60 protein-coding genes (1 of these 60 running past the window's edge) are annotated in these 53,021 nt (G+C 67.0%); 31 read left to right on the forward strand and 29 right to left on the reverse strand.

Annotated features, from left to right (window positions below):
• Positions 1–362 precede the first annotated feature (362 nt).
• The 3 genes from RXV88_RS15965 to RXV88_RS15975 form a co-directional block, all read right to left on the reverse strand.
• Positions 363–1,685, reverse strand: coding sequence for an MATE family efflux transporter (locus tag RXV88_RS15965; protein WP_316294490.1), 1,323 nt, complete (start codon positions 1,683–1,685; stop codon positions 363–365).
• 96 nt (positions 1,686–1,781) lie between these two features.
• The gene (locus tag RXV88_RS15970) at positions 1,782–2,291 is read right to left on the reverse strand and encodes a PaaI family thioesterase (RefSeq protein ID WP_316294491.1); all 510 of its coding nucleotides are present in this window, start codon (positions 2,289–2,291) and stop codon (positions 1,782–1,784) included.
• Between the two features lie 3 nt (positions 2,292–2,294).
• Complete coding sequence (locus tag RXV88_RS15975) at positions 2,295–2,717, reverse strand: PaaI family thioesterase (protein ID WP_316294492.1); 423 nt, start codon at positions 2,715–2,717, stop codon at positions 2,295–2,297.
• Between the two features lie 110 nt (positions 2,718–2,827).
• Here RXV88_RS15975 and RXV88_RS15980 point away from each other — a divergent pair, with 110 nt between their 5' ends.
• Positions 2,828–3,196 carry a MerR family DNA-binding transcriptional regulator gene (locus RXV88_RS15980; protein WP_316294493.1) on the forward strand — a complete coding sequence of 123 codons (369 nt, stop codon included), beginning with the start codon at positions 2,828–2,830 and terminating at the stop codon, positions 3,194–3,196.
• 378 nt (positions 3,197–3,574) lie between these two features.
• On the opposite strand, the gene RXV88_RS15985 is transcribed toward RXV88_RS15980, so the two are convergent.
• Positions 3,575–5,101: a cryptochrome/photolyase family protein gene (locus RXV88_RS15985; protein WP_316294494.1), complete on the reverse strand. Its 1,527-nt coding sequence runs from the start codon at positions 5,099–5,101 to the stop codon at positions 3,575–3,577.
• Positions 5,098–5,763: an SDR family NAD(P)-dependent oxidoreductase gene (locus RXV88_RS15990; protein WP_316294495.1), complete on the reverse strand. Its 666-nt coding sequence runs from the start codon at positions 5,761–5,763 to the stop codon at positions 5,098–5,100. Before RXV88_RS15990 ends, RXV88_RS15985 begins: the two co-directional genes overlap by 4 nt.
• A gap of 346 nt (positions 5,764–6,109) precedes the next feature.
• On the opposite strand from RXV88_RS15990, the gene RXV88_RS15995 reads away from it, so the two are divergent.
• The 3 genes from RXV88_RS15995 to RXV88_RS16005 all read left to right on the forward strand — a co-directional run bounded on the left by RXV88_RS15995 (position 6,110) and on the right by RXV88_RS16005 (position 8,904).
• Positions 6,110–7,702 carry a 2-isopropylmalate synthase gene (locus tag RXV88_RS15995; RefSeq protein WP_316294496.1) on the forward strand — a complete coding sequence of 531 codons (1,593 nt, stop codon included), beginning with the start codon at positions 6,110–6,112 and terminating at the stop codon, positions 7,700–7,702.
• Positions 7,703–7,834: 132 nt separating this feature from the next.
• Positions 7,835–8,191, forward strand: coding sequence for a CidA/LrgA family protein (locus RXV88_RS16000; RefSeq protein ID WP_316294497.1), 357 nt, complete (start codon positions 7,835–7,837; stop codon positions 8,189–8,191).
• Positions 8,188–8,904, forward strand: coding sequence for an LrgB family protein (locus RXV88_RS16005; RefSeq protein WP_316294498.1), 717 nt, complete (start codon positions 8,188–8,190; stop codon positions 8,902–8,904). Before RXV88_RS16000 ends, RXV88_RS16005 begins: the two co-directional genes overlap by 4 nt.
• Before the next feature lie 35 nt (positions 8,905–8,939).
• Here the strand turns inward: RXV88_RS16005 and RXV88_RS16010 are convergent, their stop codons facing one another.
• From RXV88_RS16010 to lepA, 9 genes are all read right to left on the reverse strand, one after another.
• Positions 8,940–9,314 (reverse strand): DUF2237 domain-containing protein, encoded by a 375-nt coding sequence (locus RXV88_RS16010; RefSeq protein WP_316294499.1) that lies wholly within the window; start codon positions 9,312–9,314, stop codon positions 8,940–8,942.
• A gap of 2 nt (positions 9,315–9,316) precedes the next feature.
• Positions 9,317–10,492 (reverse strand): serine hydrolase, encoded by a 1,176-nt coding sequence (locus RXV88_RS16015; RefSeq protein WP_316294500.1) that lies wholly within the window; start codon positions 10,490–10,492, stop codon positions 9,317–9,319.
• A gap of 78 nt (positions 10,493–10,570) precedes the next feature.
• Positions 10,571–11,257 carry an aminoacyl-tRNA hydrolase gene (pth, locus tag RXV88_RS16020; protein ID WP_316294501.1) on the reverse strand — a complete coding sequence of 229 codons (687 nt, stop codon included), beginning with the start codon at positions 11,255–11,257 and terminating at the stop codon, positions 10,571–10,573.
• A 123-nt stretch (positions 11,258–11,380) separates the two neighbouring features.
• Positions 11,381–12,022 carry a 50S ribosomal protein L25/general stress protein Ctc gene (locus tag RXV88_RS16025; protein ID WP_316294502.1) on the reverse strand — a complete coding sequence of 214 codons (642 nt, stop codon included), beginning with the start codon at positions 12,020–12,022 and terminating at the stop codon, positions 11,381–11,383.
• Positions 12,023–12,160: 138 nt separating this feature from the next.
• Positions 12,161–12,589: a DsrE family protein gene (locus tag RXV88_RS16030; RefSeq protein WP_316294503.1), complete on the reverse strand. Its 429-nt coding sequence runs from the start codon at positions 12,587–12,589 to the stop codon at positions 12,161–12,163.
• A 152-nt stretch (positions 12,590–12,741) separates the two neighbouring features.
• Positions 12,742–13,233, reverse strand: a complete 492-nt coding sequence (locus RXV88_RS16035) for a hypothetical protein (RefSeq protein ID WP_316294504.1) — start codon at positions 13,231–13,233, stop codon at positions 12,742–12,744.
• Entirely contained in the window at positions 13,233–13,649 is a 417-nt protein-coding gene (locus tag RXV88_RS16040) for a helix-turn-helix transcriptional regulator (protein ID WP_316294505.1), read from the reverse strand. The genes RXV88_RS16035 and RXV88_RS16040 overlap by 1 nt, the downstream gene beginning before the upstream one ends.
• Complete coding sequence (locus tag RXV88_RS16045) at positions 13,646–14,041, reverse strand: hypothetical protein (RefSeq protein WP_316294506.1); 396 nt, start codon at positions 14,039–14,041, stop codon at positions 13,646–13,648. The genes RXV88_RS16040 and RXV88_RS16045 overlap by 4 nt, the downstream gene beginning before the upstream one ends.
• Before the next feature lie 321 nt (positions 14,042–14,362).
• Entirely contained in the window at positions 14,363–16,165 is a 1,803-nt protein-coding gene (lepA, locus tag RXV88_RS16050) for a translation elongation factor 4 (protein WP_316294507.1), read from the reverse strand.
• Between the two features lie 172 nt (positions 16,166–16,337).
• Between lepA and RXV88_RS16055 the strand changes: the two genes are divergently transcribed.
• Both RXV88_RS16055 and RXV88_RS16060 read left to right on the forward strand, forming a co-directional pair.
• Entirely contained in the window at positions 16,338–16,613 is a 276-nt protein-coding gene (locus RXV88_RS16055) for an acylphosphatase (protein WP_316294508.1), read from the forward strand.
• A 173-nt stretch (positions 16,614–16,786) separates the two neighbouring features.
• Positions 16,787–17,146 (forward strand): hypothetical protein, encoded by a 360-nt coding sequence (locus RXV88_RS16060; RefSeq protein ID WP_316294509.1) that lies wholly within the window; start codon positions 16,787–16,789, stop codon positions 17,144–17,146.
• A gap of 49 nt (positions 17,147–17,195) precedes the next feature.
• Here the strand turns inward: RXV88_RS16060 and RXV88_RS16065 are convergent, their stop codons facing one another.
• From RXV88_RS16065 to RXV88_RS16075, 3 genes are all read right to left on the reverse strand, one after another.
• Positions 17,196–17,645 (reverse strand): hypothetical protein, encoded by a 450-nt coding sequence (locus RXV88_RS16065; RefSeq protein ID WP_316294510.1) that lies wholly within the window; start codon positions 17,643–17,645, stop codon positions 17,196–17,198.
• A gap of 11 nt (positions 17,646–17,656) precedes the next feature.
• Complete coding sequence (locus RXV88_RS16070; RefSeq protein ID WP_316294511.1) at positions 17,657–18,058, reverse strand: hypothetical protein; 402 nt, start codon at positions 18,056–18,058, stop codon at positions 17,657–17,659.
• A gap of 105 nt (positions 18,059–18,163) precedes the next feature.
• A complete protein-coding gene (locus tag RXV88_RS16075) occupies positions 18,164–20,443 on the reverse strand; it encodes an NADP-dependent malic enzyme (protein ID WP_316294512.1) in 2,280 nt (759 codons plus the stop codon).
• 172 nt (positions 20,444–20,615) lie between these two features.
• On the opposite strand from RXV88_RS16075, the gene RXV88_RS16080 reads away from it, so the two are divergent.
• From RXV88_RS16080 to RXV88_RS16110, 7 genes are all read left to right on the forward strand, one after another.
• Positions 20,616–21,080, forward strand: a complete 465-nt coding sequence (locus RXV88_RS16080) for a DM13 domain-containing protein (protein WP_316294513.1) — start codon at positions 20,616–20,618, stop codon at positions 21,078–21,080.
• 73 nt (positions 21,081–21,153) lie between these two features.
• A complete protein-coding gene (locus RXV88_RS16085) occupies positions 21,154–21,540 on the forward strand; it encodes a cytidine deaminase (RefSeq protein ID WP_316294514.1) in 387 nt (128 codons plus the stop codon).
• Positions 21,537–22,814: a thymidine phosphorylase gene (locus RXV88_RS16090; protein ID WP_316294515.1), complete on the forward strand. Its 1,278-nt coding sequence runs from the start codon at positions 21,537–21,539 to the stop codon at positions 22,812–22,814. Before RXV88_RS16085 ends, RXV88_RS16090 begins: the two co-directional genes overlap by 4 nt.
• 28 nt (positions 22,815–22,842) lie before the next feature.
• Positions 22,843–24,006 (forward strand): phosphopentomutase, encoded by a 1,164-nt coding sequence (locus RXV88_RS16095; RefSeq protein ID WP_316294516.1) that lies wholly within the window; start codon positions 22,843–22,845, stop codon positions 24,004–24,006.
• Between the two features lie 12 nt (positions 24,007–24,018).
• Positions 24,019–25,020 carry an adenosine deaminase gene (locus RXV88_RS16100; RefSeq protein ID WP_316294517.1) on the forward strand — a complete coding sequence of 334 codons (1,002 nt, stop codon included), beginning with the start codon at positions 24,019–24,021 and terminating at the stop codon, positions 25,018–25,020.
• On the forward strand, positions 25,017–25,649 hold the full coding sequence (gene upp / locus RXV88_RS16105; protein WP_316294518.1) for a uracil phosphoribosyltransferase: 633 nt from the start codon (positions 25,017–25,019) through the stop codon (positions 25,647–25,649). Before RXV88_RS16100 ends, upp begins: the two co-directional genes overlap by 4 nt.
• A gap of 72 nt (positions 25,650–25,721) precedes the next feature.
• Complete coding sequence (locus tag RXV88_RS16110; RefSeq protein ID WP_316294519.1) at positions 25,722–27,053, forward strand: SPOR domain-containing protein; 1,332 nt, start codon at positions 25,722–25,724, stop codon at positions 27,051–27,053.
• Positions 27,054–27,166: 113 nt separating this feature from the next.
• Here RXV88_RS16110 and RXV88_RS16115 read toward each other — a convergent pair whose 3' ends face one another.
• The gene (locus RXV88_RS16115) at positions 27,167–28,192 is read right to left on the reverse strand and encodes a hypothetical protein (protein WP_316294520.1); all 1,026 of its coding nucleotides are present in this window, start codon (positions 28,190–28,192) and stop codon (positions 27,167–27,169) included.
• A 300-nt stretch (positions 28,193–28,492) separates the two neighbouring features.
• Here RXV88_RS16115 and RXV88_RS16120 point away from each other — a divergent pair, with 300 nt between their 5' ends.
• Positions 28,493–29,002 (forward strand): protein phosphatase, encoded by a 510-nt coding sequence (locus RXV88_RS16120; protein WP_316294521.1) that lies wholly within the window; start codon positions 28,493–28,495, stop codon positions 29,000–29,002.
• A 14-nt stretch (positions 29,003–29,016) separates the two neighbouring features.
• On the opposite strand, the gene RXV88_RS16125 is transcribed toward RXV88_RS16120, so the two are convergent.
• Positions 29,017–29,589: an N-acetyltransferase gene (locus tag RXV88_RS16125; RefSeq protein ID WP_316294522.1), complete on the reverse strand. Its 573-nt coding sequence runs from the start codon at positions 29,587–29,589 to the stop codon at positions 29,017–29,019.
• Between the two features lie 74 nt (positions 29,590–29,663).
• A complete protein-coding gene (locus tag RXV88_RS16130; RefSeq protein ID WP_316294523.1) occupies positions 29,664–30,506 on the reverse strand; it encodes an EamA family transporter in 843 nt (280 codons plus the stop codon).
• 217 nt (positions 30,507–30,723) lie between these two features.
• Here RXV88_RS16130 and RXV88_RS16135 point away from each other — a divergent pair, with 217 nt between their 5' ends.
• The 3 genes from RXV88_RS16135 (at position 30,724) to RXV88_RS16145 (ending at position 34,109) form a co-directional block, all read left to right on the forward strand.
• On the forward strand, positions 30,724–31,377 hold the full coding sequence (locus RXV88_RS16135) for a protein-L-isoaspartate O-methyltransferase (protein ID WP_316294524.1): 654 nt from the start codon (positions 30,724–30,726) through the stop codon (positions 31,375–31,377).
• A gap of 64 nt (positions 31,378–31,441) precedes the next feature.
• Positions 31,442–32,848: a TolC family outer membrane protein gene (locus RXV88_RS16140; RefSeq protein WP_316294525.1), complete on the forward strand. Its 1,407-nt coding sequence runs from the start codon at positions 31,442–31,444 to the stop codon at positions 32,846–32,848.
• Between the two features lie 73 nt (positions 32,849–32,921).
• Positions 32,922–34,109 (forward strand): hypothetical protein, encoded by a 1,188-nt coding sequence (locus RXV88_RS16145; protein WP_316294526.1) that lies wholly within the window; start codon positions 32,922–32,924, stop codon positions 34,107–34,109.
• 83 nt (positions 34,110–34,192) lie between these two features.
• Here the strand turns inward: RXV88_RS16145 and RXV88_RS16150 are convergent, their stop codons facing one another.
• A complete protein-coding gene (locus RXV88_RS16150; protein ID WP_316294527.1) occupies positions 34,193–34,519 on the reverse strand; it encodes a DUF6280 family protein in 327 nt (108 codons plus the stop codon).
• 217 nt (positions 34,520–34,736) lie between these two features.
• On the opposite strand from RXV88_RS16150, the gene efp reads away from it, so the two are divergent.
• Both efp and RXV88_RS16160 read left to right on the forward strand, forming a co-directional pair.
• Positions 34,737–35,300 carry an elongation factor P gene (efp, locus tag RXV88_RS16155; RefSeq protein ID WP_316294528.1) on the forward strand — a complete coding sequence of 188 codons (564 nt, stop codon included), beginning with the start codon at positions 34,737–34,739 and terminating at the stop codon, positions 35,298–35,300.
• Positions 35,301–35,468: 168 nt separating this feature from the next.
• On the forward strand, positions 35,469–35,672 hold the full coding sequence (locus RXV88_RS16160; RefSeq protein ID WP_316294529.1) for a hypothetical protein: 204 nt from the start codon (positions 35,469–35,471) through the stop codon (positions 35,670–35,672).
• 246 nt (positions 35,673–35,918) lie between these two features.
• On the opposite strand, the gene RXV88_RS16165 is transcribed toward RXV88_RS16160, so the two are convergent.
• Positions 35,919–36,653 carry a folate-binding protein gene (locus tag RXV88_RS16165; RefSeq protein ID WP_316294530.1) on the reverse strand — a complete coding sequence of 245 codons (735 nt, stop codon included), beginning with the start codon at positions 36,651–36,653 and terminating at the stop codon, positions 35,919–35,921.
• Positions 36,654–36,722: 69 nt separating this feature from the next.
• On the opposite strand from RXV88_RS16165, the gene RXV88_RS16170 reads away from it, so the two are divergent.
• Complete coding sequence (locus RXV88_RS16170) at positions 36,723–37,400, forward strand: TIGR04283 family arsenosugar biosynthesis glycosyltransferase (protein WP_316294531.1); 678 nt, start codon at positions 36,723–36,725, stop codon at positions 37,398–37,400.
• Between the two features lie 32 nt (positions 37,401–37,432).
• Here RXV88_RS16170 and RXV88_RS16175 read toward each other — a convergent pair whose 3' ends face one another.
• Together RXV88_RS16175 and RXV88_RS16180 are read right to left on the reverse strand one after the other, a co-directional pair.
• Positions 37,433–39,193 carry an ABC transporter ATP-binding protein gene (locus RXV88_RS16175; RefSeq protein WP_410468832.1) on the reverse strand — a complete coding sequence of 587 codons (1,761 nt, stop codon included), beginning with the start codon at positions 39,191–39,193 and terminating at the stop codon, positions 37,433–37,435.
• The gene (locus RXV88_RS16180) at positions 39,190–39,894 is read right to left on the reverse strand and encodes a fused DSP-PTPase phosphatase/NAD kinase-like protein (protein ID WP_316294532.1); all 705 of its coding nucleotides are present in this window, start codon (positions 39,892–39,894) and stop codon (positions 39,190–39,192) included. Before RXV88_RS16180 ends, RXV88_RS16175 begins: the two co-directional genes overlap by 4 nt.
• Positions 39,895–40,049: 155 nt before the next feature.
• On the opposite strand from RXV88_RS16180, the gene RXV88_RS16185 reads away from it, so the two are divergent.
• Positions 40,050–41,252 carry a pyridoxal-phosphate-dependent aminotransferase family protein gene (locus tag RXV88_RS16185; protein ID WP_316294533.1) on the forward strand — a complete coding sequence of 401 codons (1,203 nt, stop codon included), beginning with the start codon at positions 40,050–40,052 and terminating at the stop codon, positions 41,250–41,252.
• On the opposite strand, the gene RXV88_RS16190 is transcribed toward RXV88_RS16185, so the two are convergent.
• Together RXV88_RS16190 and RXV88_RS16195 are read right to left on the reverse strand one after the other, a co-directional pair.
• Entirely contained in the window at positions 41,237–41,464 is a 228-nt protein-coding gene (locus RXV88_RS16190) for a histidinol phosphate aminotransferase (RefSeq protein ID WP_316294534.1), read from the reverse strand. The two genes, RXV88_RS16185 and RXV88_RS16190, sit on opposite strands and share 16 nt — an antisense overlap.
• 112 nt (positions 41,465–41,576) lie before the next feature.
• The gene (locus RXV88_RS16195) at positions 41,577–42,686 is read right to left on the reverse strand and encodes a pyridoxal phosphate-dependent aminotransferase (RefSeq protein WP_316294535.1); all 1,110 of its coding nucleotides are present in this window, start codon (positions 42,684–42,686) and stop codon (positions 41,577–41,579) included.
• A 159-nt stretch (positions 42,687–42,845) separates the two neighbouring features.
• On the opposite strand from RXV88_RS16195, the gene RXV88_RS16200 reads away from it, so the two are divergent.
• Positions 42,846–43,892, forward strand: coding sequence for an ATP-grasp fold amidoligase family protein (locus tag RXV88_RS16200; RefSeq protein ID WP_316294536.1), 1,047 nt, complete (start codon positions 42,846–42,848; stop codon positions 43,890–43,892).
• Positions 43,893–43,911: 19 nt separating this feature from the next.
• On the opposite strand, the gene RXV88_RS16205 is transcribed toward RXV88_RS16200, so the two are convergent.
• Positions 43,912–44,550 carry an NAD(P)-dependent oxidoreductase gene (locus RXV88_RS16205; protein ID WP_316294537.1) on the reverse strand — a complete coding sequence of 213 codons (639 nt, stop codon included), beginning with the start codon at positions 44,548–44,550 and terminating at the stop codon, positions 43,912–43,914.
• A 104-nt stretch (positions 44,551–44,654) separates the two neighbouring features.
• Here RXV88_RS16205 and RXV88_RS16210 point away from each other — a divergent pair, with 104 nt between their 5' ends.
• The 4 genes from RXV88_RS16210 (at position 44,655) to RXV88_RS16225 (ending at position 48,383) form a co-directional block, all read left to right on the forward strand.
• Positions 44,655–45,941: a lipoprotein-releasing ABC transporter permease subunit gene (locus RXV88_RS16210; protein ID WP_316294538.1), complete on the forward strand. Its 1,287-nt coding sequence runs from the start codon at positions 44,655–44,657 to the stop codon at positions 45,939–45,941.
• Complete coding sequence (locus RXV88_RS16215) at positions 45,934–46,617, forward strand: ABC transporter ATP-binding protein (RefSeq protein WP_316294539.1); 684 nt, start codon at positions 45,934–45,936, stop codon at positions 46,615–46,617. Before RXV88_RS16210 ends, RXV88_RS16215 begins: the two co-directional genes overlap by 8 nt.
• A gap of 60 nt (positions 46,618–46,677) precedes the next feature.
• Positions 46,678–47,658, forward strand: a complete 981-nt coding sequence (locus RXV88_RS16220) for an Ldh family oxidoreductase (RefSeq protein WP_316294540.1) — start codon at positions 46,678–46,680, stop codon at positions 47,656–47,658.
• An 80-nt stretch (positions 47,659–47,738) separates the two neighbouring features.
• The gene (locus RXV88_RS16225) at positions 47,739–48,383 is read left to right on the forward strand and encodes a DUF3047 domain-containing protein (protein ID WP_316294541.1); all 645 of its coding nucleotides are present in this window, start codon (positions 47,739–47,741) and stop codon (positions 48,381–48,383) included.
• 9 nt (positions 48,384–48,392) lie between these two features.
• On the opposite strand, the gene RXV88_RS16230 is transcribed toward RXV88_RS16225, so the two are convergent.
• Positions 48,393–48,827 (reverse strand): DMT family transporter, encoded by a 435-nt coding sequence (locus tag RXV88_RS16230; protein ID WP_316294542.1) that lies wholly within the window; start codon positions 48,825–48,827, stop codon positions 48,393–48,395.
• A 46-nt stretch (positions 48,828–48,873) separates the two neighbouring features.
• Between RXV88_RS16230 and RXV88_RS16235 the strand changes: the two genes are divergently transcribed.
• Together RXV88_RS16235 and RXV88_RS16240 are read left to right on the forward strand one after the other, a co-directional pair.
• Complete coding sequence (locus RXV88_RS16235) at positions 48,874–49,368, forward strand: cytochrome c (protein ID WP_316294543.1); 495 nt, start codon at positions 48,874–48,876, stop codon at positions 49,366–49,368.
• A gap of 65 nt (positions 49,369–49,433) precedes the next feature.
• A complete protein-coding gene (locus tag RXV88_RS16240) occupies positions 49,434–49,850 on the forward strand; it encodes a cytochrome c (protein WP_316294544.1) in 417 nt (138 codons plus the stop codon).
• Positions 49,851–49,855: 5 nt separating this feature from the next.
• On the opposite strand, the gene RXV88_RS16245 is transcribed toward RXV88_RS16240, so the two are convergent.
• Positions 49,856–50,446: a TetR/AcrR family transcriptional regulator gene (locus RXV88_RS16245; RefSeq protein WP_316294545.1), complete on the reverse strand. Its 591-nt coding sequence runs from the start codon at positions 50,444–50,446 to the stop codon at positions 49,856–49,858.
• Between the two features lie 93 nt (positions 50,447–50,539).
• On the opposite strand from RXV88_RS16245, the gene RXV88_RS16250 reads away from it, so the two are divergent.
• The 3 genes from RXV88_RS16250 to RXV88_RS16260 all read left to right on the forward strand — a co-directional run.
• Positions 50,540–50,818, forward strand: coding sequence for a hypothetical protein (locus RXV88_RS16250; RefSeq protein ID WP_316294546.1), 279 nt, complete (start codon positions 50,540–50,542; stop codon positions 50,816–50,818).
• A gap of 89 nt (positions 50,819–50,907) precedes the next feature.
• Positions 50,908–52,194, forward strand: coding sequence for a homoserine dehydrogenase (locus RXV88_RS16255; protein WP_316294547.1), 1,287 nt, complete (start codon positions 50,908–50,910; stop codon positions 52,192–52,194).
• 201 nt (positions 52,195–52,395) lie between these two features.
• A protein-coding gene (locus tag RXV88_RS16260) for a calcium-binding protein (RefSeq protein WP_316294548.1) crosses the window boundary here: on the forward strand, positions 52,396–53,021 show its 5' portion. The gene runs 1,132 nt beyond the window's last position; the window shows 626 of its 1,758 coding nt (coding positions 1–626); its start codon is at positions 52,396–52,398; its stop codon lies off the right edge, out of view.

Consider the following 53,021-nt stretch of genomic DNA (forward strand, 5'->3'; position numbering starts at 1 on the left):
AAGGCCTTCCTCTCAGCCATCGCGTTAGCCGCAACCGTCATGTTCTGGCTATGAAATGTGAATGAGTCCTGACCCTAATCAGCAGGTTCGGGGTTCGAGTCCTCGCGGGATCGCCAGATATCTTTCGATCTCCGACGATCTTCGTTCTGGATTGATCGGGTTAACCATTTGTGAACCCGGCGCGGTCTCAATGGCCCGAGGCGCGTCTAGCGCGCAAGGCAGGGGAATGGCACGCGCCGCGTCAGGGGATCGGCGGCGCTGCCGGCGGCCGGATCGCCCGCGCGCCCCGCGCGCCGGTGCGGAACACTCACGGGCCTTTAAGGCTTCCGTGCCGCCGCCCTCGCCGTCCTCCACGCAGCCGCTCAGCCCGCCGCTGCCGCGCGCTCGAGCGCCGGGTAGCGCAGGCCCAGCGTCACCCCGCGCGCGATGAACGAAATGTGCAGCGCCAGCCAGAGCCCGTGGTTGCCCAGCGGCTCCAGCAGCGTCAGCACCGCCGCGCCATAGACCAGCGCCGAGACCAGCATCATGTTGCGCATGTCCGCCGACCGCGTGGCGCCGATGAAGATCCCGTCGAGCATCCAGCTCGCCAGCCCCACCAGCGGGGCGGCGACCATCCACGGAAGGTAGCTCAGCGCCGCCGCGCGCACCGCCGGATCCTGCGCCATGACGCCGATCAGCCAGGGCCCCAGCAGCCAGAAGGCCAGCGCCAGCCCGGTGACCAGCCCCAGGCCCCAGAGGCTGGTCAGGACGGTGCTCCGGCGCAGTTGGGTGATGGCGCGGGCGCCGATGGCGCGGCCCACCAGTGCCTCGGCCGCGAAGGCGAACCCGTCGAGCGCATAGCCGGTGACGTGCAGGAATTGCAGCAGCACCTGGTTGGCCGCCAGCGTCACGTCGCCAAAGCGTCCGCCCAGCAGCAGGAACGACACAAAGATCGTCTGCAAGAGCAGCGAGCGGATCAGGATGTCGGTGTTCACCACCGCCATGCGTTTGAGCCGTATCGCGTCGAACACACGCGGCCAGTCGCGCCAGTCGGGCACGCGGAAGGCCGCGCGGCAGAGCCAGAGCCCCAGCGCCAGCCCGCTCCATTCGGCGATGAAGGTGGCCAGCGCGACGCCGGGCACGCCCCAGCCCATCGCCAGCACGAAGACCAGGTCGAGCGTGACGTTGACGCCGTTCATCCACAGCTGCAGCGCCAGTACGGCGCGGGTGCGCTCTTGGGCGATCAGCCAGCCGGTGATGCCGTAAAGCGCGATGGCGGCGGGGGCGGACCAGATGCGGATCCGCATGTAGTCGCGGGCCAGCGCCTCGACCTCGGCGCTGGCGGGGGTGATGGCGAAGGCGCCGGCGAAGATCAGCGGTTGCAGCAGGATGAGCGCGAGCCCGCCCATGAGGCCGATCATCAGCACACGGGTCAGAAGTGCTGCGATTTCGCTGCGGTCATTCGCGCCGGCGGCCTGTGCGGTCAGCCCCACGGTGCCCATGCGCAGAAAGCCGAAGATCCAGTAGACCGCCGACAGGACGATCGCGCCGACGCCCACCGCGGCGATGGGCTCGGGCGCGGGGATCTGGCCCACGACCCCGGTGTCGACCGCGCCGAGGATCGGCACGGTGACATTGGCCAGAAGGATCGGCACGGCGATCTTGAGCACCCTTTTGTGGGTGACGGGGCGGGGCGCTTCGGTCATGGCTCAGCGTGGGGTGGTGGCGGAGGAGGGGGCGCTGCCCCCGCTGCTGCGCAGCCCCCGGAGTATTTCCGCCAAGAAGAAGCAGGGGCGGGGCGCCTAGCCATCCTTGCGCGGCATCAGGAAATGCGCGGCGGCCTGGGCGAAGGGGCGGTCGCGGTTGTCCTGCCAGGCCTCGGCCTGGACCGAGGCGTAGCGGCGGCCCGAGCGGGTGACGCGGGCGCGGGCATAGGCGTCGCGGGGCAGGCCCGAGCGCAGGTAGTCGACGGTGAAGTCGATGGTCTTGGGCAGGCGCGGCAGGTCGCCGGCCTCGAGCGCGTCGAGGCCGATGACGCCGGATTCGATGTCCTCCCAGAGCACCGACCAGCTGAGGGTGATGATCGCGGTGACCTCGAGGAAGGCGGCGGTGACGCCGCCGTGGATGGCGGGCAGGAAGGGGTTGCCGATCAGCTTGTCGTCGAAGGGCAGGATCGCCGTCAGCTCGTCGCCACGGCGGTCGAATGTGATGCCGAGGAACTGGATGTAGGGCACACCGTGGGCAAGCGCGCGCAGGGCGGCGTCGCGGCGCTGCTTGACCTGCTGGACGGGTTCGGGGGCCTTGCGCGGCATGGCTCAGGCTCCTTCCACGGTGAAGGCGCCGGTGGCGGTGGCCACGGGCCGGCCGGTGTCGTCGTCGCAGGCGGTGGCGCGCACGAAGGCCACAGAGCGGGTGATGTGATAGCATTCGGCCCGCGCCACGATGGCCTGGCCGGGGGTGGCCGCGCGCATGTAGTCGATGCGCAGGTCGATGGTGGCGGTTCCGGCGGGGCTTTGGGGATGGCTCATCACCGCCGCGCCGCCGCAGGTGTCCATCAGCGCCGACACCGCGCCGCCGTGGATCACGCCGGTTTCGGGATCGCCCACCAGCTCGGGCGCGTAGCCCATGCGGATCACCGCCACGCCGTCGCCGATCTCGGTGATCTCCATCCCCAGCGCGCGGGCGTGGGGGATGGTTTCGATGAACTGGCGGGCGATGCGGGCTTTGTCGGCGGTCATGGCGGATCCTCTGCTGGAAACCTTGGACCACGGCGCGGGGGCGGGCGCAAGCCTTGGGGATTGCCCTCACGGCAGGCTGGCCGTACCTTTGCGCCACGAGGGGGACGAGAATGGCCGAAACACGCCTCAGCTTTAAAGAGATGTGCGCGAAGTTCGACGTGACGCCGCGGACGCTGCGCTATTACGAGTATATCGAGCTTTTGCAGCCCGAGCGCGACGGGCGCGCGCGTTGGTACGGACCGCGCGAGGTGGCGCGGATGACGCTGATCCTGCGCGGCCGCAAGTTCGGCTTTCAGCTGGAGGACATCCGGCAGTGGCTGCTGATCTACGAGGAAGAGGGCACCGAGGCGCAGATGCGCGCCTGGATCGGGATGGCCGACCGGCAGATGCAGGAGCTGGCCGAGCAGCGCGCGCAGCTTGACGAGGCGATGGCCGAGCTGAAGACGCTGCGCGATGAGACGGCGGCGCGGCTGGGATAGATCAGTGTCTGTGACCTTATGTTTCGCGCGCGAAACATTGGGGCAGGGAGGCTGACATTTAACTTATTGAAATATTAAGATAAGTTGACGTTCCGTGGCCGCGGCGCGCGGTGGGTCCGCGTGGGCTGACAAGTGTTTGTGTGCCGATCCATCGCCATCGGCTTTGGGTGACCGACATCTTTCAAAGCGCATGGGCCGCGGAAGCAAGGCCGAAGGCCGCCGCTTTGGTGACGTTGGCGCGCCGTTCGGTCGGGGGAATGACTGGGCTGGGATAAAGCGCACAGAATGTCGGTAGCTGCGCCATCCCACGGGCAGGCGCTGGCCGCAGCCTAGGGCGCAACCGAGTCCCGGGCTTTACCCGGGACCTCCACGTCCGCCCTAGACCCGCTCGCCTTTTCCCATCCGGTCCAGAAAGGCCTCGGCCTCGCGCAAAACCGTCTCTTTGCGGTCGTCCTTCATCCGGTCCCAGGTGGCGTACATCTGGCCCATTCGGGGGTTCTTGGAAAACCGCTCGCGGTGGCGGATCAGGAAATTCCAGTAGAGCAGGTTGAACGGGCAGGCGTTCTTGCCGGTCTTGGCCTTTACCGAATAGGCGCAATGGCCGCAGTGATCCGACATCCGGTCGATATAGCTGCCTGAGGACACATAGGGTTTGGACGCGATGACGCCGCCGTCGGCGAACTGGCTCATGCCGATGACGTTCGGGGCCTCGACCCATTCGAAGGCGTCGAGATAGACGGCGAGATACCATTCGTGCACCTCGGAAGGGTCGATGCCCGCGAGCAGGGCGAAATTGCCGGTCACCATCAGGCGCTGGATGTGGTGGGCATAGGCCTCGTCGCGGGTCTGTTCGACGGTCTTGGCCACGCAGCGCATGTCGGTGTCGGCGGTCCAGTAGAAATCGGGCAGTTTGCGCTGGTGGTTGAGTGCGTTGCGGCGGGTGTAACCGGGGCCCTCGCGGTAGTAGATGCCGCGGACGTATTCGCGCCAGCCGATGATCTGGCGGATGAAGCCCTCGACCGCGTTGAGCGGCGCGGCACCCTCGCGCCAGGCCTCTTCGGCGGCCTGGCAGACCTCGAGCGGGTCGAGCAGGCCGAGGTGGATATAGGGCGAGATCACCGAGTGATAGAGAAAGCGGTTGCCATCCAGCATGGCGTCCTGGAAATCGCCGAATTTGGGCAGCGCGTGTTTGATCCAGTGGGTGAGCTGACGGCGCGCCTCTTCGGCATCGGTGGCGTAGTGGAACGGGCGCAGATTGCCGAAGCTGTTGCCGAAGCGCGCCTCGACCAGGTCGAGCACGGCCTCGGTGGTGGCGTCCGGGGTGAACTGCATCGGGCCGCCGTAATCGACGCTGTCGGGGGCGGGTTTGCGGTTGTCGTGGTCGTAGTTCCACTTGCCGCCGGCGGGGTCGGTGCCCGCCATCAGAAGGCCGGTCTTGCGGCGCATCTCGCGGTAGAAATACTCCATCCTGAGGGCCTTGCGGCCCCGGGCCCAGTCGTCGAACTCCTTGTGGGAGGCGACGAAGCGGGTGTCTTCCAGCTGGATGACCTTGAGCGGCGCGTCGTGAAGAGCCTGGATCAGCCGCCATTCGCCGGGTTCGGTGGCGAGGACCTCTGTCGCGCCTGTTTCCTCGGCGCGGCGGAGCAATTCGCCGGGGATCGAGCCGGAGTTGGCGGTGTCATCCAGTTCGGTATAGCGGACATCCCAGCCGTCGCCGCGCAGCCGGGCCGCGAATTTGCGCATGGCGGCGAAAATGAGCGCGATCTTCTTGGGGTGGTGGCGGACATATGTGGCCTCGTCCGCGACCTCGGCCATGACGATGGTGTCGGTGGCCTTGTCGGCCTCTTTCAGCGCGGCGATATCGGGGGTCAGCTGGTCGCCGAGGATCAGGATCAGGCGGCTCACCACGGCACCTCGTGGCCCTGCCAGTCGAAGAACTTGCCGGTATCGGCGGGGGTGAGGCCATGGAGGACACGCAGCAGGTTCTGCGCGGCCTCGGGCGCGGGGACGGTGGGGTGGCGGCTGGCGAATTTCGCGGTGAAGGGGGTTTCGACGGTGCCCGGGTGCAGGCAGACGCAGGCCAGATGGCGGTGGCTGCGCGCCAGTTCGATGGCGGCCGAATGGATCAGCTGGTTGAGTGCGGCCTTGGCGGTGCGGTAGCTGTACCAGCCGCCCAGCCGGTTGTCGCCGATCGAGCCCACCCGCGCCGAGAGCGCCGCGAAGATCGCCGGACGGTCGCGCGGGATCAGAGGGAGGCTGTGTTTCAGCACCAGCGCAGGGCCCATGGCGTTGAGCGCGAACTGGTTCTGTAGGGCCTTGGGGTCAAGCTGTTTCAGCGTCTTTTCAGGCTCTGCCCCGTCGATTTCCAGAGCGCCGGTGGTGGTGAGGATCAGGTCGAACGGGCCATCGAGGCGGGAGAGGTGATGGGCGACCGAGGCCTCGTCGGTGACGTCCAGCCCGTCGTCGCGGCGCGACAGGGTCGTGACGCGGGTGCCCTTTGCCGTCAGGGCCTGCGTGAGGGCCGAGCCGATACCGCCCGAGGCGCCGATGATGAGTGCATTTTCCATGATCGCGCAGCTAGCGGGCGGGGCGGGGGGATCAAGGGGTGGCGCCCTTGGCCGGGTTCGGGAGCGAGGGGCGCTGCCCCTCGCGCTCCCCGGGATATTTTTGACCAGATGAAGGGGGGCGGGGGTGCGGTGCATTCGGGGGTTTTCATTTTCCGTGTTCGGCGTATTATGGCGCGCATGAACGCTGTTGGTCATATCGGATGTGCCGTGCGCGCCCTTGCCGGGCTTGCGCTTGACCTGCGTCTTCTTCTAATCCGCCTCTGAGCGTGCCGTCCCGGCGCGTCCGCTCAGAGGGGCTTTGCCATCGCGCCGAAGACACGGATGAAGACAAGCGAGATTTTTCGAGATGACTGAGACAGTTAAAGACAAGGCCGCGCCCAAGGCGGAAAAGGACCGCGTGGTGATCTTCGACACCACGCTGCGCGACGGCGAGCAATCGCCGGGTGCGACGATGACCCATGCCGAGAAGCTGGAGATCGCCGAGCTTTTGGACGATATGGGCGTGGACATCATCGAGGCGGGCTTTCCCATCGCCTCGGAGGGGGATTTCCGCGCGGTGAGCGAGATCGCGGAGAGATCGAAGAACGCGGTGATCTGCGGGCTGGCGCGGGCGCAGCTGCCCGATATCGACCGCTGCTGGGAGGCGGTGAAACATGCCGAAAAGCCGCGGATCCATACCTTCATCGGCACCTCGCCGCTGCACCGGGCCATCCCGAACCTGACCCAGGACGAGATGGCCGAGCGCATCCACGAGACCGTGACCCATGCGCGCAACCTTTGCGACAACGTGCAATGGTCGCCGATGGACGCCACGCGGACCGAGTGGGATTACCTCGCCCGGGTGGTCGAGATCGCCATCAAGGCGGGCGCCACGACGATCAATATCCCCGACACCGTGGGCTATACCGCGCCGCGCGAATCCGCCGATCTGATCCGGCGGCTGATCGCCGAAGTGCCGGGTGCCGACGAGGTGGTCTTTGCCACCCATTGCCACAACGATCTGGGCATGGCCACGGCCAACGCCCTGGCCGCCGTCGAGGGCGGCGCGCGGCAGATCGAGTGCACGATCAACGGGCTGGGCGAGCGCGCGGGCAACACCGCGCTGGAAGAGGTCGTCATGGCGCTGAAGGTGCGCGGCGACATCATGCCGTTCCAAACCGGGATCGACACGCGCAAGATCATGCATATCTCGCGCCGGGTCGCGACGGTGTCGGGCTTTCCGGTGCAGTTCAACAAGGCCATCGTCGGCAAGAACGCCTTTGCGCATGAATCCGGCATCCACCAGGACGGCATGCTCAAGAACGCCGAGACCTTCGAGATCATGCGCCCCGAGGATGTGGGTCTGACCGCCACCAACCTGGTGATGGGCAAGCATTCGGGCCGCGCCGCGCTGCGCGACAAGCTGCGGCAGATGGGCGTCGAAGTGGGCGACAACCAGCTCAAGGACATCTTCGTGCGGTTCAAGGAGCTCGCCGACCGCAAGAAGGAGGTCTATGACGAGGACATCCTGGCGCTGGTGACGGCCACCACCGATGGCGACATGAACCGGCTGCAGCTGGTCAACCTCGCCGTGACCTGCGGCACCGGCGGCCCGGCGCAGGCGGTGCTGGAGATGGAGATCGACGGCAAGGACGTGAGCGCCACCTGCGAGGGCGACGGCCCGGTGGATGCGACCTTCAAGGCGGTGCGAGAGGCCTATCCCAACAGCGCCCGGCTGCAGCTTTACCAGGTGAACGCGGTGACCGAGGGCACCGATGCGCAGGCCACCGTGAGCGTGCGGCTGGAAGAGGACGGCATGATCGCGACCGGCCAGTCGGCGGATACCGATACGGTGGTCGCCTCGGCCAAGGCCTATATCAACGCGCTCAACCGGCTTTTGGTGCGGCGCGCGAAGGCGGGCCGGGACGTCAAGGAAATCAGCTACAAGGATGTGAGCTGAGCAGGGCGGCGGCGGAGGGATGCTCCGCCGCCGCGCTTTTTTGGGCGGGCGCGTGCGGCGGGAAGGGCTATGGTCCGGGCCGCCGGATCACGGCAGAATGGCGGTGACACCAATCGAAAGGGCGTGACCGCGATGCTTGCCACATTCGGGCTTTTGCTAAGCTGCCAGCTGATCGGAGAGGTCGCGGCGCGCGGGCTTGCGCTGCCGGTTCCGGGGCCGGTGCTGGGGCTTGCGCTGCTGTTGCTGCTCTTGCGGCTGAGCCCGCCTCTGGCCGAGAGGCTGCGGCCCACGACCGGCGTGATCCTGGCCAATCTGTCGCTGATGTTCGTGCCGGCGGGGGTCGGCGTCATCGGCAATCTGGAGGTCTTGTCGAAGGACTGGCTGGCGCTGTTGATCATCCTGACGGTTTCGACGCTGCTGGCGATGCTGGCGGCGGTGGGGACGTTCATCCTGGTGCGGCGTCTGACCGAAAGGGGGGCGGGCGCATGACGGATGTGGCGCGGCTCTGGAGCTATCTGTCCACCTCGCCGCTGACCTGGCTGACGGCGACGGTGCTGGCCTATCTGGCGGCGGATGCGCTGGCGCGGCGGCTGGGAAACCCGCCCTGGGCCAACCCGGTGCTGATGTCGGTGCTGCTGATCGCGCCGGTGCTGTGGGGGACGGGGACGGCCTATGCCGCCTATTTCGAGGGCGCGCAGTTCATCCATTTCCTGTTGGGCCCGGCGACGGTGGCGCTGGCGCTGCCGCTTTGGGACAACCGCGAGACGATCCGGCATTCGGTGCTGCCGATCCTGCTGGCGCTGGTGGCGGGATCTGTTGTAGCGGCGGGCTCGGCCATTCTGCTGGCGCGGGCGTTTGGGCTGCCGCCGGAGTTGATCCTGTCGGTGGCGCCCAAGTCGACGACGGCGCCGGTGGCGCTGGGGATATCCGAGGCGGTGGGCGGGCTGCCGTCGCTGACGGCGGTGCTGGTGATCCTGACGGGCATCATCGGGGCGGTGACGGTGACGCCGCTGATGAACCTTCTGCGGATCGGGGACTGGCGGGCCAGAGGCTTTGCGGTGGGCGTGGCCGCACACGGGATCGGCACGGCGCGGGCGTTTCAGGTGAACCCGGTGGCCGGGGCCTATGCCGGGATCGCCATGGCGCTGAACGCCCTGCTGACGAGCCTGATCGTGCCGGTGCTGGTGCGCTGGCTGGTCTGAGGACGCTGTCCGGGGCGGCGGTGCGCCGGGCGGTGTCAGCCGTCGCGGCGGTGGGTCTGAAGCACCGCCAGCGGGACGATGTCGAGGGCGCGCTGGTGGGTGGCCTCGAGCCGGACATCGGGGGCGCAGCCTTCGTCGTGGGCCTGCAGAAAGCGCGCGGCGCAGAGGCACCATCGGTCCCCGGCCTTGAGCCCGGCAAAGCCGAACTCGGGGCGCGGGGTGCTGAGGTCGTTGCCGACGTATTTCGAGAAGGCGAGAAATTCGTCGGTCATCACGGCGCAGACCGTATGGCTGCCCTGATCGGCGTCGCAGGTGTTGCAATGGCCGTCGCGGAAAAACCCGGTGACCGGATCGTTTGAGCACAGCTCGAGCGGGCCGCCCAGCACGTTGATGGCGGGATCCTTGCGCATGGTCAGTCTCTCCCCTCTGCCGCGTCGGCGATGCGGCGGAACATCGCCAGGCTTTCGTCGAAGGCGCCCTCGTCGCGGAAGGCGCGGTCGGCCCCGGTGGTGGCCACGACCACCCCGGCGGGGCGGTTGACGTAGACATATTGCCCGTAGACCCCGCGCGCCAGGAATTCGCCCGGGCGCGGGTCCGAGGCGATCCACCACTGATACCCATAGCGCAGTTTGCCCGGGTCGGTATTGGCCGTGGGCGCGGTGCTTTCGGCGACCCAGTCCGCCGGCACGATCTGGCGACCGTTATAGGCGCCGTTCTGCAGGAACATCTGGCCCATGCGGGCGTAATCGCGGGTGGTGACGTTGAGCCCGCCCAGAACGAAGGCCACGCCGTAGCCGTCGGTGACATAGTAGGGCGTGCGTTCCAGCCCCATCGGCGCGATGATCTTTTCGCTCAGCAGTTCGGGGATCGACCGCCCGGTCGCGCCGCGCAGCACCATCGACAGCACATGGGTGTCGATCGAGACGTATTTCCAGCCCCTGCCGGGGGGCTGGAAGGTCTCGCTCAGCCCCGCCGCAAAGCCGTCCATCGAGGCGCCCAAAGCCAGGACCCGGCCCATCTTGTTGATGTCGCTCCAGAAATCGAGGTAATCCTCGTCGAATGTCACTCCCGAGGACATCTGCAGCACGTTGCGGATCGTGGCGCTGTCATAGGCCCCGCCCGCAAGCTCTGGCGCATAGTCGGTCACCGGATCGTCAAGGCTGCCGATCGCGCCTTCGGCCAGCAATACGCCGAAAAGCGCTGAGAGATAGGATTTGGCCACCGACCACGAAATGCGCAGATCGTCCGGCCCGGTGCCCATGTAATAACTCTCGTGCACCAGCGCGCCATCGTGCAGCACCACCAGCGAGGTCACGGCGCGGCCGGTCAGGAAGGTGTCGAAGCCATCGGGCATGGTCAGGGGCGGGCCTTGGGGCAGCTCGGCCACCGGGCCGTCGCCGCGCGGCACCGGCGCGGATTCGAAGAGGTCGTCCATGTGCGAGAAATTGGTGACGATCCGGTCCTCGGCAAAGAGCGTGTTGACCGCCATCAGGCGCGCCAACGCTTCGCGCTTCCAGAGCGCGGCGGCCCCGGCCAGAACCGCGAGGATCAGCAGGACCGCCCCGCCGCGTTTCAGAAATCTGCGCATCTGCGTCTCCCTCGGTTCAGGGGACCATGTGGCGCGCCGGTGTGCAAGGGCAACCGTGGGGCGGCGCGATGCGCGCGGTCACCGGAACCGGTCGGCCAGTTTCTGCAACGGGCTGCGGATGTCCTCGGGCGGTGTCTCTGCGGCCTTGTCGGGGGCGGGCTTGTCCTTGGCTGGCTTTGCCGCGCCGCCCGAGCGCGGGGGTGCGACGCGCAAAGCCACGGCGTTCATGAATTTGCCGGTGTCGCCCGCCGCCAGATCCGGCGCGCCATCGGCGATGCCGCGCAGAAGATCGTCAAGCCAGCCTTCCTCGGCCTTGGCGAAATCGTGCAGCACGTAGGCCGCGACCTTGTCCTTGTGCCCCGGGTGGCCGATGCCAAGCCGCACGCGGGCATAGTTTTCGCCGATATGGGCGTGGATCGAGCGCAGCCCGTTGTGCCCCGCGTGCCCGCCGCCCTGCTTGACGCGGGCCTTGCCGGGGGCGAGGTCGAGCTCGTCGTGAAAAACGGTGATGTCCTCGGGCGCGAGCTTGTAAAAGCGCATCGCCTCGCCCACGGACTGACCCGAACGGTTCATGAAGGTTTCCGGCTTGAGCAGCAGCACCTTCTCGGACCCCAGCCGCCCCTCGGCCACCTGGCCCTGAAAACGCGCCTTCCACGGGCCAAAGCCATGCGCCTCGGCGATCCGGTCGAGCGCCATGAAGCCGATGTTGTGCCGGTTGCGGGCGTATTTTGCGCCCGGATTTCCCAGGCCCACGAAGATCTGCACGCTTGCCTCCGTCTTGCAGCTTCCGTCTGTCTAACGCGCCGCCGGGGCTTTGGCAAAGCGGCGGATGCAAAACGGCCCCGCCGGTGACAGCGGGGCCGCTTATCGGTGCAACGGTGGCGGGATTTAGTCCTCGCTCGCCTCGTTGATGACCTCGGTCTCGGGGGCCTCTTCCTCTTCGTCCTCGGCGGCGCGCAGGCCGGACGGGGCCGAGATGTTGGCGATCACGAAGTCGCGGTCGATGGTCGGCTTGGTGCCCGCGGGCAGGGTCACGTCGGAAATCGTGACAGTGTCGCCGATGTTCAGGCCGGCCAGATCGATGGTGATCTTCTCGGGGATGTCACCGGCGGTCACGACCAGCTCGACCTCGGGGCGCACCATGGTCAGCACGCCACCCTTCTTGATGCCGGGCGCGGTGGCCTCGTTCAGCACCTCGACGGGGATGAACAGGTTGATCTTGGTCGTGCGGCGCAGGCGCATGAAATCCACATGCGTGGGCAGGTCCTTGACCACGTCGCGCTGCACGTCGCGGCAGATCACGCGGACGTCGTCATGCCCGTCGACCTTCATGTTGAACAGCGTCGACTTGAACCGCCCGGCCCTCAGCTTTTTCAGCAGTTCGTTGAAGGGCAGGTTGATGGGCAGCGGGTCTGTGTCACCGCCGAAAACGATGCCCGGAACCATGCCGTCGCGGCGTGCCTGACGAGCGGCGCCCTTGCCTGTCCCCGTGCGTTCCTGAGCGTGAAGATCTGGGATCTCTCCAGCCATGTTGTCTCTCCATATGTAAAGGCCGGGTGCCTCCAAGGCTGTCACCCGGCATGAAACCGTGCGCGTAGCGCGGTTTGGAGAGGATGGCAAGGGGTTTGGCGCGCGGTTCGGCCCGCGCGCCGCTGTCGCGGGTCCGGATCAGGGGCGGACGTAGGCGTAGCCCTGCTGCTGCAGTTCGATCAGCCGCACCACGCCCGAGGGGGTGATCTCGGCCTCGGACATCAGCGCGACCTCGTGGCCGACCTTTTTCTCCATCTTCTTCAGCGTGTTGCCGCAGGCGGAGAATTTCAGGTTGTCCATCTCGAGGCTCATGGTGCTGATGCGCTGCTCGACCGGGCTCTTGCCGGGGACGAACATCTGCAGGCCGGGGCCATAGGCGACCATCTCGATGATCACGGCGTCGCCCTGCTCGGCGTAATGGCTATAGACGTTCTGCGCGTTGTTGAGCGCCGTGTTCATGACAGCCGGATCGGCCTGGTTGACATGGATCGCGACGCGATGGGTCAGCCCCTCGGCCGAAGCCTGCGTGGCCAACGCCAGCACTGCGGCGGACAGAAGATGTTTCATGAAGCGGTTCCTCCCGGTTGGTGGGGGAAGGGTAACACAGATTTTCATATGCGCATGTGTTTTGTTGTGGGGGAGTAAGCCGTGGAAGGAACGGCAGCAAGTTGCGCGCAATGAGTTACTTGAAAATAGCGACTAACCCATTCAGTTCCGCTCTAGTCCACGCGATCAATTAGGGAGGGCAACGGCGGGAAGGTTAGGCCAGAAGCACCGACTTGCACAGAGAACTGAGTTCTAAAGTATGGGTAAGTTGTAAACCTTCCCACTTTTTTAAAATAGAGATATGTATACGCTTCATCGCAGTCTTGGAAGTTGTCATAAACCAGAACATAGGTACATTTCAACTTTAAGAGCTTCCGTCTTCCTTGCTTGACGTCAGCACGCCAAGTGTATTCTCCGACGCTGAAGCCATGCTCTCTGTCAAAACTGTATGCTTCCGGCTCGCCTTCGTATGAAGGCCTCAAGGTGCCATGCTCCAAGTCCTGCTGGACCAATATCTCAGGAATTTTTGCTTCGTATTCGCAAGACATCAGGTGCACTTGCTGAAGTCGCGCCAATTGCGCAACTTGAGCATATTCATTTTCATCAAATCTGTCACTGACGAACGAGAGTTCGTCAGTGTCGACTCTTGTGAGCGAGTTCGTCATCAGGCTGCGATCTCGGACGGAAATTTGTTTCTATTCGCAGTTGCATCGCGCCAGAAGTCTTTCCGGATAAACCCTTCGGGTGCTTTGTGATTCGAAGGCGACTTCTCTACTTGGCAATTGGCCTTTTGCCACATTTCCAAGAACTTCTTGCGCTCAGAAACCTCAAAATCGGCGTCCAATGCTTCCGAGATTTTCGCGATCGTTTTCAGAGTCAAATTGGCTCCGTCTCCGGACAGTAATTGAGAAACACGCGCTTGAGAAACGCCCATCAATCTAGACAGTTGTTTTTTAGAGATCGCTCTAGCATCCATCTCGGTTTGAATGGCAAACTGAAAAGACAGAGCAAGCCTCTGCAGGCGATCATCGATCCGCTCTTCAGCACTATTGGCTTCGAGGGAGGTCAGAAGAGTGCTCATTGGTATTCTCCCAAGCGAGATCCTACCCGATCAAGAACGGAAGGATTCGCTTTATTCTTTTGTTTGATTACGGCTTCTTCACAGATGAAAAACTTGACGCCTTTGATTGTTGCAAATCCGCCGTACACGCGCAGTTGCCAAGCCTTGCAAACGAAAACAGGAAGACCGTGCTTACCCGTCGGAAATTTGCCTTCGCGTCGAAACTGCTCTTTGTTGTTCACCTGCTGTAGGCCAAAGTCGGCAAGTCTCTGAAGTATATCAACAATTTTCTTCGCCTCCTTCTTGGATTTGGCGTTCTTTTCTGCGTGCACTTTCAATAGTCCGATCACATCAGGTGAAGCTAAAACCTGGCAGAATTCTCCCTGAGCGATCTTCTCATAGTTGTTTAGCACGTTTACTGACACCCAATACTTAAGTTAGGCCTTAACTCTTGACAACTCCCTAAAGCAAAATCCTGGAGATGTCATCTCGTCGCAACCATCATCTAGCGTTGACTCATGAATAGGACCTATATGTATGCGTCACGCTACTATTAGAAGAATGCGGTGCCCTCCACAACAACGTGCACTAGTCGAATCACGATTTTCGTCCGACTTACCTTTCGGTTAGCACTGAAAACTCAGTAGCTGGTGGCCGTAGCTTAGTTGCTGTGACCACCCAAGACCCTTTGATCAAAGGCCCGCTTTCGCCCACCGTCCCTCAAAAAGGACGGCTTAGCCGTCCATTTTGAGGGCTGAGATAAACGCCTCCTGGGGGATATCTACCTTCCCGAACTGGCGCATCTTCTTCTTACCCGCCTTCTGCTTTTCCAGCAGTTTCTTCTTGCGGGTCGCGTCGCCGCCGTAGCATTTCGCCGTCACGTCCTTGCGCAGGGCCGAGAGGGTTTCGCGGGCGATGACCTTGCCTCCGATCGCGGCCTGGATCGGGATTTTGAACATGTGGCGGGGGATGAGGTCCTTGAGTTTCTCGCACATCGCGCGGCCGCGCATTTCGGCGCGGTCGCGGTGGACCATGGTGGAAAGCGCGTCGACGGGCTCGTCGTTCACCAGGATCTGCATCTTGACCAGCGCATCCTCGCGGTAGCCGATCATCTGGTAATCGAAGCTGGCATAGCCCTTGGTCACCGATTTCAGCCGGTCGTAGAAGTCGAAGACCACCTCGTTGAGCGGCAGGTCGTAAACCACCATGGCGCGGGAGCCCGCGTAGGTCAGGTCGAGCTGGATGCCGCGGCGGTCCTGGCAGAGTTTCAGCACGTCGCCCAGATAATCGTCGGGTACCAGGATCGTGGCCTTGATGCGCGGCTCTTCGATGTGGTCGATCTTGGAGGGGTCGGGCATGTCGGCGGGATTGTGAAGCTCGATCTTCTCGCCGTCCTTCATGTAGATGTTGTAGATCACCGAAGGCGCGGTGGTGATGAGCTCGATGTTGTACTCGCGCTCGAGCCGGTCGCGGATCACCTCGAGGTGCAAGAGCCCCAGAAAGCCGCAACGGAAGCCGAAGCCGAGGGCGGCGGAGGTTTCCATCTCGAAGCTGAAGGAGGCGTCGTTGAGGGCCAGTTTCTCCATCGCGTCGCGCAGGTCTTCGAAATCGTTGGCGTCGACCGGGAAGAGGCCGCAGAAGACCACGGGGACCGAGGGTTTGAAGCCGGGAAGGGGCGTGTCGCAGCCCTTTTTCTCGGTGGTGATGGTGTCGCCGACGCGGGTGTCGCGGACCTGCTTGATCTGGGCGGTGATATAGCCGATCTCGCCGGGGCCCAGTTCGGCCACGTCCTGCATGGCGGGGCGGTAGATGCCGATGCGGTCGATGTCGTAGGTGCCGCCGGTCTTCATCATCTTGATGCGCTGGCCCTTTTTCAGCACCCCGTCGATGACGCGGACGATGACGACGACGCCGAGATAGGGGTCGTATTTGCTGTCGACCAGCATCGCCTTGAGCGGCGCGTCGCGGTCGCCGCCGTGGGGCGGGGGCAGGCGGTGGATGATCGCCTCGAGCACGTCGGGGATGCCGAGCCCGGTCTTGGCGGAGATTTCGACGGCGTCGTGGGCCTCGATCCCGATGACGTCCTCGATCTGTTCGCGCACGCGGTCGGGTTCGGCGGCGGGCAGGTCGATCTTGTTGAGCACCGGGACGATCTCGTGATCGGCCTCGATGGCGGTATAGACATTGGCCAGGGTCTGCGCCTCGACGCCCTGGGTGGCGTCGACCACCAGCAGGGAGCCCTCGACCGCGCGCATGGAGCGGGAGACCTCGTAGGCGAAGTCGACATGGCCGGGGGTGTCGATGAGGTTGAGGATATAGACCTCGCCATCCTTGGCCTTGTACTCGATGCGGACGGTGTTGGCCTTGATGGTGATCCCGCGCTCGCGCTCGATGTCCATGGCGTCGAGCAGCTGTTCCTTCATCTCGCGGGCCGAGACGGTGTTGGTGGATTGAATCAGCCGGTCGGCCAGGGTGGATTTCCCGTGGTCGATGTGAGCAACGATGGAGAAGTTGCGGATATGCGAGAGTGGGGTCATGTTCGGGGATATGCGGCGGAATTGGGGGGCGGTCAAGGTGGCGCGTGCGCAGGAACGGTGCGCGGCGCATCGGGCCCGGGGCGCAGGCCGGACCGGGGCGGCGGATCGCGGTGAAACGGGGCCGGGGCGGTGCGCAGTGAATGCGCACCCTACGGGACGGGAGATCGGAGAGATGAGCTCTGTCAGGGTGGTGGTGCGCGGTCGGGTTCAGCGGGTGGCGTTCCGGGCGTGGACGCGGCGGGAGGCCGAGGCGCTGGGGCTGAGGGGCTGGGTGCGCAACCGCGCCGACGGGTCGGTGGAGGCGGTGCTGCAGGGCGATGCCGGGAGCGTCGAGGCGATGATCGCGCGGATGCGCGAGGGGCCGCGGGCGGCGCACGTCACGGAGGTGGAGGCGGTTCCGCTGGAACGCGCAGAGGAGCGTTTCGACGGGTTCGACATCAGGCGGTAGGGCGTCTGCGGGGCCGGGGAGACGGTGCGCAGTGAATGCGCACCCTACGGGCGGGGCGCATCGGGCACGGAAATGTTGATCATTTGCCCCGCTTGGCGCATATTCGGCACAAGGCAGAGTGGCCTGCGGCACGGGGAAAACCCCGGCTTCGGGCGGTAAGGGGACCGGATGAGATGAAGGCAGTTCTTCTGGCAATGTCGGCGCTGTTGTTACTGGGCGCCTGTGGGGGCGGCGGCAAGAACCGGGTGGAACGGTTCTATGGCGGCGCATCGGTGCAATTCGCGTCCGGGCCGATCCAGAAGGCCTGCGTGCGGTCGGATCGGCGGGCGGCCAACGGACGGCTCTGCGGCTGCATCCAGAGCGTGGCGAACCGGCAGCTCAGCAGCGCCGACCAGCGCCTGGCGGTGAAGTTCTTCCAAGATCCGCATCAGGCACAAGAGATCCGGCAATCCGACCGCGCCAGTCACGAGGCGTTCTGGCAGCGCTACAAATCCTTCGTGGCGCGCGCCGAGGGCATCTGCAGCGGCGTCTGACATCACCAGGCGCAGCGCCGTAGGGTGCGCATTCACTGCGCACCGCGCCTCAGGCGCTATTGGAACAATCGCCGTTCTGCAACGCCAGCAGCAGCGCGTCGCGCCGCTGGTTCACCCGCGACAGCTGTGCGGTCAGGCTCGTGCGGGACAGCTCGAGGCTGGCGAGCTCGACCCGGGCGAAATCGCTGGTGTCGTCGCGCAGAAGGCCCGATTTCTGCAGGTTCTTCTCCAGCAGCGCGCGCAATCCGACCTCTTCGATCTGGGCGCGCAGGTAGTCGCGGTTGAGCGCGTTGAGGCATTTGAGCTCGGTCAGCGATGCCTCGGCCTGTGCATGCTGCAAGGCCAGCTGCTTTTGCAGCGCCTCCTGCGTTTCGGCCAGCTGCTGCGCGGTGGCGAAATAGCTGATCGCCCCGTAGCCCGCGCCGGCAAGGAAGACCACGATCGTGATCAGGTCCTTGAAGGGTTTCAGGATTTCGACGGTTTTCGTGACAATGGACATGGCGCGCTCTCCTATTGCACGAGGCCAAGTTCGACCGACTTGCCAGTGGAGCAGAAACAGGTGGAGCCGGTTGTGGTATAGGCCACTTCGCAGGCACCGACCGCGGTGATGCAAATGTTCGACACCGGAATCTCGAGCGCGCGTTGCGCATCCTCTTCGAACTGCATCTGCTCGGTGGTTTTGCGCGCGGTCAGGGTTTCGAACGTCGCCAGCGGTTGCGCCGGTCTGGTCGGCGCGGCGGTGGTCAGCGCCTCTTCGAGCGTTTGCGACGGTTCGGCGCGCTGCAACTCGGGGATCAGCACGCCGCGGGTCGTGCCCAGGTCGCCGATCGTGTTGCCCAGAAGGCCGTCCGCCAGGGCGGGCGTCCCGCACAGGCAGAAAAGCGCGATCCAGGCGCGTGAAATACAGGTCATGAAATACCTCCGGCCGGGTGGCAGGTCTGAAATCTTACTCAATCATAGCGCGAGTTTCAGCGCCTGTCATCCGCCGGAGGGTCAGCGGCCGCGCCGCCCCTCTTGTCAGCCGTATTGCGCCACCGGCGTGCCGGCGATGGCGGCCATGTTCAGCAGCCCGCGTGCGGTGATCGAGGGCGTCACGATATGGGCGCGGTTGCCCAGCCCCATCAGGATCGGCCCGACCTCGAGCCCGCCGCCTTTCATCTTGAGGATATTGCGCACCCCCGAGGCCGCGTCGGCATGGCCGAAGATCAGCACGTTTGCGGCCCCCTTCATGCGGTTTCCGGGCAGCAGGCGTTCGCGCAATTCGCCGTCGAGTGCTGCGTCCACGTTCATTTCGCCCTCGTAGCAGAAATCGCGCGGGGCGGCGTCGAGGATCGCGATGGCCTCACGCAGGCGGTTGCCGCTGCCTTCGCCCTGATTGCCGAATTGCGATTGCGAGCAAAGCGCGATGTTGGGGGTCACGCCGAACCGCTTGACGTGCCGCGCCGCCGCGATGGCGGTCTCGGCCAGCTGTTCCGGCGAGGGATAGACGTTGACATGGGTGTCGGCGATGAAGAGCGGCCCGTCTTCCAGGATCATCAGCGACAAAGCGCCATGCGGATGCAGGGTTTCGTTGCCCAGAACCTGTTCGATGTAATTGAGGTGCCAGCGGTATTCGCCGAAGGTGCCGCAGATCAGGCTGTCAGCCTCGTTGCGGTGGACCATCACCGCGCCGATGGCGGTGGTGTTGGTGCGCATGATGGCGCGTGCCAGGTCGGGGGTGACGCCGCGCCGGGCGCGCAGGTGGTGATAGGTTTCCCAATAATCCCGGTAGCGGGGGTCGTTTTCGGGGTTCACCAGATTGAAATCGCGGTCGGGCCGGATTTCCAGGCCCATGCGTTCGCAGCGGCTGGCGATCACCTCGGGACGGCCGATCAGGATCGGGGTTTCGGTGGTTTCCTCGAGGATCGCCTGCGCCGCGCGCAGCACGCGTTCGTCTTCGCCCTCGGCAAAGACGATGCGGCGGCTGGCGGTGCTGGCGGCGTCGAATACCGGGCGCATGAGCAGCGCGGATTTGTAGACCGATGCATCCAGCTTGCGTTTGTAGGCGGCCAGATCGTCGAGCGGGCGCACGGCCACGCCCGACTCCATCGCCGCCTTGGCCACCGCCGAGGACACCACGCCCGAAAGGCGCGGATCGAAGGGTTTGGGGATCAGGTATTCCGCGCCGAAGGTCAGCTGCTCGCCCTTGTAGGCCGCCGCGGCCTCGGCGCTGGTGGTGGCCCGCGCCATGGCGGCGATGCCTTCGACGCAGGCGATCTCCATGTCGTCGTTGATCTCGGTCGCGCCGACGTCGAGCGCGCCGCGGAAGATGAAGGGAAAGCAGAGGACGTTGTTGACCTGGTTGGGGAAATCCGACCGCCCGGTCGCGATGATCGCATCGGGCGACACCGCGCGCGCGGCGTCGGGCATGATTTCGGGGTTGGGGTTGGCCAGCGCGAAGATGACCGGCCGTTCGGCCATCTTCGCGACCATGTCGGGCGTCAGCACATTCGGCCCCGAGAGCCCCAGGAACAGATCCGCGCCGTCGACCACATCGTCCAGCGTCCGCAGGTCGGAGGGCTGGGCAAAGGCGGCCTTTTGCGGGTTCATGTCCTCGGTCCGGCCCTCATAGACCAGCCCGTGGATGTCGCAAAGCCAGATGTTCTCGCGCTTCACCCCCAGCTTGAGCAGCATGTTCAGGCAGGCGATGCCCGCCGCCCCGCCGCCCGTCGAGACGATCTTGATATCCTCGAACGTCTTGTCCGCGATGCGCAGCGCGTTGGTGGCCGCCGCGCCGACGACGATGGCGGTGCCGTGCTGGTCGTCGTGAAAGACGGGGATGTTCATCCGCTCGCGGCAGATTTTCTCGACGATGAAGCAATCGGGGGCCTTGATGTCCTCGAGGTTGATCGCGCCGAAGGTGGGTTCCAGCGCGCAGACGATCTCGGCCAGCTTTTCGGGGTCGGTCTCGTTCACCTCGATGTCGAAACAGTCGATATTGGCGAATTTCTTGAAGAGCACCGCCTTGCCCTCCATCACCGGTTTCGAGGCCAGCGGGCCGATGTTGCCCAGCCCCAGCACGGCGGTGCCGTTGCTGACCACCGCCACAAGGTTGCCGCGCGTGGTGTAGCGGGCGGCGTTGAGCGGGTCGTCCTTTATTTCCAGACAGGCCTCGGCCACGCCGGGCGAATAGGCGCGCGCCAGGTCGCGGCCGTTGGCCAGCGGCTTGGTCGCGCGGACCTCGAGCTTACCGGGTTTGGGATGTTCGTGATAGAAAAGCGCCGCCTGACGCAGCGTCTCGTTGGTCGAATCGGTCATTCTTCCGCCCCCCATGCAATTCGGATCAGGGGTAAACCATCCGGGGCGCTTGGAAAAGGCGGCGTGCGGGCGGAGCAGTTTCTGCGCAGGCTTGAAGATGGTGTTTGCGCCGCGCGCAGCTCCGGCTAGGCTGGCGCGATAATGGTGCATCGCGTTTCGGGGAAGGGCAGCCATGCGGATAATCGGTTTTTTGACACATGGGGCGGCGCTGGCGGTGGGCTTTGCGCTGGGGGTCTATACCCTGCCGATTCTCATCGCGCCCGACGCGCCGCCTGCCGAGATGCTGCAGGACAGCGCAGAACGCGCGCTTTTTTCCGGGGAATTCATCCGCGATCTCGAGGGCAGCGATTTTCTGCATTGGGGCGAGGGGGCCGTCAGCCTGACGCCCACCGAAATCGTACACGAGGGCAAGCTGGCGCCGGGGCCGGATTACAAGCTTTATCTCGTGAACGGCTTTGTCGAGGACGAGGATGGCTTTGCCCCGCTCAAGGCCGATGCGCTGCTGGTGGGCGATGTGAAAACCTTTGGCGGGTTCCTGCTGGACCTGCCTCAGGGCGTCGACCTGACCGCCTATGACACCGTGCTGGTCTGGTGCGAGAGCTTCGGCGAATTCATCACCGCGGCGCAGTACCGCTAGGCGGCTTTTCCTTGCAAAGCGGAGGCCGGGTTCGCAACATGGGCGCCCGGCCCGATGAGCAAAGGAGACAGCGATGGCGTTGAAGGAAGCGGCGACGGCGGTGCGCGAAAAGGCCTATGCGCCCTATTCCCGGTTCAAGGTCGGCGCGGCGCTGCGCGGGGCGGACGGGAATGTCTACGCCGGGTGCAACGTGGAAAACGTCGCCTCGCCCGAGGGCACCTGCGCCGAGGCGGGGGCCATCGCGGCCATGGTGGCGGGCGGCGAGACGCGCATCACAGAGGCCTATGTCATCGCCGAAAGCCCCGCGCCGGTGCCCCCCTGCGGCGGTTGCCGGCAAAAGCTGGCGGAATTCGCCGATGGCGACGTGGTGGTGACCATGGCCACGACCGGCGGGTTGGAAAAGCGCATGACGGTGGCCGAGCTGCTGCCGGGCGCGTTCGGCCGCGAGCATATGGAATGACCGACGCGCGCGAGGTCATCGCCGCGCTGAGGCGCGGAGAGGAGCCATCCACCGAAGGGCTGGCCTGGTTCGCGCAAGGCCTGGCCGACGGCACCGTGAGCGCGGCGCAGGCCGGGGCCTTTGCCATGGGCGTCTGCCTGCGGGGCCTCTCGGAAGAGGGGCGCGCGGCGCTGACGCTGGCGATGCGCGATTCGGGCCGGGTGCTGGACTGGGATCTGGACGGGCCGGTGCTCGACAAGCATTCGACCGGCGGGGTGGGCGATTGCGTCAGCCTCGTGCTGGCGCCGATGCTGGCGGAATGCGGCGTCTACGTGCCGATGATCTCGGGCCGGGGGCTGGGCCACACCGGGGGGACGCTCGACAAGCTCGAGGCGATCCCGGGCTACAACGTGAACCCCGAAGAGCGGCGCTTTCGCGAGGTGGTGCGCGACGTGGGATGCGCCATCGTGTCGGCCAGCGCCGATATCGCACCCGCCGACAAGCGGCTTTATGCGGTGCGGGACGTGACGGCGACGGTGGAATCGCTCGACCTGATCTGCGCCTCGATCCTGTCCAAGAAGCTGGCGGCGGGGCTGGAGGGGCTGGTGCTGGACGTCAAGGTGGGCAGCGGCGCGTTCATGAAGACCGACGAAGAGGCCAGTGCGCTGGCCCGCGCGCTGGTGGGCACGGCCAATGCGGCAGGCTGCAGGACGACCGCGCTGATCACCGACATGGATGCGCCGCTGGTGCCGAGCCTCGGCAACGCGGTCGAGGTCGATCAGGTGATGCGGGTGCTGACCGGGTTGGACACGGGCCCGTTGCTGGAGTTGTCGGTCGCGCTGGGCAAAGAGCTGGTGCCGGACGAGGACAGGCTGCGTGACAGTGTGGCGTCCGGTGCGGCGGCGGAGCGGTTCGGGCGCATGGTCTATGACCTGGGCGGGCCCAAGGGCTTTGTCGAGAATTGGTCGCGTTACCTGCCCGAGGCCCCGGTGATCCGCGAGGTGACCGCGACCGAGGCGGGCGTGGTGTCGGCGATGGATGGCGAGGCGCTGGGGCTGGCGGTGGTCCATCTGGGCGGTGGACGCGCGGTGGAAACCGACGTGGTGAACCCGGCGGTGGGCCTCACAGATGTGGTGGCGCGGGGCGCGCGGGTGGAAAAGGGCCAGCCGCTGGCGCGGGTCCACGCCGCCCGCGAAAGCCAGGCGGACCAGGCTGCGGCAGCGGTGCGCGCGGCGATCACGCTGGGCGATGCATCGCCCAAGGTGGGGCCGCTGGTGCGCGAGCGGATCGCGTGACGCGCCGCGGATAGAGGGGGAACGGCGGATGCGGGGCTTTCTGGTGGTGATCGATTCGGTGGGCATCGGCGGTGCGCCGGATGCCGACGGCTTCTTCAACGGTGACGTGCCCGACACCGGGGCGAACACTCTGGGCCATATAATCCGCGATCTGGGCCGCGAGTTGCGCACGCCGGTTATGGACGCTCTGGGCCTGCGCGGGGCCTTGGCGCTGGCCAACGGGCAGGACGTGGACGCGCCGGGGATGTGGGGGGCCGCGACCGAGGTATCGCGGGGCAAGGACACGCCCTCGGGCCATTGGGAGCTGGCCGGGCTGCCGGTGCCCTGGGACTGGACCTATTTCCCCGACACCCGCCCGGCCTTCCCCGACGATCTGGTGGCCGAGGTCTGCCGGATCGCGGGCACCGACGGCATTCTGGGCAATTGCCACGGGTCGGGCACCGTGATGATCGAGGAATATGGCGCCGAGCATCAGCGCACGGGCTGGCCGATCTGCTACACCTCGGCGGATTCGGTCTTTCAGATCGCGGCGCATGAGGAAAGCTTTGGCCTGGAGCGGCTGCTGGAGCTTTGCGAACGGCTGGCGCCGACGCTGCACGCGATGCGCGTGGGCCGGGTGATCGCGCGGCCCTTTGTGGGCGCGCCGGGAAGTTACACCCGCACCGCCAACCGGCACGATTACGCCATCACCCCGCCGGAACCGGTGCTGACCAACTGGGTGCAGGACGCCGGGCGCAAGGTTTTCGCGGTGGGCAAGATCGGCGATATCTTTTCGATGCAGGGCATCGACGAGGTGCGCAAGGGCACCGACGAGGCGCTGATGGGCCATCTGGGCGATCTGGTCGACACGGCCCCCGACGGCAGCCTGACCTTCGCCAATTTCGTCGAGTTCGATTCGAAATACGGCCACCGCCGCGACGTGCCGGGCTATGCCGCGCAACTGGAGTGGTTCGACGCCGGTCTGGGCCGCCTGCTGGGGCGGCTGCGCGACGGCGACATGTTGATCCTGACCGCCGATCATGGGAATGACCCCACATGGGTCGGCACCGACCACACCCGCGAACGGGTGCCGGTGCTGGTCGCCGGGCGCGGGGCCGGGCGGCTGGGCCATGTGGCCTTTACCGACGTGGCGGCGAGCATGGCCGCGCATCTGAACGTGCCGGCGCAGGGGCCGGGTAGGAGTTTCTTGTGATGGATTGTCGTGATGGATGAAGAGCGCCTCGCGCGCATTCTGGACCTGCCCAAGGTCGAGCTGCATCTGCATATCGAAGGCGGCGCGCCGCCCGCGTTCATCCGTGGGCTGGCGCAGGAGAAATCGGTCCGGCTGGACGGTGTGTTCAACGAGGACGGCTCTTACGCGTACCGGGATTTCGTGCATTTCCTCAGTGTTTACGAGGCCGCGACCAGTGTTCTGAAATCCCCCGGGGATTACGCCCGCCTGGTGCGCGCCGTGCTCGAAGAAAGCGCCGCAAACGGCGTAATTTACTGCGAAACTTTCCTGTCACCCGATTTCTGCGGCGGCGGCGATGTGGGCGCGTGGCGCGAATATCTGCACGCGATGCAAGAGGCGGCGGAGGCGGCCGAGCGCGACATGGGCGTCACCCTGCGCGGCATCGTCACCTGCATCCGTCATTTCGGGCCCGACAAGGCCAAGGCCGCCGCACTCTGCGCCGCCGAGACGGCGGGCGACTGGCTGGTGGGCTTCGGCATGGCCGGGGACGAGAACAAGGGCCGCCAGCGCGACTTTGCCTACAGTTTCGACATGGCGCGCGAGGCCGGTTTGCGGCTGACCAGCCACGCCGGCGAATGGCGCGGGCCGTCGGAGGTGCGCGAGGCGGTCGAGGATCTGCGGGTCGAACGGATCGGCCACGGCGTGCGCGCGATCGGTGACGCGGCGGTTGTGGATATGTTGGTGGAGAAGGGGATTCACCTAGAGATTTGCCCCGGTTCCAACGTGGTGCTCGGGGTTTACGGCAACATGGCCGCGCATCCCATTGAAAAGCTGCGTGAAATCGGCGTGAAGCTGAGCATCAGCACCGACGACCCGCCGTTCTTCCACACCACCATGCGGCGCGAATACGCCGCCCTCGCGCGGACCTTCGGCTGGGACGAGGAGGTCTTCCTCGACCTCGCCCGCGGCGCGATGGAAGCCGCGTTCTGCGATAAAGAAACGAGAGACAAGATACTGAAAAGGCTGGAAACATGAGCGAACACCTGACCGTCGTCGATCACCCGCTGGTGCAGCACAAGCTGACGCTGATGCGGCGCAAGGAAACCGCCACCTCGGTGTTCCGGCAGCTCTTGCGAGAGATCAGTCTGCTGCTGGCCTATGAGGTCACGCGCGAGCTGGAGCTGACAACCGAGCGGATCGAGACCCCGCTCGAGCCGATGGACGCGCCGGTGCTCATGGGCAAGAAGCTGGCGCTGGTGTCGATCCTGCGGGCCGGGAACGGGCTGCTGGACGGGATCCTCGAGCTGATCCCGCAGGCGCGGGTCGGCTTTGTCGGGCTCTACCGTGACGAGGCCACGCTGAAGCCGGTGCAGTATTATTTCAAGGTGCCCGAGGCGCTGGACGAGCGTGTCACCATCGTGGTCGATCCGATGCTGGCGACGGGCAATTCCTCGGTCGCGGCGGTGGATTTGCTGAAAAAGGCGGGGGCGCGGAACATCCGGTTCTTGTGCCTGCTGGCCGCGCCCGAGGGCGTCGCGCGGATGAAAGAGGCGCACCCGGATGTGCCTATTGTCACAGCTTCGGTCGATAGTCGCTTGAATGAAAAGGGATATATCGTACCGGGACTAGGTGATGCGGGCGACCGTATGTACGGCACAAAATAAGGTAGGTCCGCGCTTTACAGGGCACAGGTCATGCGGCATGCTGACACCACATCTGTGGGGGCAGTCATGGCGATGATACGATTGATGGCGGCGGTGACACTGGCTCTGGGGCTGGGCGCGCCCGCGGCGCAGGCGCAGGGCCGGCTGGGCACCGACATCCCGGCGGAATTCCCGCCGTCAAGCTACACCGGCAAGCAATATGTCGACAGCCGAGGCTGCGTCTATGTGCGCGCAGGCATCGACGGGAACACCACCTGGGTGCCGCGGGTGACGCGGGACCGCAAGCATCTGTGCGGCGCCAAGCCGACCTTCGCCAAGGCCGCGCCCGCGCCGGAGCCGCGCCCGGTGCCCAGGACGGCGCAGGTCGTTACGCCCGAGCCGACGGTCACGCCCAAGCCCGCGCCAAAGCCGCAGACCCGCGTCGCGCAGCGCGTGGTCGCGCCCGAGCCCGCGCCGCGGCCCAAGACCAATCGCAAGCCGCTCAAGACCGTGGCTGGCGCGCCCGGGCGGGTGGTGCGCACCCCGGCGTCCAAGCCGGTGACGGCGCCGCCTCCGCGCCTCGTGCGCGCGGTGCCCAAGGAAAAGGCGGCCAAGCAGGCGCGGCTCGCCCCGGTGAACAAGGGCGGCAGCTGCAAGGGGGCCTCGGCCCTGTCGCAGCGCTATATCAACCAGGGCGCGGGTGTGCGCTGCGGGCCGCAGGACACGCCGCATGTGGCGGTGATCCGCCGGGGCGAGTCTCCGGGGCCGGGTAAGAATGTCTATGTCAACAAGACCTACGGCTGGCAGGACGGCCGTCTGCCGGCGAAGACCGTGATCGTGCCGCGCCATGTCTACGAAAACCGGCTCCCCGCCAAGCGGGTGATCCCCAAGGGTTACAAGCCCGCATTCGACGACGGTCGGTTCAATCCGCGCCGGGCGTATCAGACCGTAGAGGGCTATCGCCAGACCCGGCTGCGCTGGACCAACACCGTGCCGCGCCGGCTGATCGACCCGGGGACCGGCGAGGATGTGACGGATCTTTATCCCAACATCGTCTACCGGGTGGAGGGATCGGACCGGGTGGTGTCGACCCGCTCGACCGAAGCGCGCCGGCCGGTGGTGGCGAGCAAGTCCCGGTCGGAGCCCGCCCGCGCGGTGGTGTCGACGCGGCAGGCGCCGAAGCGCCCGGCCGAGGCGGCAAAGGCGCGCTATGTCGAGATCGGGCTGTTTACCAAGGACGCGCTGGCGCGGAAGACCGCAAGGCGCTTCCAGCAGATGGGCGTGCCGGTGAAATACGGCGTGTCGCGCCGCAACGGCCAGCCGGTCAAGCGGGTCCTGCTGGGGCCGTTCCGCAGCGCAGACGCCTGGAACCGCGCGCTGGGTCAGGCGCGCGAGGCGGGCTATCCGCGGGCCTTCCTGCGCTGAGGCGCAAAGAGGCGCGGTGAGCAGTAAATGCGCACCCTACGGGCCGCACCTGGTCCCGGCCGCGTTGCCTTGGACCGACGCCGTAGGGTGCGCATTTACTGCGCACCGGCCCCTCAGGCGCCGCATATTCCCTGAAGTCGCACCCAGTCGGCGTCGCTGATCACCTGGCGGCTGCCCTCGGCGGCCCGCGGGTCGGCCTCGATCAGGGGCAGGGTGCTTTCGCCGGTGACGTCCAGCGCATAGGCATAGGGCGAAGACCGCAGCTCCGTAGCGGCGAAGCTGGCGAGCAGGCGGTCGATCGGCACCGCCTCCAGGTCGCGCAGCAGCAGGTCCTCGGCATAGGCGCGCAGCGCCGCATCCGGCATTTGCCCGGTGGTCAGCAGGCGCAGGCTGGGCAGCAGCCCCGCGTGATCCAGAAGGTCGCCCAGCGGATCGGTGGCGCGGCGGCGCAGTTCCTCGGCCAGGATAAAGCCCGCGGCCACGTCCGGATCCTCGGGGTCTTCCAGCACCGCCCGGTTCAGCAGGATATGCCCGCCCGGCAGATGCGCGGTGCTGCGCACACCGCTTGGCAGCACCACCAGCGCGTCGATCCGCGTCTCGCCCAGCACTCGCAGCGCCAGGTGGCGCAGCGGCACGCGTGCGGTTTCGGCGTCGCAGGGCTGGCCGGACATCCGCGTGATATGGCCCAGAAGGGCGTCGCCGATCTCGGCCCGTTTGACCGGGGGCACAACGCTGACCGTGTGCCGCACCAAAGCATCCGGCAGCCACAACACCGCTGCGGCGGCGATGGCGGCGCCGGTCGCCAGCCCCAGAACCAGCCTCAGCTTGCCCGGGCGCGGGCGGCGGCGGTCGATGGCGCGGCGCAGCCGCTCGATGGCGGCGATCATCTCGGCCTCGTCCTCGGCCAGTTCGAGTGTCTCGCTGGGATCGCCGTCGGGATGGTAGAGCGCGGGGAACTTGCCGGGGTTGGCGCGGGCCAGCGCCGCCAGCGACCAATGCGTCAGCGCCCGGCCCGAGACCTCCGAGATCGTCAGCGTCGCATCGCCCAGCGACACGATCGTCTCGCGCCGCTGTGCGTCGGGCCCGGCGCGCCAGAGGCCTGTGGCCTCGAGCCTTTCGTATTCGCTTAATGCTGTCATGCAGGCTGCTCTGCCTCTTTCGACCAAGCGTAGCATGGCGGGCGGGCAGGGGGCAATGCGGGCCGGGCTTTGCCTCAGCGGCAGGTCGTGTATCATCGGCGGGCACGGCATCCTGGGGGGAGAGCATGCGTTGGAACGGTGCGCGGCACGGCCGCAACGGTAAGAGGCACCGCCGCCACGGCGGCGATGCGGACGGGGCCGCAAGGCCCTGCGGTCTGGCTGCGGGCCACGCCGCGCCGAATGTTACGACGCCGAGACGCCGCAGCGCCGGCGCGTGGGCGGCGGCGAGGGGCTGAGCCGATGATCATGCATGCCTTGCCGGTGGGGGGCGGCATTCTTGCCCTTTCGCCTCTGCCCGGGGTCGGTGGCGATTACGCGGGCGATCTGCGCCAGGTGGCCGAATGGCGGCCCGCGCTGGTCCTGTCGCTGGTGACCGAGGTCGAGCTGGTGGCCCATGGCGCGCATCGGCTGGGCGCGGATATCCAGGACAGTGGCACCCGCTGGGCGCATCTGCCGGTCGAGGATTTCGGCGTGCCCGATGCCGCCTTTGCCGAGGCCTGGCCCGGCTGGTCGGAACAGGCGCGCCGCGCGCTTTTGGGCGCGGGGCGGGTGCTGGTGCATTGCCGGGGCGGCTGCGGCCGGTCGGGTATGGTGGCGCTGCGGCTGATGATCGAGGCGGGCGAGGCGCCGGACGAGTCGCTGGCGCGCCTGCGCGGCGTGCGCGACTGCGCCATCGAGACCGACGCGCAGATGCAATGGGCCATGGCGGCCGAACGCCAGCCCGCGGTTTTCATGCGCCACACGGTGTGACCGCGCGGCCCGGCTCAGAGCGGTTTCGTCAGCAGCACCCATTCCTCGGTGGCGGTCTGCCAGCCGTCGCGGATGCAGGCGCGGCGGGCGGTTTCGCCATAGCCGTGCCGTTCGTAAAGGCGGCGCGCGCCCATGTTGTCGCCGGCGACGATGACGCTCATGCGCTCCATCCCCTCGGCCTGCGCGATCCGGTCCGCCAGGCTTAGCAGCCGCGACCCGTGCCCCTGACCGCGATGCGCCGGGTAGCAGGCCACCACGTTGACGTACCAGGTGTCGGGCGCTTCGTTCTCGAGCTCTTGCAGGGGGCGGAAGAGAGCCGGGACATCCGCGCCGATGGGCTCGGGGCCGATGACATAGCCTGTCAGCCCGGCGATGGCGCCGCCGCCGGTGTCGACGACAACGATCTGACCGTCGCGGGCCTTGTCGGCCTGGCGGGCGCGGCCGATCTGCCAGGGGTCCTCGCCCGCCTTGGCGAGCCCTTGCCACAGATGCAGGGGCAGGCCTTCGCCCGCAAAGTTCACCAGCTCGGCCAATTGCGGCGCGTCGGCCTCGGTGGCCGGTCTGAATGGCGCGTCGAGCGGGATCATGGGCGGCTCCGTTCCGTCAGGCACTGCCCGGATCAGCAGATCATGCGCGCGCGCGACCGGTCAAGCCCGGCGCGTCAGAGGCGCATCGCCACGACGCCCGCGGCGATCAGCCCTCCGGCGAGCCAGCGGTAGCGGTCGACCTTTTCGCCGATCACAAAGGCGGCGATCAGCAGCGCAAAGAGGATCGAGCTTTCGCGCAGCGCCGCCACCAGCGCGATGGGGGCCTGGGTGAAGGCCCAGATCGCGATCCAGTACGATCCGACCGACAGCACGCCCGCCGCCAGCCCGATGCCCAGCGACGGGCGCAGCACCGCAAAGGCCGAAGGGCCGCGCGCCACCAGCGCCCAGACGATCATGCCCAGACTGTTCAGCACGAACATCCACATCAGATACCCCGTCGGCGCGCCCGATGCCCGCGCCCCCAGCCCGTCGACCAGCGTGTAACCGGCGGTGAAACAGGCCGTGCCGAGCGCCCATGCAAGCGCCTTGCCGCGCAGCCGCCCGGCGCGCCCGCCGCCCAGCAGCGCCATGGTCAGGATCCCGCCCGAGATCAGAAGGGTGGCCAGCAGGTCCGAGGCGCTCAGCGCGACGCCTAGGAATGCGACCGACACCAGCGTGACGATCATCGGCGCGGACCCTCGCGCCAGCGGATAGGCCTGGCTCAGATCGCCATGGGCATAGGCCTGCACCAGAAACAGCTGGTATCCCAGGTGCAGCGCCGCCGAGGCCACCAGCCAGGGATAGGATTGCGGCGCGGGCGGTTCGACAAAGACCAGCACCGCCAGCCCGATGACCCCGTGCGACAGCGACAAAAGCAGGATCGCCGAGGCCCGGTCTGTCCCCAGCCGGATGGCGGAATTCCACGCCGCATGCAGCGCGGCCGCGCAGAGGACGGCGAAAAAGACGAAAGGATCCATGGGCCTGCGGATGTTGTTCGGGCCAGCGCTAGGACGCGCGGCGGGAAATGGCAAGAGGCCGCCGGATCGGGGCAGGGTGCAGGACGCCGAAGGCGGCGCAGGGCCGAAGGCCGGCAGGGGGTGCGGCAGAGCCGCCGAACCCGCGCCATCGCCGTTGCCCCCCCGGTGCAAGTGTGGCACAACTCGGTTCAGGATTCTGAACGAACGAGTTTAGTGCATGACCGACTTCGCCACCCGCCGCCGCATGATGGTCGATACCCAGGTTCGTCCATCGGACGTCACCAAGTTTCCCATCATCGACGCCATGCTCAATGTCCCGCGTGAGCTCTTTGTTCCGCGCGACCGGGTCGAGGCGGCCTATATCAGCGAAAACGTCGATCTGGGCGACGGGCGCGTGGTGCTGGAACCGCGCAGCTTTGCCAAGATGCTGGATGCGCTCGATCTGACCAACGAGGATCTGGTGCTCGATCTGGGCACCGGGCTGGGCTATTCCGCCGCCGTCATCGCCCGCATCGCCGAGGCGGTCGTGGCCGTCGAGGACGACGAGACGCGCGCGGCCGAGGCGCAGGATCTGCTGGCCGAGGTCAACGCCGACAATGTCATCCTGCATGTCGGCCCGCTGGCCGAGGGCGCCCCCGAACACGGCCCCTATGACGCCATCGTCGTCGAAGGCGGGGTCGAGACCCTGCCCGACACGCTGGCCGACCAGCTGAAAGAGGGCGGGCGCATCGTCTGCATGTTCATGGAGAACGCCCTGGGCGTCGTGCGCATCGGCTGGAAGGTCGACGGGGCGATTTCCTGGCGTTTCGCGTTCAACGCCGGCGCGCCGGTGCTCAAGGGCTTTTCACGGGCCCGCGAATTTGCATTGTAAACATAAGCGGATCGCGGGGGTGGCCCTCAGCGCCGCCACGCATCGGGCAGAAGGCTTTGGAAACATGAAGCGGCGCAGTATTTCGACCTGGATTCTGACGGGTGTCGCGGCGGTCTGGATGGCCGGCGGCGCCGGGGCCGAGACGCTGGCGGATGCCCTGACCGGGGCCTACCGCAACAGCGGCCTACTGGAACAGAACCGCGCCGTGTTGCGCGCGGCGGACGAGGACGTGGCGCAGGCCGTATCCGCGCTGCGGCCGGTGATCAACTGGTCCGGGGACGTCACCCGCAGCTTTGGCACCGCGCGCAGCGGATCGACGCTGGGCACCGTCGTCGGATCGGCGTCGAACACGGTGAACATCGGCATCCTGGCGCAGCTGACGGTCTTCGATTCCGGCCGCACCCGGCTTGGGATCGAGGCGGCGAAGGAATCGGTGCTGGCCACGCGCGAGTCGCTGCTGTCGGTGGAACAGCAGATTCTGCTCCGCGCGGTGCGCGCCTACATGGAGGTGCGCCGCGCCGGCCAGTCCGTGGGTCTTGCGGAAAACAACGTGCGTCTGATCACCCAGGAACTGCGCGCCGCCCGCGACCGGTTCGAGGTCGGAGAGGTCACCCGCACCGATGTCGCCCTGGCCGAGGCGCGCCTTGCGGGCGCGCGCAGCAACCTTGCGGCGGCGCAGGGGTCGCTGGTGGCCGCACAAGAGGAATACGCCAACGCGGTCGGGCGGCGCCCCGGCACGCTGGCAGCACCCGGCGCCGTGCCGTCGGTGCCCGCCAATATCCCGGGGGCCAAGGCCAGCGCGATGCGCAACCACCCCGACATGCGCCGCGTGCAGCGGCAGGTCAACGTGGCCGAGCTGAACATCGAGATCGCCCGCGCCGCGATGAACCCGACCGTCACGCTGAACGGTCGTCTCGGCGTCACCGAGACCTTCCAGTCCGACACGTTCAACCACGGCGGCTCGATCTCGCTCGAGGCGACGGGGCCGATCTATCAGGGCGGGCGGCTCAGCTCGCTGGTGCGTCAGGCGATGGCGGGCCGGGACCAGGCGCGCGGCAATCTGCATGTGGTGCGCCACGACATCCAGCAGAACGTCGGCAACGCCTATGTGCAGCTTCAGGTCGCCCGCGCCAGCATCCAGGCCTCGCAGAATCAGGTGCGCGCGGCCGAGATCGCCTTTCGCGGCGTGCGCGAAGAGGCGACGCTGGGTGCACGTACTACGCTCGACGTTCTGGATGCGGAACAAGAGCTGCTGAACGCCCGCAACAATCTGATTTCGGCGCAGGTGGACGAATACATCGCTGCCTATACGATCCTGTCGTCGCTGGGTCTGATGACGGCGGAATACCTTAAATTGAACGTTCCGCGCTACGATCCGGCGGAATATTACAACCTCGTCAAGGACGCGCCCACGCTCAGCCGGCAGGGCGAACAGCTCGACCGTGTCCTGCGCGCCTTGGGAAAAGAATAGTATTTTTCCAATCTGTTGTGCGGCGCGGGACCGCGCGGTACACTCTGCCCGAGGTAAGAGTGGTATAGCAACGATGTCTGATCCCGTGACGAACGTGGAAATAGAGGATGTGCTGTCCTCGATCCGCCGGCTGGTGTCTCAGGACGTGCGCCCCGAACGCGCGCCGCGAAAGCCCGAGGCGCCGCAGCGGCTGGTTCTGACCCCGGCGCAGCGGGTGATGGACGATGAGCCCGCCGAACCCGACATGCCGTTCGACACGGACGCGAATGAAGAGCCTGCCGCGCAGGCTGAATCCGACAGGACCGACAAGGCTTTCGCAGCCGCCGAACCCGACATGCCGGCCGAATCGGACATGGCCGAGGCGGCCGAAGCCCCGGTGCTGCTGACCGATCCCGAATTGCCCGAACCCTCCGCGCCGGAAGGACCGCAGGCCGCAGACCCCGATGACGACAGCGCCGAATCCGACGGCGCGCTGGCCGAAATGGTCGAACGCGAGGTGGTGAACGCCCTGCGCGGCATCCTGCCCGAGCCCAAGCCCGAGGCCCTGCAGGAGGACGCCCAAGCAGGGGCCCCCGAAGAGGTCGGGTCGACGCAAAACGCCGATGTCCCCGCGTCTCAAGAGCAAAGCCCTGAGACGCGGCCAACCGATCTGCAGGACGACGAAACGCCTTCGGAAAGTGTTGAGGCCGCAGTCGCTGTCGCCTCCGAACCCGACGATATGCCCGCGCCATCGCCTCTGCGCTTGCGGAAAACGCCCGAGGCCGACAGCGCCGACAAAGACACCGCCCCCGCCGACGACACCCGCCCGGCGGCCCCGGCCCCGACGCTGGAAAGCAAGATCGCCGCGCTGGAGCAGATGATCGCCCAATCCTCCGAGGAGTGGGAGGCCGAAAGCCCCGAGGACATCGGCGGCGCCTCTCTGGAAGAAGCGATGCCCTGGCAGGATCACGTGGCGGAACTGGCAGCGGATGAGGACTTTGAGCAAGAGCGCCCCCATGCCGATCCCCCGGACCCGCAGTACAACGTCTTGCCCGGCCCAAGCTGGCATGAACCGCCGTTCCAACATCGCGAGGTGAAGGACCTGGCGCCGTCGCCGCCCGAAGAGCCGCCGATGATCGACGAGGACGTGCTGCGCGACATGGTGGCCGATATCGTGCGCCAGGAATTGCAGGGCGTGCTTGGCGAACGGATCACCCGCAACGTGCGCAAGCTGGTGCGCCGCGAGATTAATCGCGCGCTGCTGACCCAGGACCTCGAATAGCCGGTCAGGTCCTCATGGCCCTTCCACGTCACAGAAAAAGGCGCGCCCCGGCGGGACGCGCCTAAATCAGTTTCGGATTGCGATTACGCGGCTTCGCGTTCCGCCGCGGCGGCGGCGTTACGGCGCTCGCTCTCTTCGCGCGACAGCGCGACAGAGGTGCGAACCCCCTTGGCGACAAACTCCATCAGACCCGCGACAACACGTTCGTTCGGGTCGATCCCGGCGCAGGACAGCACCTCGCGCCCGTCGCGCGACCGTGCCCAGCGGGCGATCTGTTCGGGTCCGTTGCCATATTTCTTGTCGTCGGCAATCGCATCGTCCAGGGCAGCCAGAACCACAGCCGCAAAAAGCTTGCGGGAGCGGTTGCCTTGTTCGGCATTGAAGGCTGTTCCGTCAACGAAATCTTTCATGTCTCGACCTTTGATTATTGCTCTTGTCTTTTTCGGCGTGAAGGCCCTTATGGCCTATTCCAAGCGATTCGAATACCCTGTTTCTGCATGGCTTTGTTGCAAAAAACGCATAGCTTGCTGCAGGTGCAGCACGAGATATCGTTGTCTTGCCAGCCTCTGACCGGCCAGATATAGGGTGCATCAACAATTCATCAACCTTTTGTCACGGTTTCGCCTCATGCCCAAGATCAACGGAAACGAGATTCGCCCCGGCAATGTTCTGGAGCACAACGACGGCCTCTGGGCCGCGGTCAAGGTCGACCACGTAAAACCCGGCAAAGGCGGCGCCTTTGCACAGGTGGAACTCAAGAACCTGCGAAACGGTTCCAAGCTGAATGAACGGTTCCGCTCTGCCGACAAGGTCGAACGCGTGCGGCTGGAACAGCGTGACATGCAGTTTCTCTATGAAACCGACGGTATGCTGACCTTCATGGACACCGAAACCTACGACCAGGTCGAACTGCCCGCCGACCTGCTGGGCGACCGCCGCCCGTTCCTGCAGGACGGCATGACCATCGTTGTGGAATTCTACGATTCCGAGGCGCTGAACGCGACTTTGCCGCAAAAGGTCACCTGCAAGGTGGCCGAGACCGAACCGGTGGTCAAAGGCCAGACCGCCGCCAACAGCTACAAGCCCGCCGTGCTCGACAACGGCGTGCGCATCTCGGTGCCGCCCTTCGTGGGGCAGGACGAGGACATCGTCGTGAACACCGAAACCCTGGAATACGCCGAACGCGCCTGACCCCCGGAACCTGCGCGCGCATCCCTGGAACCTGCCGGGGCGCGAACTGACGACAAAGCCTCCGGCGCAACCGCCTCGGAGGCTTTTTCACGATCCCCCCTGACCCCCGACCGCATCCCGCAAATCCCCCCGCTCTTCCGCTAGGTCCAGGCGCCGCACGCAGCCCGGATGCCAGAGCTCTTTCACACCCCCGCCAACGATGCGGATTACGCCGCCCACCTGACCGGCGAATGCGCGGCAATCGCGCGCCTGCTCGGCGCGTGGGCCGGAAAGACCCTCGCCGCCTTTGTTCTCTGGAAGAGCGAGCACCGCCATGGCGATCTCATCGAACTCCCGGTCCGCCGCGCCCATGTGAATGTCATCGGCGTCTAAGCCGCGGTTTCGGCCCCGCCCTGATCCGCCGCAGAGAGAACGACTTGCGCCCCCAGGACCTCACCCGATGGTCCGTCGCTCGGCTCGTCTTCAACGCCGCCGCCGCCAAGCTGACGGCGCGCGCGGGCGCCCGGGTCCGCCGGCGCACAGAACTTCGCCGCCTCTCCCCCCGGTTTCACAGATCCCAAAATATCCCGGGGGGCTGCGCAGCAGCGGGGGCAGCGCCCCCTCGGCGGCCCGACGCTCTCACCCCCGCCAGATCACCCGCGCATCGCCCGCGGTCATGTCCGGCCCGGCCCGGTCGAAGCGCAGATAGGCCAGCGCCGCCCCGCCGGCCTGCGTGTAAAGCACGCCCGCCGCCTTGCCGCCCGCCTCGATCTCGGTGCCCACCGGCGCGGTCCCCTCGACCGCGACCGGCGCCAGCCCCTTGCGCAGCTCGGTCTTGTGCTTCATCCGCGCCGTCACCTCCTGCCCGACATAACAGCCCTTGCGGAAATCCACGCCGTTCAGCCGCTCGAACCCGGCCTCCAGGATGAAGCTGTCCGGCGTCAGCTCCACGCCGCTCTGCGGTACACAGGCCGCCACGCGCAGCGCGTCCCAATCGGCCTCGTCGCCGGGCTGGCCGTCATAGCCGCGCCAGCCCATCCGCGCATCGCGCGGATCGGCAAAGGCGCCTTCGGGCGCAGGCCCGGTCCCGCGCGTCACGTCGATATCGGTCTCTTCGATCGTCACGTCGCGGCGCAGCTTGTAGAGGCTCAGCGCCTGCACCAGCCCCGCCGCAAGCGGCTCGGCCACATCCAGCAGCAAAGCCTCGCCACGCGGCACCAGAAAGAAATCCGCGCGGTATTTCCCCTGCGGCGTCAGCAACGCGGCATAGACCAGCCCGTCCCTCAGCCGCGCCACGTCGTTGGTGATCAGATCCTGCAGGAACGGCAGCGCGTCCTTGCCCGTGACCGACAGGATTTTGCGTGGGTCGTTCATGGCCGCTCTCCCCATTTGTCTCTCCTTCCCATATAGCATCGCGCATCCGCCACAACAGGCCCCGGACCCATGCGTGCCCCGATCTCTGTCATCATCCCCACCCTGAACGCCGAAGCGTCGCTCGCCCCCTGCCTCGGGGCTTTGGGCGAGGGCCTGGCCGCCGGGCTCCTGCGCGAGCTTGTCGTCAGCGACGGTGGCTCAGAGGACGGCACCGCTGCGCTGGCCGAGGCGGCGGGGGCCATCCTGCTCTCGGGCCCACCCTCGCGTGGCGGGCAGCTCAGACGGGGCGCCGAGGCGGCAAAGGGCGACTGGCTGCTCTTTCTCCATGCCGACACCCAGCTCGCCCTCGGCTGGGCCGAGGCGGTGCAGGCGGTGTTGACCCGACCCGGGGCGTATCACTTCCGGCTGGCCTTCGACGCAGCCTCGCCGGCGGCGCGCTGGGTGGCGGGCTGGGCGAACCTGCGCTCCGCGCTCTTCGGGCTGCCCTACGGCGATCAGGGCCTGCTGATCGACCGCGCCACCTACGACGCGGCGGGCGGCTATCCCGACATACCCCTGATGGAGGATGTGGCCCTGGCCCGCGCCCTGCGTGGCAAGCTGCGCGCCCTCCCGGCCACGGCCATCACCAGCGCCGCGAAATATCAACACCAAGGCTGGATCGCGCGCGGCGCGCGCAACCTCGGCACGCTCCTGCGCTATTTCGCCGGGGCCGACCCCGAGACCCTGGCCATCCGCTACCGCCGGTAAACCGCGATGAGGGCCCGCAAGGGACCGAAGAGCTACTCCCCCTCGGTCTGCAACCGGTAGAGATCGGCATAGACCCCGCCGCGTGCCAGCAGTTCGTCGTGGCGGCCCTGATCCACGACGCGGCCCTGATCCATCACCACGATTTTGTCGGCCTCGCGCACCGTCGACAGACGGTGCGCGATGATCAGCGTCGTGCGCCCGGCGCTCAGACGCTCCAGCGCCGCCTGCACCACAGCTTCGGATTGCGCATCGAGCGCGCTTGTCGCCTCGTCCAGCAACAGGATCGGCGTGTCGCGCAGCAGCGCGCGGGCGATGGCCACCCGCTGGCGCTGCCCGCCCGACAGGCTTGATCCGCGCGGGCCCACGGGGCTGTCCAGCCCGTTGGGCAGTCGCGGCAGGAAATCGGCCACATGCGCCGCTTCCAGCACCTCGGCCAGCCGCGCCTCGCTGACGTCCCTGCGGCCCAGCAGGATGTTCTCGCGCAGGGTTTCGTCGAAGAGGGCCGCATCCTGCGACACCACCGAAAAGAGCCCGCGCAGATCGGCAAGGCGCATGTCGCCCACCGGCACCCCGCCGATGGTGACGGCACCGCTCGCGGGGTCCACCAGCCGGGTGAGCAGGTTGAAGATCGTCGATTTCCCGGCCCCCGACGGGCCCACCAGCGCCGTCGTCTCCCCGGCCTCGGCGCTCAGGGTCAGGCCGCGCAGGATCGGCTGGCCGTCATACTCCAGATGCACGTCGCTCAGCGCGATCTCGGGCACGCCCGACGGCGGCGCAAGCGGCGCAGCGGGGTCGCGCAGCGCCGGTTCGGTGTTCAGCAATTCGCGGATCCGCTCGATCCCGGCGGCGGCCACCTGCCAGACGCCACTGACATTGCCCAGCCGCCGCAGCGGCTCGAACGCCAGCCCGATGGCGGTGAAGAAGGCCATGAACTCGCCCACGGTCTTTTCGCCCGACAGGATCTCGCCGCCGCCGTAGAGCAGCACGCCGAAGAACCCGATCCCCGACATCAGGTCAATGAGCCCCGGCAGCGAGGCCGACCCCAGCGTCGCCCGCACCTCGGTGCGGATGCGGTCGTCGGTCAGGGCGCGGTAGCGCGCCTCCTGGTACCGTTCCAGCGTGTTCAGCTTGACCGGCGTGATGCCGTGGAACACCTCGTTGAGCCGCGTGGACAAACGCGCCGCGATGTCGCGCGCCAGCCGCGCATTGCCCCGCACGAAGCGTTGCAGCACCACCGCCGGGGCCACCAGCAGCGGCGCACCGATGAGCGCGATCAGCGTCCAGACCCAATCGACATTCACCGCCACGGCGAACAGCGCGAACAGCGCCACCACATCCCGGCCCGCGCCGGTGATGATGGTGTTCCAGACCTTGTTGATGGCGTTCACGTCGCCCTCGATCCGCTGCATCAGATAGCCGGGCGGGTGGACCTGGTGAAACGCGCCCTCGAGCGACATCAGGTGGCGCAGAAGGTCAGTGCGGATCTCGGCCACGGTCAGCTGCGACATGCGCGTCAGCAGCACCTTCTGCACCACGCTCGACACCGCGCGGGCGACGAAGATGCCCATGATCGCCATCCCGACCCAGACCAGCGCCTGCTGGTCGCCGCCGACGAAGACGCGGTCGAACATCGGCTCCATCATGTAGCTGAGCAGGCCGAACATCGACCCTTCGATCGCCATGAAGACCATCGACAGCCCCAGAAGCTGCCAGCGGTGGCGCAGGTAGTTGCGCCAGAGCCACCACAGCAGGCCCTTGGGATCGGGCGTCGTTTCGCGCGTGTCCCCGGTCACGTCGGCAGCTCGACCTTGTCGGGCGGGATGCCGGCCTCATAGGCCTTCTGGATCGCGCCGCCGGCGTATTCGGTACGGATCCACTGCTCGAACCCTATGGGCGCGCGGGCATTGCGGGCGGCGTAGATATCCAGGATGTAATCCTGCACCCCGGTCTTGGTGGCCTTGAGGTGGATGTATTTCAGCCCGAGCATCTTGCGCGCTTCCTCGACGGGCTTGCCCTCGAAGACCATCAGATACATCGCGGCGACAAAACCGGCGCGATCCGCACCGGACTTGCAGTGGAACATCATCGGCCGCTCGGCCGCGCGCAGAACGTCGATCACATGCTCGATCCGGTGGCGTTTGGCCGCCGAGCGCGCCCAGAGTTTGGCATTGACCAGCGTCAGCCCCAGCGCCTCGCAGCTTTCTTTCTCAAAGAGGTACTGCGCGCGCTTGTCCTCGCCACGCAGGTTGATCACCGTCTTGATGCCCATTTTGGCATAGGTCTCGAACCGCCCATGCGTGGGCTGGTTCGACCGGTAGACGCCCGGCGCGATCTGCCAGAAGTTCGTCCAGAAGATGCGCAGGAAGGCGTGGTCGAACACGTGGTAATGCAGCGTCGAGAGCCGCCGCTGGCGCGGATCGGTGATGTCCTTGCCAAAGGAGTACCGCAGCTTGCGCTCGGCTTTGTCCAGTGTGGTCAAGAGTTTCGACAGCATCGCGCGGGTTCCTTGGCTTGTCGGGCGGTTTAGGGGTTGCGCGGTGCGCTGTCCAGCATCGCGGCCCGGGCCTGGGTCCGGTTGACGCCGCGCCCGCGCCGGTTAGGTTGGCCCTCAGCGCCCGAATTCAAGGGCTCCATTCCAAAGAGGTGAACATGTCGCTGGCTCAGGGCCGTCCCCATCTGGCCATTCCCGGCCCGTCCGTCATGCCCGATGCGGTGCTGCGCGCCATGCATCGCGCCGCCCCCAACATCTACGAGGGCGCGCTGCCCGAGATGGTCGCCGGGCTGATCCCCGATCTGAAATACGTCGCCCGGACCGATGGCCACGTGGCGATGTACATCTCCAACGGACACGGCGCCTGGGAGGCTGCGCTGGCCAACACCGTGGCCGAGGGCGAGACGGTGCTGGTGCCCGCGCCAGGCCGGTTCGGTCACGGCTGGGCCGAAATGGCCCGGGGGCTGGGCATCGACACGCAGGTGATCGAGCATCCGCGCGGCGCGCCCATCGACGCGGCCCGCGTGGCCGAGGCGCTGGCGGCGGACAAGGCGCAACGGATCAAGGCGGTGCTGGCGGTGCATGTGGACACCTCGACCTCGGCCCGGTCGGACATCGCGGCGCTGCGCCGCGTGCTGGACGAGGCCGGGCATCCGGCGCTTCTGATGGCCGATTGCATCGCGTCGATGGGCTGCGACCGTTTCGAGATGGACGCCTGGGGCGCGGATGTGGCGCTGACCGGCAGCCAGAAGGGGCTGATGGTGCCGCCGGGGATGGCGTTCGTCTTCTTCAACGACCGCGCGGCGGCGGTGCGCGAGCGGATGCCAAGGGTCAGCCGCTACTGGGACTGGGTGCCGCGCGCCAACCCCGAGATGTTCTACCAGTATTTCGGCGGCACCGCGCCGACCCATCACCTTTACGGGCTGCGCGCCGCGCTCGACATGATCCGCGACGAGGGGATCGAGGCGATCTGGGCGCGCCACGCTACGCTGGCAAGCGCCATCTGGGCCGCCGCCGAGGTCTGGGGGCAGGGCGGGCCGTTCGAGCTTTTGGTCAAGGACCGGGCGCACCGCAGCCACGCCGTCACGGCGATGCGGCTGGGCGCGCCGCATGGCGCGCGGCTGCGCGAATGGACCGCGTCCGAGGCCGGGGTGACCCTTGGCATCGGTCTGGGCATGTCCGACCCGGACGACCCGGACGGCACCGGCTATTTCCGCTTTGGCCATATGGGGCATCTCAACAGCCACATGGTGCTGGGCCTTCTGGGCACGGTCGAGGCGGGCCTGTCGGCGCTGGGCATTCCGCATGGCCGCGGGGGTGTCACCGCGGCGGCAGAGGTGATCGCTCAGGCCTCTTCGTAATTGCGGCCGCGCCGGATGCTTTCGACGGCGCGCCGCGCGCGGTAGACCTCAAGGCGGGTGATCAGGTGGTTGAGCACCGCGCCCGCCAGCATGACCGCGCCAATGCCCCATTGCGCCCAGATCACCCCGAGGATCCAAAGCAGGTTCACGAAGATCAGTACCAGTGACGCGGTCGTGTAATCCTCGACCCGGCCGGGAAAGTGTCGATCCATCGGGGAACCACCTTTCTGTTAAAATGCTGTGACATGATACCGCAGCTTTTCGCGCTGTCAGGTCACAATGGCGCAATCGAGGTAAATTTTTCCCGAACGGCGGTCGCCTGGGTCAGGCGCCGCGCGCGGCCTCCAGCGCGCGGGGCAGGGCCTCGGCCAGGACGTCGAGATCGGCCTCGGTGCCCGCGCTGATGCGGATGCAGCGGTCCTGCGGCGCGACAAAGGGCATTCGGACAAAGACGCCCTCCTGCGCCAGGGCCTGCAGCACCTTGCGCGCGAAAGCGCCGTCCTGCCCGCAATCGACGGCGACGAAATTGGTGGCGGATTTCAGCGGCTCGAGCCCGTTGTCGCGGGCGATCTGGCCGATGCGGTCGCGCGCCTGCGCGACCAGCTCGATCACCTCTTCCAGCCAGTCGTCGTCGTTCAGCGCGGCCAGAGCGCCCGCTTGTGCTGCGCGGTTCATGCCGAAATGGTTGCGCACCTTGTCGAAGGCGCGGATCAGCGCCGGCGCGCCCACTGCATAGCCGACACGCGCGCCGGCCATGCCGTAGGCCTTGGAAAACGTCCGGAACCGGATCACCCGCGGATCGGCGGGGTCGATCCGGGGCGCGGTGCCGTCGGGCGCGAATTCGACATAGGCCTCGTCCAGCGCAAGGATCGTGCCCTCGGGCAGCGCGTCGAGCGCGGCCTTGATCTTGTGGCCGGAATGCCAGCTGCCCATCGGGTTGTCGGGATTGGCGAGGTAGATCAGCTTGGCGTCGACCTTGTGCGCGGCCTCGATCAGCGCGTCGATATTCTCGGCATCGTCGCGGTAGGGCACCTTGTGCAGCTGCCCGCCGAACCCGTGGACGTGATAGTTGAAGGTGGGATAGGCCCCGTCGGATGTGACGACCGCATCGCCCTCTTCGACCAAGAGCCGCACCAGATATCCCAAAAGCCCGTCGATGCCTTCGCCCACGACGATGTTTTCGGGCGTGCAGCCCATGCGCACGGCCAGCGCGCCCTTGAGGTCGTAATTCGTGGCGTCGGCGTATTTCCAGATCTCGGCCGATTCGTCCTGCATAGCGGCGATGGCCCAGGGCGAGGGGCCAAAGACGCTTTCGTTGGCGCCCAACCGGGCGCGGAACGCCTGGCCGAGAGCGCGCTCTTGCACCTCGGGACCCACAAAGGGTACGGTTTCGGGCAAGGCGGCGATCAGGTTTGGAAATCTGGGTCCGGTCATGATGTTGTTTATGGCACAGGCGCTGGCGGGGACAAGTGGGTGACGCGATCCGACAGATCCGGGCCCTGCGGTTTCCCAAGCCGGATCGCAGCGCGCGTTGACGTCACGAGTGGCAATGTTCTTCACAAGCCAATTGTCAGGGTGACGGTCGGGGGCAAGATGTCTGCTCACCTGCGCAGCGTATTCGAGGTTCTTCCCACGGCCCTGCGGTCACGCTGGCGGCTGCGCGCAAGCGGCGTGGAAATCGGCGACCAGACGGTGCGTCTGGCGCCGCGGCTGGATGCGCTCGTTCTTGTCGAGCGGGGCCGGAGGCTTTTGGCCGAGGGGCGGCGGATCGAGGCGCTGAAGGTGTTCGCCGCCGCGCTGGAACGCGATCCGGGTGTGGTCTTGCTGGACTGGGGGCTGCCCATGCCGCCCGGCGCGGGCGGGATCGCCCCTCTGGAATGGCGGATGAAGGTGCGCTGGCGAGAATTCTACGAGGCGGCGAAGGACAGCCCGGCAGGGCGTCTGAGGGCGATGCCGACGAAATCCGATTTCCGCAAATGGATCGTCGAGCAGGGCGTTCCGGTCAGCCGCCTGATCGCTACGGCGGAAACCGTGCGCGCGCTCGACTTCGACGCGCTGCCCCGGCGCTACATCATCAAGCCGGCCGATGCCTCCTCGTCCAAGGGCGTGTTCCGGGTCGACGGGTCCGAGGTGCGCACCCTCGCCGGCTGGCGCCATCTCGAGGGCAAGAGCGTGGCCGCCATCGTCCGGCGCAGATATGCGGAGGTCGGTCTTGGCAAGCAGGAAGTGCTCGTCGAGGAGGCCGAGCGCGACGTGACGGACCCGACGCTGGAAATCCCGCGCGATGTCAAGATTTTCGCCGCCCGCGGCCGGGCCACCTTTGTGCAGGTGCTGGATCGCAACGGGCCCGAGGGACGCAAGGGTATGGCGACGGTGGCGCGGGACTGGTCCCGCCTGCCGGCCAGCGCCACCTGGCCCGAACTGGAGTCTGAGCCCAAGCCAAAGGGGTTCGACGAGGCCATTGCGCTGGCCGAGCGGCTGTCGCTTGCCTTCCCGATGCTGCTGCGGTGGGATTTCTTCCTGACGCCGGAGGGCCCCAAGTTCTGCGAACTGACCCGGTTCCCGAACGCCGGAAAAGGGTTCCAGCCGTGGATGGAGCGCGCGATCTTCCAGCTGATGGAACTCGACAGCCTCTGCTGACCCGCGCCCGGCGCCTTGGTTAGCGCGCCAGCACTGGCGCGGCGCCCACCGCCGCCGGATCGTCCAGCGCGCGCACCACGTAATCGGCCACGTCGGCGCGGCTGATCAGACCCAGCCGCCAGTCTTTCGGATCGGTCAGCACCTTGTAGCTGCCGGTGCGCGGCCCGTGGGTCAGGATCGTGGGGCGCGCCAGAGTCCAGCGCAGGGTCGAGGCACGGATCATTTCCTCCTGCCGGGTCTTGTCCTTGTAGGGCTCGCCCAGCAGGAATGAATGCCCCATCCGCTCGAGCCGGCTCAGCGCCGAGACGCTGTCGCCCGCGGCAATGCCCGTGACGCAGATCAGCCGGTCGGGGCCCTGCGCCTCCATCAGCGGCAGCAGCACGCGGGTCGCGTCGGAAAAGAGCGTGACCTTCTGCCAGAGCATCGCGATGCTTTCCTTGATCCCCAGCGTCATCGCCACTGCGTCGACCCCATCCAAAGCCCGCGCCACGTCCTCGGCGCTGGTGGCGTCGCCGTCCATCTTTTCGAGCAAAGGGTGGTCCAGCGCGATCCCGCCGGCGCTGCGCGAAAAGGCGCGCACCGCGTGGCCCGCGTCCAAAGCCGCCTTGACGGTTTCCAGCCCGATGCCCTTGCTTGCCCCGATCACCAGCAGTTTCATGTCGTCCCTGCCCCCCGTATTTCCCATGGTCGCAACGCGGCCCCGCTTGACCGCGTTCCCGCAAACCGCCACTTATCGCGAAACCCGCCGTAGGAAAGGCAGTCATGGCCAGAACTCCCGCCCCTTTCGCCGCTTACGAATGGATGATCGCCTGGCGCTACCTGCGCGCCAAGCGCGCCGAGGGCGGTGTCAGCGTGATGACCTGGATCAGCCTTATCGGGATCACGCTGGCGGTCTTTGCGCTGATCGCCACGCTGGCGGTGCGCTCGGGCTTCCGGGCGGAATTCGTCGATACGATCCTGGGCTCGAACGCCCATGTGACGCTGACCTACACGGTCGCGGTGGATGCAGAAGGTCAGCCCTCGCGCGCGATCACCGATTACGAGGCGCTGGCCGAACGCGTGGCTGAGGTGCCGGGCGTCACCCGCGCGGCGCCGCTGGTCAAGGGTCAGGTCATGGGCACCGCGAACGGGCGCAACGCAGGCGTCGAGGTCTTTGGCATCAGCGCCGTGAACCTGTCGACCCTGCGCCGCATCGTCGATCCCGACACCTCGCGCGGCGATCTGTCGATGTTCGCCGAGGGCGTCGCCATCGGGTCGGGCGTGGCGCGGGAATTGCGGGTGGGGCTGGGCGACCAGATCCGCCTGATATCGCCCGACGGGGTCAAAACCGCCTTCGGCATCAGCCCGCGCATCAAGACCTACGAGGTCGTCTATATCTTTTCGGCAGGGCGCTACGACATCGACCGCACCCGGGTCTACATGCCCTTCGAGGAAGCGCAGCTTTACTTCAACTCGGAAGGGGCGGCCGACGAGATCGAGGTCATGGTCGAGGACCCCGAGGCGGTGAACGACATGGCCGGCCCGATCCTGCGCGCCGCCGGCGACCGGGTGCTGATCTGGACCTGGCAGGACGCCTCGGGCGGGTTCCTGCGCGCGCTCGAAATCGAGGACAACGTGATGTTCGTGATCCTTTCGGTGCTGGTGCTGATCGCGGCGATGAACATCGTCTCGGGGCTGATCATGCTGGTCAAGAACAAGGGCCGCGACATCGGCATCCTGCGCACCATGGGCCTGACCGAAGGCGCGGTGCTGCGGGTCTTCTTCATCTGCGGATCGTTCACCGGGCTGATCGGCACCGCGATGGGCGTGGCGCTGGGCTGCCTTTTCGCGATCTACATCGACCCGATCTTTTCGTTTGTGAACTACGTCGCGGGCGGCGGGGTCTGGGATCCGTCGATCCGGGGGATCTATGCGCTGCCCGCCAAGCTCGAACTGGCGGACGTGCTGTCGGCGGTGACGCTGTCGCTGGGGCTGAGCTTTGTGGTGACGATCTTTCCGGCGCGCCGCGCGGCCCGGCTGAACCCGGTGGAGGCGCTGCGTTATGAGTGACCCCGCGCTGCGCCTGAGCGGCATCGCCAAGACCTACAATCCCGGCCTGCCCAACGAGGTCCGGGTGCTGCGCGGCATCGACCTTGCGGTGCAGCGGGGCGAAGTGGTGGCGCTGGTGGCACCTTCGGGCGCGGGCAAGTCGACGCTGCTGCATATCGCCGGGCTGCTGGACACGCCCGACGCCGGGACAGTGGCCATCGCGGGCGAAGAGATGCAGGGCAAATCCGACCGCCGCCGCACCGCCATGCGGCGCAACGCGGTGGGCTTCGTCTATCAGTTCCACCACCTGCTGCCGGAGTTTTCGGCTTTGGAGAACATCGCCCTGCCGCAGCTCGCCAACGGCGCCCCGCGCGCCGAGGCCGAGGCGCGGGCGCGCGATCTGCTGGCGGGCGTCGGCATCGCCGAACGCGCCGATCACCGCCCGGCGGCGCTGTCGGGGGGCGAGCAGCAGCGGGTGGCCTTCTGCCGCGCGCTGGCCAACCGCCCGGCGCTCTTGCTGGCGGACGAGCCGACGGGCAACCTCGACCCGGCGACCTCGGACCAGGTGTTCGGCGCGCTGATGGCGCTGGTGCGCGACACCGGCCTGGCGGCGCTGATCGCGACGCATAACCTGGAACTGGCGGGCCGGATGGACCGGCAGGTGCGGCTGGAGGCGGGCGTTCTGCACGGGGGGTGACGCCTTTCCTTTTGGGCGCAATCGGATAGCCTGCCCCGGATTTCATCGACAGGACACGCCATGACCGCCTATCCCATCTCGCAGATCGAAGACCTCTCCGCCCGCGCGTTGACCCGGCATGGCGCCGCCGATTGGGTGGCGCGCGAAATGGCCAGCGCCATCGCCTGGGCCGAGGCGCGGGGCAACCGGATCTGCGGGCTTTACTACCTGGAAAGCTATTGTCAGCAGCTGCGCTCGGGCCGTGTCGATGGCAACGCGGAACCGGGCATTACCCGCCCCAAGGCCTCGGTGCTGATGGTGGATGCGCGGAACGGCTTTGCGCAGACCGCCTTTGCACGCGCCCTGCCGCAAGCCTGCGAGATCGCCGCCGAGACCGGCCTTGCCTCGGTCGCCATCGGCCACGCGCATACCTGCACCGCCTTGGGCTATTTCACCGAACAGATCGCCCGCAAGGGGTTCATCGGGCTGGGCCTGACCAACGCCTCGCCCATTGTCGCGCCGCCGGGGGGCAAGACCCGGGTGATCGGCACCAACCCCATCGCCTTTGCAGCGCCCGACGGGCAGGGCGGGGTGGCGATGATGTTCGACCAGTCCACGACCACCGTGGCGCTGGGCCGCATCACCATGGCCAAGGCCGCCGGAGAGCCGATCCCCGAAGGCTGGGCCGTCGACGCCGAGGGCCGCCCCACCACCGACCCCGAGGCAGCGCTGGCCGGATCGCTGGTCAGCATGGGCGGCTACAAGGGCTGGGGGTTCGGCCTGATGGCGGAACTGATGGCGGCGGGGCTGACCGGCGGGCTGGCCAGCCGGGACGTCAAGCCGCTCAAGGCGCCTGAGGGCGCGCCGCACGATCTGGGGCAGTATTTCCTGCTGATCGACCCGTCGCTGTCGGGCGTCTTCTTCGACCGGCTGGATCAGGTCGCCGCCGCCGTGGCCGAGGACGACGGCGCGCGGATGCCCGGCCGCGGCAAGACCCCGGTCGAGACCGCCAAGGTGCCCGATGCGCTTTGGGAACAGCTGCGGGGGCTGGCGGGGGCGTAACGGGCGCTCACGGCAATGTTGGGTGTCTGGGCGCGGCGCTCGGCTATGTTTCATGACAGAGATAGCAGAGGAGTGACCCCATGCGCCGTCCCGCCCTTGCCATTGCCGCCGCGCTGGCGCTGAGCTCTGCCGCCGCCGCCGCGCCCGTCGCCTTCGACGGCAGCTGGAAGACCCAGCGCTTCTCGCTCTTTTCGTCGAACGATTACGGCTTTGGCGGCGACACGCTGACGGTGCGGTCCGAGGGGTCGGTGTCGCTGGCCTACCGCCCGCTGCCCGAGACCTTATGGACCAGCCAGAGCGCAAGCTGGGCCTGGGCCGTGGATCAGGGCGTTCCGGCCACCGATCTGCGCCGCAAGGGCGGCGACGACCGCAACCTCGCTTTGTATTTCGTGTTCCTGCCCGCAGCCGAGGCCGAGCGGATGAAAGGCTCGAACGTGCGCAAGCTTTTGGGCAACGACAGCGCGCGGGTGCTGGTCTATGTCTGGGGCGGCGACCACAGGCGCGGCGCGGTCCTGCCCAGCCCCTATCTTGGCGCGCGCGGCAAGACGGTGGTGCTGCGCCCCTCGGGCACCGGATCGGCGCGCGAACGCGTCGATCTGGCGGGCGATTACGCGCGCGCCTTCGGCGGCGATCCGGGCGCGCTGGTCGGGTTGGCCGTGTCCGGCGACAGCGACGATACCGACAGCCGCATCGACGCCCGGATCAGCGGTCTGCAGCTGAACTGAGCGCTGCCGTCAGCCGCGCTGGGTCAGCCAGACGCCCACCGCCATCAGTGCGACGCCGCTGGCCCGCGTCAGCGTGATCGGGCTGACCCGCGCGCCGAAAAGGCCGAACTGGTCGATCGCGGCGGCGCTGATCATCTGCCCCAGAAGCACGAAAAAGATCGCATTTCCGATGCCGAAATACGGCGCGATGAAGGTCACGCTGAGCACGTAGAAGGCCACCAGAAGCCCCGCCAGAAAGAGATGCCTCGGCGCGCCGGCCGCCTGCGCCAGCGCCCCCGGCCCGGTGATCAGCAGCAAGGCCGCGCAGGCCATGAAGGCGACCGAGAAGAGGATCGTCGCCGCCGCCACGGGCGAGCCCATGTGCTGCCCCAAAGCCGCGTTCAGCGCCGCCAAAAGCGGGATGCCGATGCCCGAGGCCAGCATGATCAGCGCGTAATGGGCCATTGCGGTCTTCCTTTGCCGTGGGTGCGGGCGAGTCGCCCGTGCCACCATGACTAGAGCGCGCGGGCTTGTCACCTGCCGGCTGACACAGATCAAGGCGGCCCGCCCCGGTTTTGCCCGACCTTCGGCCAGAGTGGCGGACGAAGGGGGCGCGATGAGACACCTGGCGATCTTGCTGGCGGCGGCCGTGGCGGCCTGCGCGCCGGTGCCCGAGACCGATCTGGGCGCGCGGTTCTTTGCCGAGAATTGCGCGCTCTGCCACGGTCGCGCGGGGCAGGGCGACGGCACGCTTGCAGAGGACCTGCCGGTGGCGGTTCCCGACCTCACCACGCTGGCAGCGCGCAACGGCGGGGACTTCCCCGAGGCGGCGGTCATGGCACAGATCCACGGCTATCCCGGGCGCCACCACAGCAGCGTGATGCCGGAATTCGGCCCTCGCATGGCGGGACGGGTGGCGGAGTGGACCGCGCCTTCGGGCAAGGTGATCGCGACGCCGGTCGCGCTGCTGGAGCTTGTCGACTACCTGAAGACCATTCAGCGATAGGGCTTGCAGGATCGGGTGCCTCGGGCGACACATGGGGACGCAGGCAGGACGAAAGAGGCAGGCCGATGAAAACACCCTGGATCGCGGCGGCGCTGACTGGAGCCATCATGACCGGCTGCACCGCCATGGACGAAATGCCCCAGCCCGGCGAGGGCCGCGCGCTGTTTCAGGAAAACTGCGCGGTCTGTCATGGCGCAGAGGCCCGGGGCGACGGCCCGATGGCGGATGGGCTGGACAAAAAACCCGCTGATCTGACGCGGATCGCCGCGCGCAACGGCGGCAGCTTTCCGCGCGCAGAGGTGCTGTCGCTGATCGACGGCTACGCGCGCTCTGACCTCGAGGGGCCGGGGATGCCTGAATTCGGCGAGCTTCTGAAGGGCGATCTGGTGCCGCTCGACACCGGCGACGGCATCCTGACCCCGACACCGCGCAAGCTGGTGGCGCTGATGGAATATCTCGAATCCATCCAGACCGGGCAGTAGCGCGTTCAGTCGCGCGCCACCGCCTTGCGCACCATGTCCCAGTAGATCGTCAGCACCTGATCGCGTGACAGCCGCCCGCCCGCGCGATACCAGGTGTTCACGCCGGTCAGCATGGCGATCACGGCCAGCGTGGCGATCTTGGTGTCGGGCACGTCGAAGACGCCCGCCTCGCGGCCTTTGCGCAGGATCGTCTCGAGCTCGTCCTCATAGCTGCGCCGCAGCCGCTCGATCACGTCGAAATGGGCCGCATCGAGGTTGCGCAGCTCCATATAAGAGATGAACACCGCCTCGGGCCGTTCGAGATGAAAGGCGATGTGGAATTCGACAAAGCCGCGCAGGGCCGCGACCGGATCGGCGGGATGCGATTCGGCGGCGCGGGCGGCCAGCAGGTCGTCCATATGGCCCTTGAGCAGGGAAAAGAGCAGCGACTGCTTGTCGGGCGTGTATTTATAAAGCGCGCCCGCCTGTACCCCGACCTCTCGCGCGATCTGGCGCATCGACACGGCGGCATAGCCGTGCTGGGCGAAAAGCCGCAGCGCCGCCGCGCGGACCCGTGGGCCGGTGATGTCGGAGTGCGAACCTGCGGTACGTGCCATGCCCGCCATGGTTATATGAACGGCCGTTCAAATCAAGCCTGCCGCTTGCCCTGTCCGCCCCGCTGCGGCATGAAAAGGGCGAAAGGATCCGCGATGCTGCGCCGACTCGCCTTGTTTCTCTGTCTCAGCGCCTGCACCCAGTTTCCGGCGCTGGACCGGGCCGCGACGCCGGGGATAGAGACCGCGCCGTTTCCGGCGCTTCTGCCGCTCGATGCTTTGCTGGCGGGGACAGAGCCCGTGACCTCGCCTGAAATGGTCGCCGGGATCGGAGCGCGCGCCGCGGCGCTGCGCGGGCGGGCGGTGCGCCTGCAGGGGCCGGTTATCGACCGGGCGACACGCGCGCGGATGCGGCGCGGGGTCGGTCCGGTCTGAACGCACAAGCAGTCCGTGGGGGTCATTGCACCCCGCGCAGGTTGCGAGTAAGCGGACAGGCGACGATTTACCCGGAACGGAGCCCCCTCATGTCTGATCCCTTGCGCCTCGGAATTGCCGGATTGGGGACCGTCGGCGCAGGCGTGCTGCGCATCGTGCGGCAGAAGACGGCGCTGATGCGGGCGCGCACGGGCCGCGAGATCGTGATCTCGGCGGTATCGGCGCGCGACCGCAACCGCGACCGCGGCGTGCCGATCGGCGATTACGCCTGGGAGGACGACGCCGTGGCGCTGGCCAAGCGCGACGACGTGGACATCTTCGTCGAGCTGATCGGCGGAGAGAACGGCCCCGCCAAGGCCGCGACCGAGGCCGCGCTGAACGCCGGCAAGGACGTGGTGACCGCCAACAAGGCGCTGCTGGCGCATCATGGCCAGGCGCTGGCGGAGCTGGCCGAGGCCAAGGGCGCGGTGCTGCGCTTCGAGGCGGCGGTGGCGGGGGGCATACCGGTCATCAAGACGCTGACCGAGGCGCTGGCGGGCAACGACATCACCCGGGTGATGGGCGTGATGAACGGCACCTGCAATTATATCCTGACGCGGATGGAGGATGCGGGCCTGAGCTATGAGGAGGCCTTTGCCGAGGCCGACGGGCTGGGCTATCTCGAGGCGGATCCGAACCTGGACGTGGGCGGCATCGACGCCGGGCACAAGCTGTCGATCCTCGCGGCCATCGCCTTTGGCACCCAGGTGAATTTCGACGCGGTCGAGCTGGAGGGCATCGGGCGCGTCACCATCGAGGACATCCGCCAGGCCGCCGACATGGGCTATCGCATCAAGCTTTTGGGCGTCAGCCGGATGACGGGCCGGGGGCTGGAACAATCCATGGCGCCGTGCCTGGTGCCCGAGACCAGCCCGCTGGGCCAGCTGCAGGGCGGCACCAACATGGTGGTGATCGACGGCGATCAGGTGGGGCAGATCGTGCTGCGCGGCGCCGGCGCGGGGGCCGGCCCGACCGCGAGCGCGGTGATGGGCGACATTCTGGATATCGCGCGGGGCACCCGTGTGGCGACCTTCGGCCAGCCCGCGACCAGCCTGCGCGCCGCCAAGCCCGCGCGCGCCGCGACGCCGGTGCCCTATTACCTGCGCATGGCCCTGCTGGACAAGCCGGGGGCGCTGGCCAAGGTGGCGACGGCGCTGGGCGATGCGGGGATCTCGATCAACCGGATGCGGCAGTACGACCATGTGACCGACACCGCGCCGGTGCTGATCGTGACCCACAAGACGACGCAGGAAAGCCTGGACGCCGCGCTGGCGGCAATGGGCAAGACCGGCGTGGTCGACGGCGAACCTGTGGCGCTGCGCATCGAAGAAGTCTGAGCGCGTCCTCGCGTTCTCGCCCGATTGCCCCACCGCTCCGCGACAATCGCGCTATCGTTAGGTTTTCGTTAACCAAACCGGCGCCCGCGCCCGAATGAAACCGCATTCGCTGCGTAATGCGAGCACAGTTGCACGGCCTTTTGACTCTACGTCCCGCCGAAGTGCGGGATTTGTCGTGATGTGTCAGAAAGGCCCGTAGTCATGCCACCCAACCTGCGCCTATTCCACTCTGCCAACGGCAATGGCCATGACATCGACGATATGGTCGATTTCGGTGCAGAGTTTCTCCGGACGCTGATCGTGACGGGCAAGGGCGACGACACGGTCATCGGCGGCGCGGCGCGCGACAAGATCCAGACCGGCAAGGATGACGACGAGGCCTGGGGCGGGGACGGCAACGATCTGATCCGTGGCGGCAAGGGGCTCGACTTTCTGAACGGCGAGGCTGGGCGCGACCGTATCTGGGGCGGCCAGGGGGCCGACACGATCGACGGCGGCGCGGGCAACGACACCATCCTGGGCGGCCTCGGGCACGACCTGCTGACAGGCGGCGGCGGGCACGACCGGATTTTCGCGGGCAAGGGCAACGACGTGATCGCGGGCGGCACGGGCGACGACACGATCCGCGGCGGCGCGGGCGACGATACGGTGGTGTTCGAAGGCTCGGTCTTCGATTTCGACATCACCGCCGCAGGTGGCGGCTGGACCTTTGTCGAGGACCTTTCCGGCACGGGCGGGCGCGACAAGCTGCGCGGCGTCGAGGTACTGCAATTCGACGACGCCACGGTGACGCTCTCTGGCGGCAACGCGCCGCTGGTTCTGGCCGA

The sequence above is a fragment of the Aestuariicoccus sp. MJ-SS9 genome, assembly GCF_032586235.1.
GTDB lineage: Bacteria > Pseudomonadota > Alphaproteobacteria > Rhodobacterales > Rhodobacteraceae > Aestuariicoccus.

What these genes read in the sequence shown, in the direction of transcription:
- RXV88_RS15965 (WP_316294490.1), bottom strand. Translation starts at nt 1,685, where the DNA reads ATGACCGAAGCGCCCCGCCCCGTCACCCACAAAAGGGTGCTCAAGATC.
- RXV88_RS15970 (WP_316294491.1), bottom strand. Translation starts at nt 2,291, where the DNA reads ATGCCGCGCAAGGCCCCCGAACCCGTCCAGCAGGTCAAGCAGCGCCGC.
- RXV88_RS15975 (WP_316294492.1), bottom strand. Translation starts at nt 2,717, where the DNA reads ATGACCGCCGACAAAGCCCGCATCGCCCGCCAGTTCATCGAAACCATC.
- RXV88_RS15980 (WP_316294493.1), top strand. Translation starts at nt 2,828, where the DNA reads ATGGCCGAAACACGCCTCAGCTTTAAAGAGATGTGCGCGAAGTTCGAC.
- RXV88_RS15990 (WP_316294495.1), bottom strand. Translation starts at nt 5,763, where the DNA reads ATGGAAAATGCACTCATCATCGGCGCCTCGGGCGGTATCGGCTCGGCC.
- RXV88_RS15995 (WP_316294496.1), top strand. Translation starts at nt 6,110, where the DNA reads ATGACTGAGACAGTTAAAGACAAGGCCGCGCCCAAGGCGGAAAAGGAC.
- RXV88_RS16000 (WP_316294497.1), top strand. Translation starts at nt 7,835, where the DNA reads ATGCTTGCCACATTCGGGCTTTTGCTAAGCTGCCAGCTGATCGGAGAG.
- RXV88_RS16005 (WP_316294498.1), top strand. Translation starts at nt 8,188, where the DNA reads ATGACGGATGTGGCGCGGCTCTGGAGCTATCTGTCCACCTCGCCGCTG.
- RXV88_RS16010 (WP_316294499.1), bottom strand. Translation starts at nt 9,314, where the DNA reads ATGCGCAAGGATCCCGCCATCAACGTGCTGGGCGGCCCGCTCGAGCTG.
- RXV88_RS16015 (WP_316294500.1), bottom strand. Translation starts at nt 10,492, where the DNA reads ATGCGCAGATTTCTGAAACGCGGCGGGGCGGTCCTGCTGATCCTCGCG.
- RXV88_RS16025 (WP_316294502.1), bottom strand. Translation starts at nt 12,022, where the DNA reads ATGGCTGGAGAGATCCCAGATCTTCACGCTCAGGAACGCACGGGGACA.
- RXV88_RS16030 (WP_316294503.1), bottom strand. Translation starts at nt 12,589, where the DNA reads ATGAAACATCTTCTGTCCGCCGCAGTGCTGGCGTTGGCCACGCAGGCT.
- RXV88_RS16035 (WP_316294504.1), bottom strand. Translation starts at nt 13,233, where the DNA reads ATGACGAACTCGCTCACAAGAGTCGACACTGACGAACTCTCGTTCGTC.
- RXV88_RS16040 (WP_316294505.1), bottom strand. Translation starts at nt 13,649, where the DNA reads ATGAGCACTCTTCTGACCTCCCTCGAAGCCAATAGTGCTGAAGAGCGG.
- lepA (WP_316294507.1), bottom strand. Translation starts at nt 16,165, where the DNA reads ATGACCCCACTCTCGCATATCCGCAACTTCTCCATCGTTGCTCACATC.
- RXV88_RS16055 (WP_316294508.1), top strand. Translation starts at nt 16,338, where the DNA reads ATGAGCTCTGTCAGGGTGGTGGTGCGCGGTCGGGTTCAGCGGGTGGCG.
- RXV88_RS16060 (WP_316294509.1), top strand. Translation starts at nt 16,787, where the DNA reads ATGAAGGCAGTTCTTCTGGCAATGTCGGCGCTGTTGTTACTGGGCGCC.
- RXV88_RS16065 (WP_316294510.1), bottom strand. Translation starts at nt 17,645, where the DNA reads ATGTCCATTGTCACGAAAACCGTCGAAATCCTGAAACCCTTCAAGGAC.
- RXV88_RS16070 (WP_316294511.1), bottom strand. Translation starts at nt 18,058, where the DNA reads ATGACCTGTATTTCACGCGCCTGGATCGCGCTTTTCTGCCTGTGCGGG.
- RXV88_RS16075 (WP_316294512.1), bottom strand. Translation starts at nt 20,443, where the DNA reads ATGACCGATTCGACCAACGAGACGCTGCGTCAGGCGGCGCTTTTCTAT.
- RXV88_RS16080 (WP_316294513.1), top strand. Translation starts at nt 20,616, where the DNA reads ATGCGGATAATCGGTTTTTTGACACATGGGGCGGCGCTGGCGGTGGGC.
- RXV88_RS16085 (WP_316294514.1), top strand. Translation starts at nt 21,154, where the DNA reads ATGGCGTTGAAGGAAGCGGCGACGGCGGTGCGCGAAAAGGCCTATGCG.
- RXV88_RS16090 (WP_316294515.1), top strand. Translation starts at nt 21,537, where the DNA reads ATGACCGACGCGCGCGAGGTCATCGCCGCGCTGAGGCGCGGAGAGGAG.
- RXV88_RS16095 (WP_316294516.1), top strand. Translation starts at nt 22,843, where the DNA reads ATGCGGGGCTTTCTGGTGGTGATCGATTCGGTGGGCATCGGCGGTGCG.
- RXV88_RS16100 (WP_316294517.1), top strand. Translation starts at nt 24,019, where the DNA reads ATGGATGAAGAGCGCCTCGCGCGCATTCTGGACCTGCCCAAGGTCGAG.
- upp (WP_316294518.1), top strand. Translation starts at nt 25,017, where the DNA reads ATGAGCGAACACCTGACCGTCGTCGATCACCCGCTGGTGCAGCACAAG.
- RXV88_RS16110 (WP_316294519.1), top strand. Translation starts at nt 25,722, where the DNA reads ATGATACGATTGATGGCGGCGGTGACACTGGCTCTGGGGCTGGGCGCG.
- RXV88_RS16115 (WP_316294520.1), bottom strand. Translation starts at nt 28,192, where the DNA reads ATGACAGCATTAAGCGAATACGAAAGGCTCGAGGCCACAGGCCTCTGG.
- RXV88_RS16120 (WP_316294521.1), top strand. Translation starts at nt 28,493, where the DNA reads ATGATCATGCATGCCTTGCCGGTGGGGGGCGGCATTCTTGCCCTTTCG.
- RXV88_RS16125 (WP_316294522.1), bottom strand. Translation starts at nt 29,589, where the DNA reads ATGATCCCGCTCGACGCGCCATTCAGACCGGCCACCGAGGCCGACGCG.
- RXV88_RS16130 (WP_316294523.1), bottom strand. Translation starts at nt 30,506, where the DNA reads ATGGATCCTTTCGTCTTTTTCGCCGTCCTCTGCGCGGCCGCGCTGCAT.
- RXV88_RS16135 (WP_316294524.1), top strand. Translation starts at nt 30,724, where the DNA reads ATGACCGACTTCGCCACCCGCCGCCGCATGATGGTCGATACCCAGGTT.
- RXV88_RS16140 (WP_316294525.1), top strand. Translation starts at nt 31,442, where the DNA reads ATGAAGCGGCGCAGTATTTCGACCTGGATTCTGACGGGTGTCGCGGCG.
- RXV88_RS16145 (WP_316294526.1), top strand. Translation starts at nt 32,922, where the DNA reads ATGTCTGATCCCGTGACGAACGTGGAAATAGAGGATGTGCTGTCCTCG.
- RXV88_RS16150 (WP_316294527.1), bottom strand. Translation starts at nt 34,519, where the DNA reads ATGAAAGATTTCGTTGACGGAACAGCCTTCAATGCCGAACAAGGCAAC.
- efp (WP_316294528.1), top strand. Translation starts at nt 34,737, where the DNA reads ATGCCCAAGATCAACGGAAACGAGATTCGCCCCGGCAATGTTCTGGAG.
- RXV88_RS16160 (WP_316294529.1), top strand. Translation starts at nt 35,469, where the DNA reads ATGCCAGAGCTCTTTCACACCCCCGCCAACGATGCGGATTACGCCGCC.
- RXV88_RS16165 (WP_316294530.1), bottom strand. Translation starts at nt 36,653, where the DNA reads ATGAACGACCCACGCAAAATCCTGTCGGTCACGGGCAAGGACGCGCTG.
- RXV88_RS16170 (WP_316294531.1), top strand. Translation starts at nt 36,723, where the DNA reads ATGCGTGCCCCGATCTCTGTCATCATCCCCACCCTGAACGCCGAAGCG.
- RXV88_RS16180 (WP_316294532.1), bottom strand. Translation starts at nt 39,894, where the DNA reads ATGCTGTCGAAACTCTTGACCACACTGGACAAAGCCGAGCGCAAGCTG.
- RXV88_RS16185 (WP_316294533.1), top strand. Translation starts at nt 40,050, where the DNA reads ATGTCGCTGGCTCAGGGCCGTCCCCATCTGGCCATTCCCGGCCCGTCC.
- RXV88_RS16190 (WP_316294534.1), bottom strand. Translation starts at nt 41,464, where the DNA reads ATGGATCGACACTTTCCCGGCCGGGTCGAGGATTACACGACCGCGTCA.
- RXV88_RS16195 (WP_316294535.1), bottom strand. Translation starts at nt 42,686, where the DNA reads ATGACCGGACCCAGATTTCCAAACCTGATCGCCGCCTTGCCCGAAACC.
- RXV88_RS16200 (WP_316294536.1), top strand. Translation starts at nt 42,846, where the DNA reads ATGTCTGCTCACCTGCGCAGCGTATTCGAGGTTCTTCCCACGGCCCTG.
- RXV88_RS16205 (WP_316294537.1), bottom strand. Translation starts at nt 44,550, where the DNA reads ATGAAACTGCTGGTGATCGGGGCAAGCAAGGGCATCGGGCTGGAAACC.
- RXV88_RS16210 (WP_316294538.1), top strand. Translation starts at nt 44,655, where the DNA reads ATGGCCAGAACTCCCGCCCCTTTCGCCGCTTACGAATGGATGATCGCC.
- RXV88_RS16215 (WP_316294539.1), top strand. Translation starts at nt 45,934, where the DNA reads ATGAGTGACCCCGCGCTGCGCCTGAGCGGCATCGCCAAGACCTACAAT.
- RXV88_RS16220 (WP_316294540.1), top strand. Translation starts at nt 46,678, where the DNA reads ATGACCGCCTATCCCATCTCGCAGATCGAAGACCTCTCCGCCCGCGCG.
- RXV88_RS16225 (WP_316294541.1), top strand. Translation starts at nt 47,739, where the DNA reads ATGCGCCGTCCCGCCCTTGCCATTGCCGCCGCGCTGGCGCTGAGCTCT.
- RXV88_RS16230 (WP_316294542.1), bottom strand. Translation starts at nt 48,827, where the DNA reads ATGGCCCATTACGCGCTGATCATGCTGGCCTCGGGCATCGGCATCCCG.
- RXV88_RS16235 (WP_316294543.1), top strand. Translation starts at nt 48,874, where the DNA reads ATGACTAGAGCGCGCGGGCTTGTCACCTGCCGGCTGACACAGATCAAG.
- RXV88_RS16240 (WP_316294544.1), top strand. Translation starts at nt 49,434, where the DNA reads ATGAAAACACCCTGGATCGCGGCGGCGCTGACTGGAGCCATCATGACC.
- RXV88_RS16245 (WP_316294545.1), bottom strand. Translation starts at nt 50,446, where the DNA reads ATGGCACGTACCGCAGGTTCGCACTCCGACATCACCGGCCCACGGGTC.
- RXV88_RS16250 (WP_316294546.1), top strand. Translation starts at nt 50,540, where the DNA reads ATGCTGCGCCGACTCGCCTTGTTTCTCTGTCTCAGCGCCTGCACCCAG.
- RXV88_RS16255 (WP_316294547.1), top strand. Translation starts at nt 50,908, where the DNA reads ATGTCTGATCCCTTGCGCCTCGGAATTGCCGGATTGGGGACCGTCGGC.